The organism is Streptomyces gobitricini (assembly GCF_039532985.1).
Taxonomy (GTDB): domain Bacteria; phylum Actinomycetota; class Actinomycetes; order Streptomycetales; family Streptomycetaceae; genus Streptomyces; species Streptomyces gobitricini.
Genome location: NZ_BAAASR010000010.1, coordinates 57,672 through 98,173 on the forward strand (window position 1 = coordinate 57,672; position 40,502 = coordinate 98,173).

Annotated in this window: 26 protein-coding genes (1 of these 26 only partly in view); 20 read left to right on the forward strand and 6 right to left on the reverse strand. The window is 72.8% G+C overall.

All coding sequences use genetic code 11. The annotated features are described in order from the left end of the window. Positions 1-332 carry the start of a tryptophan halogenase family protein gene (locus ABD347_RS09115; RefSeq protein ID WP_344358775.1) on the reverse strand. It extends 1,219 nt beyond the left edge of the window, so the window shows 332 of its 1,551 coding nt (coding positions 1-332); it begins with the start codon at positions 330-332; the stop codon falls past the left edge of the window. Between the two features lie 313 nt (positions 333-645). Between ABD347_RS09115 and sbnB the strand changes: the two genes are divergently transcribed. The 14 genes from sbnB (at position 646) to ABD347_RS09185 (ending at position 26,567) form a co-directional block, all read left to right on the forward strand. Continuing rightward, a complete protein-coding gene (gene sbnB / locus ABD347_RS09120) occupies positions 646-1,707 on the forward strand; it encodes a 2,3-diaminopropionate biosynthesis protein SbnB (protein WP_344358778.1) in 1,062 nt (353 codons plus the stop codon). A 15-nt stretch (positions 1,708-1,722) separates the two neighbouring features. Continuing rightward, positions 1,723-2,700: a 2,3-diaminopropionate biosynthesis protein SbnA gene (sbnA, locus tag ABD347_RS09125; protein WP_344358780.1), complete on the forward strand. Its 978-nt coding sequence runs from the start codon at positions 1,723-1,725 to the stop codon at positions 2,698-2,700. A 189-nt stretch (positions 2,701-2,889) separates the two neighbouring features. After that, complete coding sequence (locus ABD347_RS09130; RefSeq protein WP_344358782.1) at positions 2,890-5,124, forward strand: MMPL family transporter; 2,235 nt, start codon at positions 2,890-2,892, stop codon at positions 5,122-5,124. Between the two features lie 171 nt (positions 5,125-5,295). After that, complete coding sequence (locus ABD347_RS09135) at positions 5,296-6,090, forward strand: AfsR/SARP family transcriptional regulator (protein ID WP_344358784.1); 795 nt, start codon at positions 5,296-5,298, stop codon at positions 6,088-6,090. Between the two features lie 191 nt (positions 6,091-6,281). After that, positions 6,282-7,247, forward strand: a complete 966-nt coding sequence (locus ABD347_RS09140) for a LysR family transcriptional regulator (RefSeq protein ID WP_344358787.1) — start codon at positions 6,282-6,284, stop codon at positions 7,245-7,247. Between the two features lie 87 nt (positions 7,248-7,334). After that, complete coding sequence (locus ABD347_RS09145) at positions 7,335-7,610, forward strand: acyl carrier protein (RefSeq protein ID WP_344358790.1); 276 nt, start codon at positions 7,335-7,337, stop codon at positions 7,608-7,610. A gap of 29 nt (positions 7,611-7,639) precedes the next feature. Next, entirely contained in the window at positions 7,640-8,875 is a 1,236-nt protein-coding gene (locus ABD347_RS09150) for a beta-ketoacyl-[acyl-carrier-protein] synthase family protein (protein ID WP_344358793.1), read from the forward strand. Continuing rightward, positions 8,875-9,960 carry a beta-ketoacyl synthase N-terminal-like domain-containing protein gene (locus ABD347_RS09155; RefSeq protein ID WP_344358795.1) on the forward strand — a complete coding sequence of 362 codons (1,086 nt, stop codon included), beginning with the start codon at positions 8,875-8,877 and terminating at the stop codon, positions 9,958-9,960. Before ABD347_RS09150 ends, ABD347_RS09155 begins: the two co-directional genes overlap by 1 nt. Before the next feature lie 252 nt (positions 9,961-10,212). Next, a complete protein-coding gene (fabG, locus tag ABD347_RS09160) occupies positions 10,213-10,959 on the forward strand; it encodes a 3-oxoacyl-ACP reductase FabG (protein ID WP_344358797.1) in 747 nt (248 codons plus the stop codon). A 37-nt stretch (positions 10,960-10,996) separates the two neighbouring features. After that, the gene (locus ABD347_RS09165; RefSeq protein WP_344358799.1) at positions 10,997-11,704 is read left to right on the forward strand and encodes a 2-hydroxychromene-2-carboxylate isomerase; all 708 of its coding nucleotides are present in this window, start codon (positions 10,997-10,999) and stop codon (positions 11,702-11,704) included. A 102-nt stretch (positions 11,705-11,806) separates the two neighbouring features. After that, a complete protein-coding gene (locus tag ABD347_RS09170; RefSeq protein WP_344358801.1) occupies positions 11,807-23,470 on the forward strand; it encodes an amino acid adenylation domain-containing protein in 11,664 nt (3,887 codons plus the stop codon). After that, positions 23,467-24,303, forward strand: coding sequence for an ABC transporter permease (locus ABD347_RS09175; protein WP_344358803.1), 837 nt, complete (start codon positions 23,467-23,469; stop codon positions 24,301-24,303). The genes ABD347_RS09170 and ABD347_RS09175 overlap by 4 nt, the downstream gene beginning before the upstream one ends. Before the next feature lie 25 nt (positions 24,304-24,328). After that, positions 24,329-25,615 carry a cytochrome P450 gene (locus ABD347_RS09180; RefSeq protein WP_344358806.1) on the forward strand — a complete coding sequence of 429 codons (1,287 nt, stop codon included), beginning with the start codon at positions 24,329-24,331 and terminating at the stop codon, positions 25,613-25,615. A gap of 1 nt (position 25,616) precedes the next feature. Further along, positions 25,617-26,567 carry a TauD/TfdA family dioxygenase gene (locus ABD347_RS09185; protein WP_344358809.1) on the forward strand — a complete coding sequence of 317 codons (951 nt, stop codon included), beginning with the start codon at positions 25,617-25,619 and terminating at the stop codon, positions 26,565-26,567. Between the two features lie 73 nt (positions 26,568-26,640). Here ABD347_RS09185 and ABD347_RS09190 read toward each other — a convergent pair whose 3' ends face one another. After that, on the reverse strand, positions 26,641-27,459 hold the full coding sequence (locus ABD347_RS09190) for an FkbM family methyltransferase (RefSeq protein WP_344358810.1): 819 nt from the start codon (positions 27,457-27,459) through the stop codon (positions 26,641-26,643). A 152-nt stretch (positions 27,460-27,611) separates the two neighbouring features. On the opposite strand from ABD347_RS09190, the gene trpC reads away from it, so the two are divergent. Then, entirely contained in the window at positions 27,612-28,415 is an 804-nt protein-coding gene (gene trpC / locus ABD347_RS09195; RefSeq protein ID WP_344358811.1) for an indole-3-glycerol phosphate synthase TrpC, read from the forward strand. A 525-nt stretch (positions 28,416-28,940) separates the two neighbouring features. Here the strand turns inward: trpC and trpD are convergent. Further along, positions 28,941-30,065, reverse strand: coding sequence for an anthranilate phosphoribosyltransferase (gene trpD / locus ABD347_RS09200; protein WP_344358935.1), 1,125 nt, complete (start codon positions 30,063-30,065; stop codon positions 28,941-28,943). 114 nt (positions 30,066-30,179) lie between these two features. Here trpD and pdxR point away from each other — a divergent pair, with 114 nt between their 5' ends. Further along, positions 30,180-31,574 carry a MocR-like pyridoxine biosynthesis transcription factor PdxR gene (pdxR, locus tag ABD347_RS09205; RefSeq protein WP_344358814.1) on the forward strand — a complete coding sequence of 465 codons (1,395 nt, stop codon included), beginning with the start codon at positions 30,180-30,182 and terminating at the stop codon, positions 31,572-31,574. Here the strand turns inward: pdxR and ABD347_RS09210 are convergent. After that, positions 31,549-32,160 (reverse strand): anthranilate synthase component II, encoded by a 612-nt coding sequence (locus ABD347_RS09210; RefSeq protein ID WP_344358938.1) that lies wholly within the window; start codon positions 32,158-32,160, stop codon positions 31,549-31,551. The two genes, pdxR and ABD347_RS09210, sit on opposite strands and share 26 nt — an antisense overlap. 14 nt (positions 32,161-32,174) lie before the next feature. Beyond that, entirely contained in the window at positions 32,175-33,710 is a 1,536-nt protein-coding gene (locus tag ABD347_RS09215) for an anthranilate synthase component I family protein (protein WP_344358817.1), read from the reverse strand. 183 nt (positions 33,711-33,893) lie between these two features. Here ABD347_RS09215 and ABD347_RS09220 point away from each other — a divergent pair, with 183 nt between their 5' ends. Further along, complete coding sequence (locus ABD347_RS09220) at positions 33,894-35,264, forward strand: class II 3-deoxy-7-phosphoheptulonate synthase (RefSeq protein WP_344358820.1); 1,371 nt, start codon at positions 33,894-33,896, stop codon at positions 35,262-35,264. Here the strand turns inward: ABD347_RS09220 and ABD347_RS09225 are convergent. After that, positions 35,236-36,000, reverse strand: a complete 765-nt coding sequence (locus tag ABD347_RS09225; RefSeq protein WP_344358821.1) for a thioesterase II family protein — start codon at positions 35,998-36,000, stop codon at positions 35,236-35,238. The genes ABD347_RS09220 and ABD347_RS09225 overlap by 29 nt on opposite strands. Before the next feature lie 123 nt (positions 36,001-36,123). Between ABD347_RS09225 and ABD347_RS09230 the strand changes: the two genes are divergently transcribed. From ABD347_RS09230 to ABD347_RS09240, 3 genes are all read left to right on the forward strand, one after another. Further along, positions 36,124-37,593, forward strand: coding sequence for a cytochrome P450 (locus ABD347_RS09230; RefSeq protein WP_344358824.1), 1,470 nt, complete (start codon positions 36,124-36,126; stop codon positions 37,591-37,593). Positions 37,594-37,749: 156 nt separating this feature from the next. Further along, positions 37,750-39,240, forward strand: a complete 1,491-nt coding sequence (miaB, locus tag ABD347_RS09235) for a tRNA (N6-isopentenyl adenosine(37)-C2)-methylthiotransferase MiaB (RefSeq protein ID WP_344358940.1) — start codon at positions 37,750-37,752, stop codon at positions 39,238-39,240. 506 nt (positions 39,241-39,746) lie between these two features. Next, complete coding sequence (locus ABD347_RS09240) at positions 39,747-40,454, forward strand: class III extradiol dioxygenase subunit B-like domain-containing protein (protein WP_344358826.1); 708 nt, start codon at positions 39,747-39,749, stop codon at positions 40,452-40,454. The last annotated feature ends 48 nt before the right edge of the window (positions 40,455-40,502 follow it).

Consider the following 40,502-nt stretch of genomic DNA (forward strand, 5'->3'; position numbering starts at 1 on the left):
TTGAGCCACCAGTCGGTGAGCGGGAAGCCGTTGACCGACCGCATCTGCTCGAAGGGGTGGTAGAAGTAGTGCCCCTTCTCGCGCCAGTTCTCGAAGCGGACGGCGAGCTTGTACGTGGCGTTGCAGGCCGGCATCCAGTCCTTCTCCTTGAGTCCCAGGAACTCGAAGAAGTGCCGGATGTCGCTGAAGGTGGCCTCGCCGACACCGACGGCGCCGATGTTCCCCGATTCCACGAGGGTGATGTTTATTCGGTCACCGAACGCGGCCTTGAGATAGGAGGCCGTCATCCAGCCCGCGGTTCCGCCGCCCACGATCACTACGTTGTTGAGCACTGCTTACTCCCGTCGGTAGCTCCACGACTTCCGGTTCCGGAAGGCCGGATTTCCGGTCGCCGATGGCACCGGCCCGACCGTGGATTCCTCGGGGTGGCGCCACCGATGAAGGACTCTAGGCAGAACAGGCGGGCCAGGGCAGATCATTAAGCGTTGGACGAATATCGCAGGCCTCCGGCCCGATTGACGTGATGTCAGCAGTGTGTCAGCGGGAAGCGGCAACATTGCCGCGCGAATGGTGGCGGGCGTCGGCCGAGTGGCGTTCCGCCCTGGGGTGGCAACGGGTCGCCCGCCTACTGCAACGGAGTTGTGCATGACACAGCAAGTCCATGTCCCGCCGTTCGCCGTGATCCCCGGCGCACAGGTGGACCGTGTGCTGTCCGGCAACGAGAAGGGCACCGTCGACCTGGTCGAAGCGGCCTACCGGGTGCACGGCGAGGGCGACACGGTCAACCCGCCCTCGTACTTCCTGCGCTTCCCCGACCGTCCCTCCGCACGCATCATCGCCCTGCCCGCGTCGATCGGCGGCGATACGCGGGTCGAAGGGCTGAAGTGGATATCCAGCTTCCCGCAGAACGTCGGCCGGGGCATCCCCCGCGCCTCCGCGGTCCTGGTGCTCAACGACTACGACACGGGCTACCCGTTCGCCTGCCTGGAGAGCTCCATCATCAGCGCGGCCCGCACCGCCGCCTCGGCGGCGCTGGCGGCCGACCGGCTCTCCCGCGACCGAGCCCGGCCGGCGCGGGTGGGCTTCATCGGGACCGGGCTCATCGCCCGGCACATCCACACCTATCTCACCCGGACCGGCTGGGAGTTCGACGACGTGGGCGTGCACGACCTGTCGGCCGAGCACGCCGCCGGCTTCCGCCGTTACGTGGAGGGCACCGGCACCGGTGGACGGATCACCGTGCACGAGAGCGCCGAGGACCTGGTGCGCTCCTCCGACCTGGTGGTGTTCGCGACCATCGCCGCGGCCCCGCACGTCACCGACCCGGGCTGGTTCACCCACAACCCGCTCGTCCTCAACGTCTCCCTGCGCGACCTCGCCCCGGAGGTGCTGCTCGCCTCGGCCAACGTGGTCGACGACATCGAGCACTGCCTGAAGGCCGACACCTCACCGCACCTGACCGAGAAGCTCACCGGCAACCGGGACTTCATCGACGGAACGCTCTACGACGTGATGACCGGACAGGTCCGGATGCCCGGGGACCGGCCCGTGGTCTTCTCCCCGTTCGGGCTCGGCGTCCTCGACCTCGCGGTCGGCAAGCACGTGTACGACATGGTGCGCGCCGGCGGTGACCTGCACGTCGTCGACGGCTTCTTCCATGAGACCGACCGCTACGGGCGCGCCGGCGCGGCCGGCGGCCGTACCTGAGACGGGGTGGTCGCAGTGCCCGTGATCTCCGCGCCGGAGGACTTCCATGTGGACGATCTCTACGTGGATCTCCGGCCCTCCCTCGACACGTCGCTCTACCTGAAGTGCGAGGGCTTCAACTTCGCCGGCTCGATCAAGCTCAAGGCGGCGGCATCGATGATCGCCGATGCCGAGAGCCGCGGGGTGCTCACCGGTGACTCGGTCATCGTGGAGTCCTCCTCGGGGAACCTCGGTGTCGCGCTGAGCATGATCGCGGCCGACAAGGGCTACCGCTTCCTGTGCGTGACCGACACCCGCTGCAACCTGGTCACCCGACGGCTGATGGAGGCGACTGGTGCCCAGGTGCACATCGTCACCGAGCCCCATCCGGAGACCGGGTTCCTGGGCGCCAGACTCGACCACGTACGCCAGCTCTGCGCGTCCGACGACCGTCACCTGTGGCTGAACCAGCACGCCAATCCGTACAACTGGCTGGCCCACTACCGGACGACGGCACCCTCCATCGCGACGCACTTCCCCGACCTCGACGTGCTGTTCGTCGGCGCCGGCACGACGGGCACCCTCATGGGCTGTGCGCGGTACTTCAAGGAGTCGGGCCGTCCGGTGACGGTGGTGGCCGTGGACTCGGTCGGTTCCGTCACCTTCGGCGGACCGCCGGGGCTGCGGATGATCCCGGGGCTCGGCGCGGGGGTACGGCCGCAGCTGCTCGACGAGTCGTTCGTGGACGACGTGGTGCACGTGCCGGAGGTGGAGGCGATCCGGGTCGCCCACCGGCTGGCGACGGCCGGGTTCCTCTTCGGCGGCTCCACCGGGACGGTGATAGCGGGGGCCTCGGGCTGGCTGGCCGAGCACCGGCCGGACGGGCGGGCCACCGCGGTGGCGATCTCGCCGGACCTGGGGGAGCGGTACCTGGACTCCGTGTACCAGACCAACTGGGTCAGCGACATCTACGGCGCCCACGCGCTGGACCGGGACCCTATCCGGTCCCGCTGATCCCCTCCGGCTGTCCGCTCGGTACGTGGCGCTTCGGGCGCCGACACGGCTCCCGTTCCTCGCCGGTGACGGGAGCCGTGCCGTTTTCGGCCACCATGCAGGCTTACGGTTGACGCCTTACGCCTTCACCTGTCATCTTCGACTTACACCCGTTGGGCGGCCGTGACGACCCTGAAGGAGCTGGGACGAGTGAAGAAGCAGCCGATCACCGTAAAGGTGGCCAGCTGGAGCGCCTTACACCCGGGGCGTGCGATCGCCACGTGGTTCGCGTTCGTGGCCTTGTGCCTCGCCGTGGGTATCGCGGTCGGCACCAACAGCGCGGTCGCCGAGGACTACCGAGTGGGCGAGTCCGGGCGGGCCGAGGCCATCGCGACCGAGGCGGGCCTGGAGCGCAGGCCGACCGAGCAGATCATGTTCAGCGCCAAGGCGGGCGAGCTCGACGAGGCGAAGGCCCGCGAAGCCGCGCAGGACCTCACCGGCCGCATGAAGGCGCTGCCCGAGGTCCTGGACGTCGAGGAGCCGGTCCTCTCGGACAACGGACGCATGCTCATGGTCGAAGTGACCATGAAGGGCGTCAAACGCGAGGCGATGGAACACGTCGAGCCGCTGCAGGAGCAGACGGCCGCCGTACAGAAGAGCAATCCGGACCTCGTCGTCGAGGAGACCGGCGACGCCTCGGTCAGCAAGGGCCTCAACAAGCAGCGCGGCGACGACCTCGCGAAGACCGAGATGATCACCTTCCCGGTCACCCTGGTCACCCTGCTGATCGTGTTCGGATCGCTGGTGATGGTCGGCGTCCCGCTGCTGCTGGCGCTCTCCTCGATCGCCGCCGCGGTCGGTCTGTCCATGGTGGTCTCCCACCTGATCCCCGACGCGGGCGTCGGCATGAACGTCATCCTGCTCATCGGCATGGCGGTCGGCGTCGACTACACGCTCTTCTACCTCAAGCGGGAACGCGAGGAACGGGAGAAGGCCGCCGGCAGCCTCAGCCCCGAGGCGCTGGTCGGCATCGCCGCGGCGACCGCCGGACGCGCGATCATCGTCTCCGGCCTCGCGGTGATCATCTCCAGTGCCACCCTGTTCCTGGCCACCGACATCATCTTCTCCTCGCTGGCCACCGCGACCATCCTCGTCGTCTTCGTCGCCATGGTCAGCTCGGTGACCGTCCTGCCCGGCCTGCTGGTCAAGATCGGCCGCCGCTCCGACCGTCGCGCCGCCCGCGCCGCGGCCCGCGGCAAGCAGCCGCGGCAGCGCCGTCCCGAGCGGACCGGCCGCCTGTTCACCGCGCTGCTGAACCCGGCACGCAAGCGCCCGGTGGCCACCCTGATCGTGTCCACGCTGGTCATGGTGGGACTCGCGCTCCCCGCGCTCGGCATGGAACTGCGCGTACTGAACAAGGACACGCACTCCCGCGCGATCCCCGAGATGCAGACCTACGACAAGCTCAACGAGGCGTTCCCGGACCGCCGTTCCGAGCACTGGGTCGTCGTACGCGCCGACACCGACCGGCGGGCCGAGGTACGCACGGCGCTGGACGCGCTGGCCCAGCGGGCCGTCGACGACCCGATGTTCTCGAAGAACCCGCCGGCCGTGAAGACGTCGGACGACGGGCGGACCAGTGTGATGACCCTCGCCGTGCCGCACCGCCTCAGCTCCCCCGAGGCGACCGGCTCACTGGAGCACCTGCGCGAGGACTACCTGCCGGAGACGCTCGGAAAGGTGCAGGGCGCCGAGTACGGTGTCGACGGGCCGGTCGCGGTCGACGTCGACTACCTCGCCCACCAGAACGACAAGCTCCCCATCGTCGTCGCCTTCCTGCTGCTGCTCACCTTCCTGATGACCGTGGTGGTCTTCGGCTCGGTGGTCATCGGCCTGGTGGGCGTCCTGCTCAACCTGCTGTCCGTCGGCGCGGCCTTCGGCCTGGTGGTCGTCTTCTTCCAGTGGGGCCTGGCCTCGACCATCTTCGGGTTCGACGAAAGCGCCACGAACGCCATCGGCTCCCGGGTGCCCCTGTTCCTCTTCGTGATCCTCTTCGGCCTGTCCATGGACTACCAGGTCTTCGTCGTCAGCCGCATCAAGGAGGCGGCGATGAGCGGGGTCCCCACCCGGCAGGCGGTCATCGACGGCATCGAGAAGTCGGCCAAGGTCGTGACCAGCGCGGCCATCGTCATGGTCACCGTCTTCGGCAGCTTCATGTTCCTGCACCTGGCGGAGATGAAGCAGATCGGTTTCAGCCTCGCGGTCGCCGTGCTGCTGGACGCCTTCATCATCCGGGTCATGATCCTTCCCTCGGCCCTGATGCTGCTGGGTGACGCCAGTTGGTGGCCCTCCAGGAAGATGCGGCGCGCGCGGACCGCGGCCGCGTCGGGAACCGGCGGTGGCCGCCCGGCCCCCGCCACCGCCCCGGCGGCTCGCCTCCGCTAGCCGCCGGCCCACAGACGGGCGCCGGACCGGATCCCCCGCCGGTTCGGCGCCTCTTCCCGTCCGGCCCATACCATTTCGATGCGCCAACGGCAGTCAGATGGTATTTCCTCCGGTCGAGTGATTCTGGGCAGAATTTCCAGCGGTTGCCGATAGCTATGGGGGTTCAAGGCTGTGGAGATCAACCTTCTGGGATCGCTTTACCTGGCGCAAGGGCGCGAGCAGTACACCATGGTGTCGAAGCGGGCGAGCGTCGTACTGACGATGCTGGCGCTTTCACCCGGGACGCCGGTCCTCTTCGACCAGATCGTGGACGAGTTGTGGGCGGACCGGTCGATGGCCAACGCGCGCAACGCGCTCCAGGCCAATGTCGGACGGCTTCGCAAGTTCCTGAAGGTGGTGACCGGCCGGGACGGCGACCTGCTCGTCCGGACCGCGGGCAGCGGTTACGTGCTAGACGTTTCGGCCAATGTTGTGGACGCCCACCGGTTCGTCGAGTTGGCCGATATGGGCGCGGCACGTGTTCAGCGGGACCCGGTCGAGGCGATCGCGGACCTCGAATCGGCGCTCGCCCTCTGGCGGGGCCCGGCGCTCCTCGACACCTGTGACGGCCTGCGCTGCCGGGTCCAGGCGGCGTATCTGGAGGAGCGCCGGATCACCGCGTACGAGGACCTGACGGCGGCCAGGCTGCGGGTCGACGCCGCACGCGTGCCCTTGGCCGAATTGCGACAGCTGGCCATCGAACACTCCGGGCGCGAACGGCTCAGTGAGCTGCTCATGCTCGCGCTCTACCGCGACGGCAGACAGGCGGAGGCCCTGGAGGTCTTCCATGGCGCGCGCCGGCGGCTGGCCGACGACCTCGGTCTGGAACCGGGGCGCGGGCTGCACCGTGCCTACCAGGCGATCCTGACCCAGGACGAGGTCCTCGGGGAGCCTCGCCAGGTTCTGCTCCACGCGGGCCGCGGATAAAGACAATCCTGCCCGGCGTTTTTTTTCGCCCGCTCCGTGTTCACGCCCCATTCATTCGGGGCGAACCTTGTGAAGGCCCCGTGGAGGCAAGTGTGGTGGACGCGGAGGGGGCGTCCTGTTAGCGTGTGGATTACCTCGGCATTTTTGTGCCGGGGTGCTGCGCGTTCAGCATTCGGTGCCACGGGGGTTCTATGAACATAGAGTTGAGGCATGCCCGAATAGTGACCGTCATAGACCGGGCCGGGAGTATATCCAAGGCAGCGGCAGAGTTAAGCGTTCCACAATCGAGCCTGACCGCCCAGTTACGAAGAATCGAGAACGCGGTGGGCGGGCGGCTTTTCGTCCGGTCCTCTTCCGGCGTCGTGCCCACCTCGCTGGGTGAACGGCTCGTCCCCATGCTCACCGAACTCGTCCAGCGCGCCGACCTGGTTGTCGTCGAGGCCGCGGCCCACGCCTCGAAAGTTTTCCGGTTCGGAAATTCGGAATGGACACCGCCGTCCCTGCACAGTGCCCTGCGGTCCTCGCTGCCCTCCACCGAGGTGCAGACCGAGACCCTCAGCCCCACGGCCGCCGTGGACGCGGTGCGCCGCGGCTGGCTCAGCGCGGCGCTGGTGCCGTGCATGTCGCTCGTCGAGCCGGACGACACGTCCGGACCGGCCCTCGACACCGCCGTCATCGTGCGCGAGCCGGTCTGGCTCGCGGTGCCCCGGGGCCATCCGCTGTCCGGCGAGCCGGCCGTGGAGACGCACCACCTCACCTCACTCAGCTGGGTCTGCTACGCCCGTGACCACTGGTTCCAGCCGATAGAGAAACAGCTCTTCACCAGGTTCCCGCGCGCCGATCCGGAGGTGCTGCACTACGTCGACGGTCATCACGAGGCGATGAGCTGGGTGCGGGACGCCCACGCGGCCGCCCTGACCACCCCCACCGGCGCCACCAGCGACGTCTCCCTGGTCCCGATCACCGGGACGGAGAGCACCGAGATGGTGATGGTCTGGCGCAGCGGCTCCGTCGCCCGCGGCACCCTGTCCAGACTCGTGGAGACGGTCCGCAGCTACTACTGCGCGTACGCCCGGACGATCCCCCGCTACTGGGCCTGGATGAGGGAACACCCCGCCGACTTCCCCGAGTTGCTCGGCCACCTGAGGGCGGCCTGAGGGCGGCCTGAGAGGGCAGAACCCGCAGGGCGGGTCCGTCAGCCTCGTATCAGTCCCCTGTCAGGGTCGTTCGCCAGCATCGTCCGTATGACGACAGCGAACCCGGTGGACGCCCAAGGGCGTGCCACGATCAAGGAAATCATCTGCGACATCCTCGAGATCGACGCGGACGAGATGACCGACACCAGCCGTTTCAAGGAGGACCACGAGGCGGACTCGATGGGCGCCATCGAGATCCTCTCCCAGCTCGAGCGCGCCTTCGGAATCGACATCGACCAGGCCGAACTGGCCCGGATGGTCAACCTCGAAGGCGTCGTCACCGTCGTCGACGAAGCCGTGGCGGCCAAGGCGGTCTCCCGCTAGGCATCGGCACCGGACGACGGGAGCGCAGGGTGTACGACAACGACCAGCGGCCACCGCGCCGAGTGGTGATCACCGGACTCGGCACGGTCAGCAGCATAGGGCTCGGCGTCGCGGCCTTCCTGGACGGACTGAGGTCCGGGCGCAGCGGGGTCAAGCCGATCACGGCCTTCGACACGACGGGGTTCGCGCACGCCAACGGGTGCGAGGTGGACGACTTCGACCCGGCCGAGTGGATCCGGCGGGTGGACCCCGACGAGCTGGGGCGGGCCACCCAGTTCTCGGTCGCCGCGGCCCACATGGCCGTCGCGGACGCGGGCCTGACCCCGGAAGAACTCACCGGACGCCGGGCGCTGGTCTCCGTCGGTACCACCGACGCGGAGTCCCGCGACCTCGACGCCCTGGTGGACGTCCAGCTCAGGGACGGCCCCGAGCACCTGCCGCCCGGCGTGGTGCGCCGGGCACAGGCGGGCCGGCTGTCCACCGGCATCGTGCGGGAACTGGGCCTCGTCGACGTCGAGGCCCTCACCATCCCCACCGCCTGCGCGGCCGGCAACTACGCCATCGGCAGCGGGTTCGACGCGATCCGCGGCGGGGAGGTGGAGGTCGCGCTGTGCGGCGGCGCGGACGCGGTGTGCCGCAAGACGTTCGCCGGGTTCTACCGGCTCGGCACCATCGCGCCGGAGGTGTGCCAGCCGTTCGACAAGGACCGCAAGGGCATCCTCACCGGCGAGGGCGCCGGGATCCTGCTGATGGAGAGCCTCGAATCGGCGCGGGCGCGCGGCGCCCGGATCTACGCCGAGGTGCTCGGGTACGGGCTGAACTGCGACGCCCACCACCCCGTCGCACCCGACCGGGCCAGCCTCGCCCGGTGCATGGAGGTCGCGCACCGCAACGCCGGGGTGAAGCCCGAGGACATCGACTTCATCTCCGCGCACGGCACCGGCACCCGCGCCAACGACGTGACCGAGGCCGGAGCCATCCGGCAGGTCTTCGCCACGCCCCCGCCGACGATCTCCATCAAGTCCATGATCGGCCACTCCATGGGCGCGGCCAGCGCCCTCGCCTCGGCCGCCTGCGCGCTCGCCATCACCGAGGGCTTCATCCCGCCCACGATCAACCACCAGGAGACCGACCCGGAGTGCGGCCTGGACTGCGTACCGAACGAGGCGCGGCCCGCCGAGCTGAACGTCGTCCAGAACAACGCGCTCGCGTTCGCGGGCAACAACGCCGTGCTGATCCTCGGCCGGTACCGGGAGGCGGAGTGATGTCCCCACTGGTCCTCTCCGCCTGGTCGGCGGTCTCCCCGTACGGGGTGGGCAGCGTGCCCTTCAGCGAAGGGATCAACGCCGGGCGCAGCGCCGTCGGGACGCTGGACCGCACCGCGTACCCCGGCCCCTTCGACCGGGGCGGTCTCGTCCCCGACTTCACCGCGGCGGAGTACGTCGGCAGGAAGGGCACCCGGACGATGGACCGGGTGACCGCGATCGCCGTCACCGCGGTCGGCCGGCTGCTGGCGTCCTGCGACGCCGGACCGGCCCTGCGGCCCGAGCAGACGGCCCTCGTGCTGGGCACCGGCTCCGGCAGCGTACAGAGCATCATGGACTTCACCCGGGACTCCCTCGCGGGTGAGCGGCCGTACCACGTGGACCCGGCCCGCTTCCCGAACACCGTGATGAACCGGGCCGCCGGGCAGAGCGCCATCTGGCACGGCATCAAAGGCCCCAACACCACCGTCGCCGGCGGCTGGCTCACCGGGCTGCTCGCCCTGAGCTACGCGGTGCGGCTTCACCGCGGCGGGCACTGTGCCCGGGTGCTGTGCGGCGCGGCCGAGGAGTACTCCACCCAGCGGGCCTGGCTCGAATGGCACGGCCGCACCGCCGAGGAGCGGTCCGCACCGCTCGGCGAGGGCAGCGCGGTGTTCCTGCTGGAGACGCCCGAGGACGCGCACGCCGCCGGCCGCGCGCCGCTGGCCAGGATACTGACGACCCGCTTCCGGGCGTACGGGGAGCAGGGCGAGGCCCGCGCGGCCCTGGCCGCCTGCGTACGGGACGCCCTGGGGACGACCGGCGTGGCCGCCGAGGACGTCCGCCTGGTCGCGCCGCTCGGCGCCGGCGGTGAACTGGCCGCCCTGGAGGAGGCCGGCGTCACCGACGCGCTCGGTGCGACGGCCCCCCGCTGGATCCGCTGCCGCCCCCTGCTCGGGGACACCTCCGCCGCCTCCACCAGCCTGCAACTGGCGGCCGTCCTCGCCGCCGCGGGCGAGTCCGGCCTCGCACCCGGTGAAGCGGCCCTGGTCACCGGCGTCGAACGCGACGGCACCGTCGGCTGCGCCCTCCTGTCCGGAGCCTGACCGGCGCCCTCCGGCCGGCCACCCGACCCGGCGCGAGCCGCCCCACCCCGGGGCGGCCCGGGGGCGTCACCCCGCGCCCCGGGCGCACGTCCCCCGCCGCCCGGGGCGCGGCGGGGCGACGCGGGCCGGCCGCGAGGCCCGGCGGACGGCACACCACCCGGCGCCGTGCCGGGGCACCGGCAGCGGTTCCCGCGGCACCGGGATCAGGCCGGGCCGGCGCCCGGCAGTCATCGCCAACGAGGAGACATCAGCATGTCCACAAACGACCGGCCCGTCGCACTGGTGACCGGGGGGTCCCGCGGTATCGGCCGTCACGTGGTCGCCCGGCTCGCCCGGGAGGGGTACGACGTGGCGTTCTGCTACCAGTCGAACAAGGAGGCCGCCGACGCCGTGGCCGAGGACGCCGTCGCGGCCGGGGCGCGGGTGCACACCGCGCAGATCGACGTGGCCGTGCACGACGCCGTGGGCGGCTTCGTACGCGACAGCGAGAAGGCGCTGGGCCCCCTGCGCACGGTCGTCTCCTGCGCAGGCATCGTCCGCGACAACCCGCTCGTGATGCTGTCCGAGGCCGACTGGGACGCGGTGCTGCGGGTCAACCTCGACGGCACGTACAACGTGTGCAAGGCCGCCGTCTTCGCCATGATGAAGCGTCGCACCGGCTCCGTGATCACCCTGTCCTCCGTCGCCGGGGTGTACGGCAACGCCACCCAGACGAACTACTCGGCGACCAAGGCCGGGATCATCGGCTTCACCAAGGCGCTGGCCAAGGAGTCCGGGCGCTACGGCATCCGCGCCAACGCCGTCGCCCCCGGCTTCATCGAGACCGACATGCTCTCCGGCCTCGACCGCGACCGCGTCACGAGGATGACCGAGCGCATCCCGCTCGGCCGGTTCGGCCGGCCCGAGGAGGTCGCCGACCTGGTCGCGTTCCTCGCCTCCGACCGCGCCTCCTACATCACCGGCCAGGTCCTCGGCGTCGACGGCGGTCTCGTCGTCTGAGCCACCGCCCCCACCCACCGACAAGCGGGACACCACCATGCCCAAGAACAAGACACCGCGGTTCTACTTCTCCCTCCGCAGCCCCTACTCCTGGCTTGCCCACCGGGAGCTGACGACCCGCCACCCCGAGCTGGTCGACCACCTCGTATGGACGCCGTTCTTCGAGCCGGACCCCGAGAGCGCCCGCCTCCTCACCGACCAGGGCGGCACCTTCCCGTACTCCGAGATGTCCCGGGAGAAGAACCGGTACGTCCTCCAGGACGTGGGCCGCCTCACCAAGGCCCGGGGCATCACCGTGACCTGGCCCGTCGACCGCCGGCCGGTGTGGGAGGTGCCCCACCTCGGCTACCTCGTCGCCGCCCGCGAGGGCCGCGGCCAGGACTACATCGCCGCGTGCTACCGGGCCCGCTTCGGAGAGGGCCGCGACATCTGCGACCGCTCCACCATCGCCGCCATCGGTGCCGGACTGGGCCTCGACCAGCGGCGGATCGCCGACGCGAGCGACGACCCCGACCTGCGCGCCGAGGGCGTCCGCGCGCTGCTCGACGTCTGCCACGACGGCGTCTTCGGGGTGCCGTTCTTCGTCCACGGCTTCACCCGCTTCTGGGGCCTCGACCGGTTCGACGCCTTCGTCGAGCACCTCCGCTCCAAGGCCCTGCCCGCCGCCTCCGTACCGGAGCCGCTCGCCGGCGCGGTGGGCCTCGGCCGGTCGGCCGACGACGGGCACGCGGGCGGCTGCGGCTGATACGCGCCGGGCCGGCCGGCGTCAGCTCACGGTCAGCCCTGTGTCAGCGCGCTCGTCGACGATCGACGGTGTGAACTCGATGACCTTCGCTAGGGGATTGGTATGACGACTCACGTCCACACGGCCGGCCTGCCGCTCACCGCCGGGCAGAAGGACATCTGGTTCGACGAGAAGCTCTCCGGCGGCGGCGCCACCTACAACACCGCTATCTACTGGGACATCCGCGGCCCCCTCGACGGGCGGCTCTTCCGCGCCGCGCTGGAGCGGCTCGTGGAGGAGTCCGAGTGTCTGCGCGCCCGCTTCACCGACGTGGACGGCGAACCCCGGCAGTTCGTCGAGCCGCTCGCCGCGGCCGACATCCCGCTCACCGTCACCGACGTCAGCGGCGCCGGCGACCCGGCCGCGGCGGCCCGCGAGGCGATCCGCGCCGATCTGCGCGTACCGCTCGCGCCGGCGGCCGACCCGTACGTGCCGCTGTTCCGGCTGAGCGTCTTCACCCTCGCCGAGGACCGCACCTTCTTCTGCCTCCTCAACCACCACCTCGTCTCCGACGGGTTCAGCTACGTCATCTACTGGCAGCGGCTGTCCGCCATCTACGAGGCGATGCTCGCCGGCACCTCCCTCGACGAGGGCCGCTTCCCGCCGCTGAGCACCCTGATCGAGGCGGAGGCGGCCTACGGCGACTCGCCGCGCGCCGAGCGCGACCGGGCCTACTGGGAGGAGCGGTTCGCCGACCGCCCCGAGCCCGTCAGCCTCGCCACCCGCGACGCCGAGCCCGCCCAGGCCTTCCGGCGCGAGGAGACCGTCCTGCCGGAGCGGACCGCCGACCGGCTGCGCACCGTCGCCTGGGACGCCCGGGTCACCTGGCAGACCGTCCTGGTCGCCGCCCTCGGCGCGTACACCCGGCGGATGGCCGGCACCGACGACGTCATCCTCTCCCTGCCCGTGACCGCCCGCGTCGGCGGCACGATGCAGGGGATACCCGGCATGGTCGTCAACTACGTGCCGTTGCGGCTGCCCGTGACGCCCGGCATGACACGCGACGACCTGCTCACCTCGACCTACCAGGCCTTCTCCCAGGCGCTCAGGCACCAGCGCCACCGGGTGAGCCGGATCCGCCGCGCGATGGGGCTGGCGAGCGACGACCGCAGGCCGTTCGGGCCGTTCATCAACATGATGCCGCAGATCGAGGACCTGGCCATCGGCCCCTGCGCCGCCACCCTGTACAGCCCCTCCACCGGCCTCGTCGACGACCTGGAGTTCACCGTCGCCGACAAGGGCGCGGACGGCATCGGCATCGACCTCAGCGGCAACGAGTCCCGGTACGGACAAGACGAGGTACGCGCCCACCTGAGCCGTTTCGTGGACTACCTCGACCGCTTCGTGACCATGGCCGCCGAGGCGCCGCTGGACGCCCTCGGCCTCCTCGCGCCCGGCGAGGCCGAACTGCTGGACGCCGCCCTGACCGGCCCCGTACGCGCCGAGCCCTACCGGGGTGTCGTCGAGCGCGTACGGGACCACGCCGCCGCCCTCCCGGACGCGCCGGCCGTCACCGACGACGGCGGCACCCTGACGTACGCCCAGCTCGCCGGCCGCGCCAGTGCCCTGTCCCGGCGTCTCACCGACGGCACCGGACCGGTGGCCCTGCTCACCGAACCGGGACGCGACTTCGTCACCGCCGAGCTCGGCGTCCTCGGCTCCGGCCGCGCCTTCCTGCCGCTCGACCCGCGCGCCCCGCTCGCCCGCCTCGGGGGCCTGCTCACCGACAGCGGGGCGACCTGCGTGCTGGCCGACGCCACGCACCACGCGCTCGCCCGGCAAGCGGCGGGCGGTCTGCCCGTCCTCCTCCTGGACGGAAGCCAGGACCCCGCCGACGACCTCGCCCCCGTGACGGGCGGGCCGCTGGACCTGGCGTACGTCATCTACACCTCCGGCTCCACGGGCAAGCCCAAGGGCGCCATGGTGCAGCGCGGCGGCATGATCAACCACCTGCTCGCCAAGGTCGAGGAACTGGGCCTGGACCACACCGACGCGCTCGTCCACAACGCGCCCGTCACCTTCGACGTCACCGTCTGGCAGACCCTGACGGCCCTGCTCGTCGGCGGCCGGGTCCGTGCCGTCTCCCGCGACGCCGCCGCCGACCCGGACGCCCTGTTCGGCGTCATCGCGGACGAGCGCCTCACCGTCCTCGAGGTCGTGCCGTCGCTGCTGCGCGCCACTCTCGACGCCTGGGACACCACCGGCAGCGCGCCCGGCCTGCCCGCCCTGCGCTGGATGATCTCCAACGGCGAGGCCCTCCCCGCCGACCTGTGCACCCGCTGGTTCGCCCGCCACCCGCACATCCCACTGGCCAACGTCTACGGCCCCACCGAGTGCTCCGACGACGTCACGCACGCCTACGCGCGCACCGCCGCGGACGTGCGGGCCGACGACGCCTCCATGCCCATCGGCAGGCCGCTGCGCAACACCCGGCTGTACGTCCTCGGCGACGACCTGCGGCCCGTCCCGCGGGGCGTCCTCGGCGAACTGTTCATCGCGGGCGCGGGCGTCGGCCGCGGCTACCTCGGCGACCCCGGCCGGACGGCCACCACCTTCGTACCCGACCCCTTCGCCGGCGACGGCACCCGCATGTACCGGACCGGTGACCAGGTGGTGCTGCTCGGCGACGGTCAGCTGCTGTTCACCGGCCGCCGCGACCACCAGGTCAAGATCCGGGGCCAGCGCATCGAGCTGGGCGAGGTCGAGTCCGCGCTGCGCGCGCTGCCGTCCGTCACCGACGCCGTGGCCGTCGCCGTCGCCGATCCGGCGGGGCACCAGCGGCTGGTCGGCTACCTCGTGACCGAAGGTGCCACGGACACCGCCGCCGTACGCGAGCGGCTCGCCGAGGTGCTGCCCGAACACATGGTGCCCTCGCTGCTCCTCGCCCTGCCCGAGCTGCCGCTGACCGCGCACGGCAAGGTCGACCGCAAGGCCCTGCCCGCCCCCGACTTCGCCACCACCCGCTCCGGAGGGGCGCCGCGCACCGCCGAGGAGCGGATCCTGTGCGAGGTGCTCGCCGAGGTCCTCGGGCTGGCCCGGATCGGTGTGGACGACAGTTTCTTCGCCCTGGGCGGTGACAGCATCAGCGCCATCCAGGTCGTCAGCCGCGCCCGCAAGGCCGGTCTGACGGTCACCTCCCGCGACGTCTTCCAGCACCGCACCCCGGCCGCCATCGCCGCCGTCGCCCGGCCGGCGGGACACCGGGCGGAGGCGGCCGTCGAGGACGGTGCCGGCGAGATCCCGCTCACGCCCGTCGTCGACCAGTTCCGCGAGGAGGTCTCCCACCTCCCCGCCGCCGTCCGCGAGTACGCCCAGTACGTGACCGTCTCGGTCCCCGACGGCCTCGACCCCGCCCGCCTGGAGGCCGTCATCGGCGCCCTCCTCGACCGGCACGACGCGCTGCGCCTGCGGCTGACCGCCCCCGCACCGGGCCTGTGGTCCATGGAGGCCCTCCCGCGGGGCACCGTGGCCGCGTCCGACGTGGTCAGCCGGGTGGAGGTACCGGCCGGCGCCGACCCGGACACGGTCCTCGCCGAACAGGTCGAGGCCGCCCGCGCCCGGTTGAACCCCGACAACGCCCTGCTGGTGCAGGCCGTGCTCCTCGACGCGGGCGCCGGGGCGCCGGGCCGGCTGCTCCTGGTCATCCACCACCTGGCCGTCGACGGGGTGTCCTGGCGCATCCTCCTCGGCGACCTGGAAACCGCCTGGCACGCCGTCACCACGGGGCGCGACATCCGTCTCGACCCGGTCCCCACCTCGTACCGGCGCTGGGCCCGCACCCTCTCCGACCACGCGCGCACCGCCACGCGCGTCGCCGAACTCCCCGTGTGGACCGCCCAGTACGAGGGCGACCCCGTCGAACTCGGCGACCGTCCCCTCGACCCGGCCCGCGACGTCCACGGCACCGCCGGCCGGGTGCGGGTCGAACTGCCCGCCGACCGCACGGCGGCCGTCCTCACCCGCGTACCCGCCGCCTTCCACGCCGAGGTCAACGAGGTCCTGCTCACCGCCCTCGCCCTCGCCCTCACCGACCACGACCGCCGCCGCACCGGCCGGTCCGCGACCCGCGCCCTGATCGAGCTGGAGGGCCACGGCCGCGAACACCTCGGTGACGACGCCGACCTGTCCCGTACCGTCGGCTGGTTCACCAGTGTCTTCCCCGTCGGCCTCGACGTCGGCGAACTCGACCGGGCGTCGGTGTGGGCCGGCGGCGAAGCCTGCGGCACCGCGCTCAAGCGGGTCAAGGAGGCCCTTCGCTCGCTGCCCGACCACGGCTTCGGCCACGGGCTGCTGCGCCACCTCAACCCGCAGACCGCCGCGGTCCTCGCCCGCTGCGCCACCCCGCGCGTCGGCTTCAACTACCTGGGCCGCTTCGGCACGGACGCGGGCGGCGACTGGTCCATGCAAGCCGGCGCCTCCGGCCTCACCACCGCGCCCGGCACCCCGCTGCGGCACGTCCTGGAAGTCGTCTCGATGACCGAGGACCGCCCCGACGGGCCGGTGCTGGTCGCCGAGTGGACCTGGGCGGACGGCGTCCTCGCCGAGGACGACGTCCGGCGCCTCGCCGACGACTGGTTCCGCGCCCTCGACGCTCTCGCCACGCACGCCGGCCGGCCCGGCGCGGGCGGCCGCACCCCCTCCGAGTTCCCGCTGGTGACCGTCTCCCAGGCGGAGATCGAGGCGTACGAGAACGAGACCGACGGGCTCCAGGACATCCTGCCGCTCTCCCCGCTCCAGCGCGGCCTGCTCTTCCAGGCCCAGTTCGACCGGCACGGCATGGACGCCTACACGCTCCAGGTCGTCATGGACGTCGACGGCCCGCTCGACCGGTCCGCGCTGCGCGCCGCCGTCGCCGCGCTCCTCGACCGCAACCCCGGCCTGCGGGCCGCGTTCCGCGAGCGGGACTCCGGTGAGCCGGTCCAGTTGATCCCGGCCGCCGTCGGACTGCCCTGGACCGAGGTCGACCTGACCGGCGTCGCGGCGGCGGACATCGACGCCGAGGTGAAGCGGCGCACCGACACCGAGTGGCTGCACCGCTTCGACGTCACCCGCGCCCCGCTGACCCGCTTCACGGTCTACCGGCTCGCCGACGACCGGCACCGCGTCGTGTGGACCGCGCACCACATCCTGGTCGACGGCTGGTCGCTCTCCGCCGTCCTGGCCGAGGAGCTGGTCACCCTGTGGTCCAACGGCGCCGACCCCTCCGCGCTGCCGGCCGTCGCCCCCGTACAGGCGTACCTGGAGTGGTCCGCCGCGCAGGACAAGGAGGCCGCGCGGGAGGCATGGCAGAAGGAACTGGCCGGCATCGACGAGCCGACCCGGCTCGGCCCCGCCGACCGCGACCGCGTCTCCGTACTGCCCCGGACCCTCTCCGTCGACCTGCCCGAGCGGCTCGCCGACGCCGTGACCGCGTGGGCGCACGCCCGCGGCCTGACGATGAACACCGTCGCGCAGGGCTGCTGGGCCGTCGCCCTCGGGCGGCTCACCGGCCGGCAGGACGTGACGTTCGGCGCGGTGGCCTCCGGGCGCCCCGAGGAACTCCCGGACGTCGAGCAGATGGTCGGCGCCTTCATGCACACCCTTCCCGTTCGGGTGAAGCTGGACCCGGCGCTGACGCTCGAAGCGATGCTGGCCGACCTCCAGGACCGCCAGCTCCGTCTGGAGCGGCACCAGCACCTCGGCCTCGCCGACGTTCAGCAGGGCGCCGGGATCGGCGAGCTGTTCGACACGGTCGTCAGCTTCCACAACTACCCCTCCGGCGTGCTCGACCGCATCGGCGAGCGCGTCCCCGGGCTCGCCATGCGTGCCTGGGAGGCACGGGTCATCGCCGAATACCCGCTCGCCCTCGGCGTGTTCCCGGGCACCCGGGCCGGCGAGCGGATGCGCCTGGAGGCCCAGTACCGGCCCGACATCTTCGGCGCCGACCAGGTCGACGCGATCCTCCGGCGGTTCACCCGCGTCCTCCAGGCCGTCGCCGACGCCCCCGGCACCACGCTCGGCACCCTCGACGCGCTCGGCGCCGACGAACGCCGCCTCCTGCTCGACGACTGGTCCGGCGCGGCCGCCACGGCGGCACCGGCCACCACGCGGGCGACCGACGTCTTCGAGGCCCGCGCCGCCGCCGCACCGCACAAGGAGGCGGTCGTCCTCGGCACCGACCAGGTCGGCTACGCGGAGCTGAACGCCCGCGCCAACCGCCTCGCGCGCCTCCTCGCCGGCCAGGGCGTGGGCCCCGAGCAGGTCGTCGCCGTGATGCTGCCGCGCACCCCCGAGATGGTCGTGGCCGCCCTCGCGGTCCTCAAGGCGGGTGCCGCGTACCTGCCCGTCGACTCCGCCTACCCCGTCGACCGCATCGCCTACATGCTCGACGACGCCCGCCCGGTCGCGCTGCTCACCGACACGGCGACCGCCGAGCGCACGTCAGGCCTCTCGGTCGCGGGCATCAGGACCGTGACCGTCGACGCGCCGGACACCGCCGGGACCCTCGCCGCGCTGCCCGGCACGGACCTCACCGACACCGACCGCGTCGGCCCGCTGCGGCCCGAGCACCCGGCGTACATCATCTACACCTCCGGCTCCACCGGCCGGCCCAAGGGTGTCGTCGTGGCCCACACCGGGCTGCTGGCCATGGTCGACAGCCTCGTCGAGCGTTTCGGCCTCGACACCGACACCCGTGTGCTCCAGTTCGCGTCCTTCAGCTTCGACGCCTCCGTCTGGGAGTTCATGCTGGCGCTGCTCACCGGCGGCACCCTGGTGATCGCCGACGAGGAGTGCCGCACCCCGGGCGCGCCGCTCGTCGACCTGATCAACCGGGCCCGGATCAACCTCGCCGGACTGCCGCCCGTCGTCGTCGGCGGACTGCCCGAGGGCAGCACCCTCCCCGCCGACCTGCGCCTGGCCGTGGCCGGCGAGGCCGTCCCCGCCGAGATCGTCGAACGCTGGTCCGCCCACGTCCGGCTCTACAACGGCTACGGCCCCACCGAGGCCGTCGTCAGCTCCACCGTCAGCGGTCCCCTCACCGGCACCGGACGCCCGCCCATCGGGCGGCCCACCACCGCCCATCGCGTCTACGTCCTGGACCGGCACCTGGCCCCCGCGCCCGTCGGTGTCGTCGGCGAGCTGTACGTCGGCGGCGGCCTCGCCCGCGGCTATCTCGCCCGCCCGGAGCTGACCGCGCAGCGGTTCGTGGCCGACCCGTTCGGGCCCGCCGGGGAGCGCCTGTACCGCACCGGCGACCTGGTGCGCTGGCTGCCGGACGGCGAACTGGACTACGTCGGCCGCGCCGACGACCAGGTCCAGCTCCGCGGCTTCCGCATCGAGCTCGGCGAGATCACCTCGGCGCTGCTGGCCCAGACCGGCATCGACCAGGCCACCGTGATCGTCCGCGAGGACGAGGCGGGCGACCGCCGCCTGGTGGCGTACGTCGTGGCCGCCGACCCCGCCGCGCTGTCCGACTCCTCACTCAGCGGCACCCTGCGCGAACGGCTCGCCCAGTCCCTGCCCGACTACATGGTGCCCTCGGCGATCGTCGCCCTGGAAGCCATGCCGCTCACCCCGCAGGGCAAGCTCGACCGCAAGGCGCTGCCCGCGCCCGACCTCGCCGGAGCGGCGCGCGGCCGGGGCCCGCGCACCCCCGTCGAGGAGATCCTCTGCGGCCTGTTCGCCGACATCCTCTCCGTACCCCATGTCTCCATCGACGACGACTTCTTCGAGATCGGCGGGCACTCGCTCCTCGCGACCCGGCTGATCAGCCGAGCCCGCACCGCCCTCGGAGTCGAGCTGCCCATCCGCGCCCTGTTCGAAGCGCGGACGGTGGGCGCGCTCGCCGCCGTCGTCGAGGCCGCCGCTAACGCCCGGCCACCGCTGCGGCCCGCGCCCAGGGACACCGAACGGCCGCTGTCCTTCACCCAGCGGCGGCAGTGGTTCCTCAACCGGCGCCAGGAGCGTGCCGACGGCACGTACAACACGCCGATGGCCTTCCGTCTGACGGGCCGGCTGGACGCCGCCGCCCTCCAGGCCGCCCTGACCGACGTGGCCGAACGGCACGAGGTGCTGCGGACGGTCCTGCCCGACACCGACGGTGTGCCGTCGCTCCGGGTGCTCGACGCGCACACCGGCGGACCGGTGCTCAAGGCCCGCACGGTCACCGAGGAGGAACTGGCCGAGGCGCTGGCCGCCGAAGCCGACCACGGCTTCGACCTGACCACCGAACCACCGCTGCGGGTAAGGCTGCTGTCCACCCGCCCCGACGAGTGCGTGCTGCTGCTGGTCTTCCACCACATCGCGTTCGACGGCTGGTCGATCGTGCCGCTGCTCACCGACGTGTCCACCGCCTACCGGGCCCGCTGCGCCGGGCGCGCCCCGCAGTGGGCGCCGCTGCCGGTGCAGTACGCCGACTTCGCGGTCTGGCAGCACGAGCTGCTCGGCTCCGAGGACGACCCGGACAGCGTCGTGTCGGGACAGCTCGCCTTCTGGCGGGACGCTCTCGCGGGCCTGCCGGAGGAGCTCGCCCTGCCCACGGACTTCCGGCGCCCCGAAGTGGCCGGCTCCTCCGGTGACGTGGTGATGTTTGACCTGGAGCCCGGACTGCACGGCGCCCTGGTGGAGATCGCCCGGCAGACCGGGACGACCGAGTTCATCGTCTTCCAGGCCGCCCTGTCGGCGCTGCTGACCCGGCTGGGCGCCGGCACCGACATCCCGCTGGGCGTCTCGGTCGCCGGACGCACCGACGAAGCGCTCAACGACCTCGTCGGCATGTTCATCAACTCCCTCGTCCTGCGCAGCGACACCAGCGGCGACCCCACCTTCCGCGAACTCCTCGACCGGCTCCGGGAGACGGACCTCGCGGCCTACTCCCACCAGGACGTGCCGTTCGACCAGGTCGTCGACGCGCTCAAGCCGGCCCGCTCGCTGTCGCGGCATCCGCTGTTCCAGGTGGTGCTGAGCGTGCAGAGCCACGGCGACCAGCCGCTGACCCTGCCCGGCCTCACGGTGAAGCCCGAGTACGTCGGCTCCGACCGGGCCAAGCTCGACCTGGTCGTGGAACTGCTGCCGTGGCCCGGCGAGGGCGGCATGCGCGGCCTGGTCAACTTCAGCACCGACCTGTTCACCCGGGCGACCGCCGAGCGCATGGTCGCGCAGTTCCAGCAGGTGCTGCGCACGGTGGCGGCCGACCCCGACGTCCGGCTCAGCGACCTCCAGCTGCTCACCGCCGAGGAGCGGGAGCGGGTGCTGCACACCTGGAACGACACCGCGCGGGACCTGCCGCCGATGACGCTGCCCGAGCTGTTCGCCGCGCAGGCCTCCCGTACGCCGGACGCGCCCGCCGTAGGGACCGGCGCCCACGCCCTGACGTACGCCGAACTCGACGCCCGCTCCCACCGGCTGGCCCGCCGGCTCATCGCGTCCGGCGCCGGACCGGAAGAGGTCGTCGCCCTCGCGGTGCCCCGCCCCGCCGACCGGGCGGTCGCCGTGCTGGCGGTGCTCAAGGCGGGAGCGGCGTATGTGCCGCTGGCGGCGGACGAGCCGGCCGGTCGGATCAAGGCCCTGTTCGCGGACGCCCGCCCGGTGTGCGTCCTGACCACGGCGGGCCTCGCCGGCAGGCTGCGCAGCACCGGCGTGGCCACCCTGGTCCTCGACGGGCCCGAGGTCCGGGCGGGCTCGGCCGAACCGGTGACCGACGCCGACCGGACGAGCCCGCTGCGGCCCGAGCACCCCGCCTACCTCATCCGCGCCCATGACGCGGCGGGCCGCCCGCGCGGCACCGTCGTGGAGCACCGGGCGGCCGCCGGCCACCTGGCCTGGGCGCTCGGGACCGGCGAGGCCGCGTCGATGCCCGGCCTGTTCGCCCCGCTGTTCGCGGGCACGGGCGTGCCGTCCGGTGGTCCGCTTCCGCTGGACTGGGCGACGCCGCGGACGTTCACACCGGGCAGGGCCGCCTGGAACACCCAGGTGTACGTCCTGGACGAGTGGCTCACCCCGGTACCACCGGGCGTGGTCGGCGAGCTGTACGTGGCCGGCTCCGGCCTGGCACGCGGCTACGCGGGGCGGCCGGGCGCCACGGCGGAGCGGTTCGTGGCCAACCCGTACGGCCCGGCGGGCTCCCGGCTCTACCGGACCGGCGAGCGCGCCAAGTGGGACACGGAGGGGAACCTCCTGACCCCCGGCGCGCCGGCCGCCCCCGCCCCCGCCGGTACCACGGCGGCCGCGTCGCGGGAACTCGCCCCGGCGGAGGCGGTGTTGTGCGGGATCGTGGCCGAGGTGCTGGGTGTGGAGGCGTTCGGTGTCGAGGAGAACTTCTTCGAGGCGCCCGGGGCGAGCATGGACAGCATGAAGTCGCTGCGGCTGGTGAGTCTGGCCCGTAAGGCGGGGCTGGAGGTGAGTATCGCGGACGTCTTCGTCCACCAGTCGGTACGCGCCCTGGCGGCCACGCTGGCGGCCGAGCGGCTGAGCCCGGCGGAGGCGGTGTTGTGCGGGATCGTGGCCGAGGTGCTGGGTGTGGAGGCGTTCGGTGTCGAGGAGAACTTCTTCGAGGCGCCCGGGGCGAGCATGGACAGCATGAAGTCGCTGCGGCTGGTGAGTCTGGCCCGTAAGGCGGGGCTGGAGGTGAGCATCGCGGACGTCTTCGTCCACCAGTCCGTACGCGCCCTGGCGGCCACCCTGACGCCGCGACCACCGGCAGCCCCGGCTCCGGCCACCGCTCCGGCTCCGGAACCCGCCCCGACGACCGCCCCGGACCCGACGACCCTCCCGGACCCGGAACCGGCCATGGCTCCGTCACCGGCCACCGCCCCGGCGGCCGGTGACGGACAGGCGTCGCCCGCACCCCGCCACAGCACACGGATCATGGCGGACGCCATCGACGAGACCGACCGTCTCGACCACGCCGACCCGTTCGCCACGATGCTGTGCATTAAGCCGACCGGCAGCCGCCCGCCCGTCTTCTGCCTGCACAGCGGTGTCGGATTCGCCCTGTCGTACCTGCCGCTCACCCGCCACCTCGGCGCGGAGTACCCGGTCTACGGCATCCAGGCGCCGTGCGTCGTCGCCGGCGCGCCGCTGCCGAGCAGCATCGAGGAGGTCGCCGCCGACTACATCGGCATGATCAAGCAGGTGCGGCCGGAAGGCCCGTACCACCTGTTCGGCTGGTCGCTCGGCGGTCTGCTCGCCTACGAGATCGCCGTCCAGCTGCGGCTGGCCGGGGACGAGGTCGGCCTCGTCGCCAACCTGGACTCCTACCCGCGCACCGGCGTCACCGACGAGCGCGACGAACAGAGCCTGCTCGGCTGGCTGCTGGAGGGCATCGGGCACCACCGCTCCGAGTTCGGCGACCGCGACCTCGTCGCCGGGGACATCCTCGACGCGCTGCGGCACGACAACAGCCCGATGGCACGCATGGGGGAGCAGCGGATGACCCGCATGGTGGACCTGATGATCCATCACCAGTCGCTCAACACCCGCTACCGGCCGCGCGACCTCGACGGGACGATGCAGCTCTTCCTCGCCGAGCAGTCGGCGTGGGGCGAGGCAGGCACCGGCCAGGTGGACGACGGACCCGGCAAGGACCAGCTGTGGAAGCCGTACTTCAGCGGTGAACTCCGCGTCCACCGGCTCGCCTGCACCCACGACGACATCCTCAACCCGGGCCCGCTCGCCGAGCTCGGTCCGATCGTCGCCGCCGAACTCGACCGGTTCCATCAGGAGCGGGACGGACGTGACGGGTCATGACGACAGCGACGTACACCGAAGCCGGCCGCGGCCGCCGCGGCGGAGCGCCGGGTGCCCTGCTGACCGAGGTCCTCGCCGTCACCGGCCGCCGGTTGCACCACCTCGGCAGGGCGCCGGGGCGCGTGGTCGGCGTGGCGCTCAGCCCGCTCGTCTCGATGGTGATGCTCGGCTACCTCTTCCGGGACGCCATCAGGCTGCCGGCGGGCGGGGAGTACGGCGAGTACGTCTTCGCGGGCGGCGCCGTGCAGGTCGCCCTGGCCTGCGTCGGACCGACCGCCATCTCCGTCGCCATGGACTTCAAGGGCGGACTGGTCGACCGGTTCCGGTCCCTGCCCATCAGCCGGTCCGCGGTGCTCTTCGGGCACACCCTCGCGGATCTGCTGGTGGGGCTCCTCGGACTGGCCGTCGTCACCGGCGCCGGGCTGCTGCTCGGCTGGCGGACCCGGACCGGGATCCTGCCGACGCTCGCCGGCTTCGGGCTCATCGCGCTCTTCGTGTACGTGATGCTGTGGCTCGGGGTCCTGCTGGCGATGACCCTGCGCAACGTGGAGACGATCAGCGTCGTCACCCCGTTCATCGTCGTCGTCCTGCCCTTCCTGTCCAACGCCTTCCTCGCCCCGCAGTCCATGCCCGCGCCGGTCCGCCCCATCGCGGAGTGGAACCCGGTCAGCGCCGTCGTCGCGGCCTGCCGCGACCTGTGGGGCAACCCGGCGACGTCCGGGGGCAGCCTCCCCGCCGAGCACCCGGTGGCCGCGGCCGCCGTGACGCTGGGCACGCTGTTCGCCGTCTGCTGCGCCGTGAGCCTTCGCCGCTACCGCACCGCGGGCTCCTGAGCCCGCCGCCTGGAGGAAACCAGCCATGACCACGCAGCAGCCCGCGCCCCAAGGGCCGGCCGGCACGACCGCACCGCCCCCGCTCGGCACGTACGACCTCACCGATCCCCGGACGTTCCTCGACGTGGACCCGCACGCCCTGTGGCGCCGGTTCCGGGCCGAGAGCCCGGTCCACTGGCACGCGACCGACACCCCGGTGCCCGGTTTCTGGGTGATCTCCACCTACGCCGACGTCGTCACCATCTACCGGGACAACAAGCGGTTCACCTCCGAGCAGGGCAACGTCCTGGCGACCCTGCTCCAGGGCGGCGACTCCGCCTCGCGCAAGATGCTCGCCGTCACCGACGGGCCGCGCCACCGCGAGATCCGGAACCTGATGCTCAAGTCCTTCTCGCCCCGCGTCCTCGAACCCGTCGTCGCCGGCGTCCACCGCCGCACCCGCGAACTCGTCGCCCAGGCCCTGGACCGTGGCGAGCTGGACTTCGTCACCGACGTCGCCGACCACATCCCGATCAACACGATCGGCGACCTGATGGACGTACCGGCCGCCGACCGGGAACGACTCGTCGAGTGGAACACCCAGACCCTGTCCCGGCACAGCTCCGAGGACAGCATGCTCGACGAGGTCATGGCCAGGAACGAGATCCTGCTCTACTTCTCCGAGCTGGCCGCCGAACGCCGCCGCAACCCCGGCGACGACGTCATCAGCGCCCTCGCCACCGCCACCGTCGACGGCGAACCGCTGTCGGAGGAAGAGATCGTCTTCAACTGCTACAGCCTCATCCTCGGCGGTGACGAGTCCAGCCGCATGTCGTCCATCGGCGGCCTCATCGCGTTCGCCGAGAACCCCGGGGAGTGGCGCAAGCTGAAGGACGGCGAGGCCGGTGTGGGCAGCGCCACCGAGGAGGTGCTGCGCTGGACCACCCCCGCCATGCACTTCGGGCGCCGCGCCCTCGTCGACGTACCCGTGCGCGACCAGGTGATCCGGGCCGGGGAGGTGGTCACCCTGTGGAACAGCTCGGCCAACTTCGACGAGGACGTCTTCCCCGACCCGTACCGCTTCGATATCGGCCGCACGCCCAACAAGCACGTGGCCTTCGGGCACGGCCCACACTTCTGCCTGGGGGCCTTCCTCGGCCGGGTCCATGTGAACGCCATGGTCGACGCGCTGCGCACCATGGTCTCCGGCATCCGGCTCCAGGGACCGCCGCAGCGCCTCTACTCCAACTTCGTCCACGGTTACAGCGGTCTGCCCGTCGGGCTCACCGCCGAACCGGCGGCGGAGGCGGCGGCGGGGAAGGTGACGGGCTGAGATGCGGGACGAGAGACGAACGGCGGGCGGCACCACCATGGGTATCCTGCACATCGAGGGGCGCGCCGGGTCGTGGGACGCCGACCGGCTGGGCGAGGTGCGCCAACGGGTGGAGGAACTGCTGGCCGAGTGCGGCGCGGTGATGCTGCGCGGATCCGGGGTGGCGGACGCCGACGAGTTCCAGCGCGCCGTCACCGCCTTCGGCGACCCGCTGATCGACAGCTACCGAGGCGGCAACACCCCGCGCATGACGGTCTCCGACGGCGTGTTCACGTCCACCGAGTACCCGGCGCGCTTCGACATCTCCCTCCACAACGAGCTGTCCTACGCCCACCGCTGGCCCAGCCGGCTGTTCTTCTGCTGCCTCGTGGCGCCGGAGACGGGCGGGGCCACCCCCGTCTGCGACGGGCACGCCCTGCTGGAGGACCTGCACCCGAGGGTGCGGGAACGCTTCGAGTCGGGCGTCGTCTACCGGCAGCACCTGCACGGCGGCCTCGGGCTCGGCAAGTCCTGGCAGGACACCTTCGAGACCGGCGACCGCAGGGTGGTCGAGGAGTTCCTGGAGGCGTCGGAGGCGGAGTACCGGTGGACCGCCGAGGGCGGCCTGCGCGTGAGCCAGCACCGTCCGGGCGTCCGCGCCAACCCGCTCACCGGCCGGGACGTCTGGTTCAACCAGGCCGACCAGTGGCACCCGTCGAACCTGCCGGGCGACGAGGGCGAGACGCTGCGGTCGCTGATCGGCAGCGTCGACGACCTGCCGCACTGGGTGACGTACGGCGACGGCACACCCATCCCGGAGGAGGACCTCGCCGAGGTGCGGGCGGCCGCGAGGCGCAACCGGCTCGTCGAGCCGTGGCGGAGCGGAGACATCATGATCGTCGCCAATATGTCGGTGCTGCACGGCCGGGAGGCGTACACCGGACCGCGCAAGGTCGTCGTCTCGATGACGTGACGTGACGTGACGTGACGTGACGTGCCCGGAAGTCCCGCGGAGGCCCGGCCACCGCGGCCGGGCCTCCGCGGGGTCAGGGGAGGCGCGAGGCGAAGACCGAGTAGCGGCCCGACTCCACCAGGCCGTCGTCGCCCAGCGGGGCGACCGTGAACCCCCGGCCGCGGAGCTCGGCGCACAGCGACTCCAGCCGGCCCTCCGTGGCCGTGCCCGGCTCGTCGTGCACCTCCAGGGCGATGCGCCGGACCAGCGGCCAGTGCCGCTCCTCCACCCCGCGCAGGACGTCGGCCTCGGCCCGCTGGACGTCCACCTTCAGCATGTCGACGCGCTCCACGCCCTGTTCGGCGATCACGTCCGACAGCCGTCGCGTCCGGCACACGTAGGGCACCTCGCGGAACTGGTACTCCAGCATCTCGTCCAGCAGGTCCGCGTCCTCGCCCAGTTCCGCCACGGTCGGCTTGTCGAGCACCTGCCGTTTGATGAACTCCCGGTCCGCCTCGGTCGCGGCGTGCGTCGAGCGGGCCGACATCGTCGTGTAGCCGGGATAGAAGGTGAAGTCCACCTCGCCGTCGCCGTCGGACAGCGCGCACGGGAAGAGCTTCGCCGGTACGCCGTACGCGGCCATGTTCCGCTCCAGCTTCTCGAAGACCGGAGGCAGCGGCTCGAAGGCGTGGATCGTGGCGTCCGGGCACACCGTGCGCACGAAGAGCGAGTAGAGCCCGATGTTCGCCCCCACGTCGAAGACCACGGCGTCCGGCGGCAGCCTCACCCCGTCGGGCAGGTAGGCGCGCCGGACGAAGATCTCCTCGTAGAGGAACGCGGTCTCGTGTGCGTTGACGCCTGCGATCCGGCGGGGATCGATCTCCATGGCGCACTCCTGACTGGTCGCGGACATACGGGGAACGCCAGGCTGCCGAACCGTGCTGACGGCGGGCTGACGGCCCGTCGCCACCGCCACCAGGGACTTTCGCCGGTTGCTTAAGGAGGTGGTTGCCCGCGCCCGGCCTCCCTAGGGTCGATCCTCAACCAACCTGTCGGAGAGACACGATGAGCGTTCTCGACGAGATCGTCGAAGGGGTGCGTGCCGATCTGGCGGTACGCCGGAAGAGGGTGCCCGTGGCGGCGTTGCGCGAACGGGCGGCCGCCGCCGGGCCCCCGGTGGACTGCGCCGCCCTGCTGCGCACGGGAGAAGGGCCCTCGGTCATCGCCGAGGTGAAGCGGGCCAGCCCCTCCAGGGGCGCGCTGGCCGAGATCGGCGACCCGGCGGCCCTCGCCGCCGAGTACGCCGCCGGAGGCGCCGCCGCGATCAGCGTCCTGACGGAACGGCGCCGTTTCGGCGGCTCGCTGGACGACCTGGACGCGGTACGCGCGCGGGTGTCCGTCCCGGTGCTGCGCAAGGACTTCATCGTCGGCGCGTACCAGCTGTGGGAGGCCCGGGCGCACGGCGCCGACCTGGCGCTGCTGATCGCCGCGGCACTGGACCAGCCGCTGCTGTCCGACCTGGTGGCCCTGGCCACGGAGATCGGCCTGACGCCGCTGGTGGAGGTGCACGACGAGGCGGAGGCGGAACGGGCGGTGGCCGCCGGCGCCCGGGTGGTCGGCGTCAACGCGCGTGACCTGCGGACGCTGGACGTGCACCGGGGGACGTTCGCCCGAGTGGCGCCGCACCTCCCGGACGGCGTCGTCAAGGTCGCCGAGTCGGGGGTACGCGGCCCGGTGGACGTCGCCGGGTACGCGGCCTCCGGCGCCGACGCGGTCCTGGTCGGCGAAGCCCTCGTCACGGGCCCCGATCCACGGGCCGGGGTCGCCTCCCTCCTGTCGGCCACGCGCCGAGTCGCACACCCCGCCTGACGGGCGGCCGCCCACCGCGCCCGCGGCCGGACCGGCAGGCCACCGGGCGGCCCTCCCGGCGAACCCCTGCCACCGGCCGGGGGCCCACCGGCCGCCCGGCCCGACGGCCGCCGACGGGACGACGCCCGGGTACGGGCGAGATCACGGCCCCCCAGCCGTCGGACCGCCCGACAGGGACGGGCGTGCGGGGGCCGGGCCCACGGGACGGGGCGTCCGCCCTGCTCCAGCGAGGCCGAGAGCCCGCCGGAGGCTCGGGCAGGCCCCCGGACCCGACCCGACCCGGGCCCGACCCGGGCACGAGGGCCCCGGACCCGGCCTCGGGCCCAGGGCCGCCGGCCCGGGGAGCCGAGCCCGCCAGGGGCAACACCACCCCACCCACTACCCCGCGACCCACTACCTCGCGACCCACTACCTCGCGACCCACTACCTCGCGACCCACCGCCCCGCGACCCACTACCCCGCGACCCTCACCCCGCGACCCTCACCCCGCGACCCACTACCCCGCGACCCACCGCCCCGCGACCCTCACCTTCCGACCCCCGCCCCCACCTCCACCAGCGCCTCCGACCGTTTCGTCGTGACAGCGGCCCATCGCTCCAGGACCGCCGCCGCCGCGCCCGAGTCGATGGATGCGGCGGCCCGTTCGACGCCGACGGCCAACCGCTCCGTGACGGAGGCGGAGGCGGAGAGGGAGCCGGCGCCCGAACCGGCCGCGACCGGGTCCAGCGCCGCCAAGCCCGCCGCCGCCGAGAGCAGCACCGCGTCCCGCACCGGACCGCGCGCACCGGCCAGCACCTCCCGGGCCACCCGGGCGTTGTGGGCGCGGTCACCGCCGCGCAGAGCGTCCGGGCGGGCGAACGCCATGCCGAGGTCGCGGGGGTCGAACACCTCCGTACGCACCGCAGAACCGTTGACCGACCAGACCGTGGAGGTCGTGGTGACCGTCAGCTCGTCCATGCCGTCGTCGCCCCGGAACACCAGCGCCGACACCCCGCGCCGCGCCAGCACCCCCGCCAGCAGGGGTGCCAGCCGCGCGTCCGCCACGCCCAGCGCGAGCCCCGCCGGGGAAGCCGGGTTGACCAGCGGGCCCAGGGCGTTGAAGACCGTGCGCACGCCGAGCTCCCGGCGCGGCCCGGCCGCGTGCCGCATGGCGGGGTGGAACTCCGGCGCGAAGCAGAAGGTGATGCCCGTCTCCTCCGCCACCTCCGCGACGTCGGCCGGCGGCAGACTCAGCGCCACCCCCAGCTCCTCCAGCACATCGGCCGATCCGCACGCCGACGACGCCGAGCGGTTCCCGTGCTTCACCACCCGCGCCCCGGCACCTGCCGCCACGACGGCCGACATCGTGGAGATGTTGACGCTGTTCGAACCGTCGCCGCCGGTCCCGACGATGTCCACCGCCGGTCCGGGCACCACGAGCGGCACGGCATGCCGGCGCATCGCCCGTACCAGGCCCTCGATCTCCTCGACGGTCTCGCCCTTGGCGCGCAGCGCCACCAGCAGCCCGGCCAGCCGCACCGGCCCGGCGGCGCCCGACATCACCTCGTCCATCGCCCAGTCGGTGTCCTCGGCGGACAGACTTCTGCGGTCCAGCAGCGCGTTCAGCAATTCCGGCCAACTGGGGCCCTGCGGTTCGGCGGTCACGGGAATTCTCCTTGGACGGCACCTGAGGAAATTTCTCCGTCCAGTCTCCGAATGACCACCAGCACTTACCAGACCACTGCCCGTTCAGATGGGCGGTCCAATTCGAAGGGGGAAGGGCCCATGGCCCTGCACATGGCGGTCGAGGTCGTCAGGGATTCCGAAACGTCCCTGACCACCCAGATCCAGAGCTTCATCAAAAGAGAGATCTCCGAGGGAATTCTCCACCCCGGCACCCGCCTGCCGTCCAGCCGCAGACTCGCCCACGACCTGGACGTCTCCCGCAGTGTCGTGGTCGAGGCGTACGGCCAGCTCGTCGCCGAGGGGTACCTGGAGGCCACCCAGGGCGCCGGAACCCGGGTCGTCGCCCATCTGAACGCCGCGCCGCCCGTGGTACCGACCCTGCTGGACGAGGGCCATGTGCCCGCCGCCCGCTGGGACCTGCGCACCGGCGGCCGCAACCTGCCCGCCTTCCCGCGCCGGGAGTGGCTCGGCTGCTACCAGCGCGTCCTCCAGTCCGCGACGCCCGCCGACCGCGACTACCCGCCGCTGGCCGGCGAACCGGGCCTGCGCGTCGAACTCGCCCACTACCTCGGCCGGGCACGTGGCGTACGCGCGGCCGCCGACCAGGTCATGGTCGTCGCGGGGTTCGCGCAGGCGCTCGGCCTGCTGTGCACCGTGCTGCGCCAGGACGGCGTCGACGCCATCGGCATCGAGGACCCCGGCCACCCCGGGCAGCGGCAGTTCGTCCAGGAGACCGGACTGCGCCCCGTGCCCGTCCCGGTCGACGGGGAGGGCATCGACGTCGACGCGCTCGCCGCCTCGGGGGTGCGCGCGGTCCTGGTCACCCCGGCGCACCAGTTCCCCACCGGCGCCGCCCTCTCGGCGCGCCGCCGGGAGGCACTGGTCCGCTGGGCACGCGACGTCGACGGCCGGGTGATCGAGGACGACTACGACGGCGGCCTGTGGTACGAGCGCGGCCCCCGCCCCCTCGCCCTCCAGCGCCTGGCCCCCGACCACGTCGTCTACGCGGGCACGGCCAGCAAGTCCCTCGCCCCCGGCCTCCGCCTGGGCTGGCTGGCCGCGCCCGCCGGCCTGCTCGCCCGGCTGTTGCGCGCCCGCGCCCGCCACGACCTGGGCACCGAAAGCCTCACCCAGCTGGCCTTCGCCGAACTCCTGCGCACCGGACTCTTCGACCGCCATCTGCGCCGCCTCAACGCCCACTGCCGCGACCGCCGCGACACCCTCGAACAGGCGGTACGCCGGTACCTGCCGGGCGCCTCCGTCGTCGGCCGAGCGGCGGGCCTGCACGCCTACGTCACGCTGCCCCGCCACACCGACGAGGCGGCGCTCGTGGCCGGGGCGCTGCGCCGCTCGGTCGTGGTGCGCGGCGGCGCCGCCTTCCACGTCCGCCCGCGGTGGGACGCGCCCGCCCTGGTGGTGGGCTACGCGCACCTGCCGCGCTCCGGCGTGGTGGAGGCGGTCCGCGCCATCAGCGAGGCGACACGGCCCCGTTGAGGGCGTCCGCCCCCGTACCCCGGGCCATCGCCAGGAAGTTCTCCATCATCGTCAGCCCACCGGTCGTCATGATGCTCTCGGGGTGGAACTGCACGCCCTCGAGCGGCAGCGTGCGGTGCCGCAGGCCCATCACATAGCCGTGGTCGACGGCGACGGCCGTGGTCACCAGCTCGTCGGGCAGCGGCTCGGCGACCACCAGGGAGTGGTACCGGGTGGCCTCCAGGGTGTGGCCCAGGCCCTCGAACACCCCCGCCCCGTCGTGCCGCACCGTGCTGGTCCGCCCGTGCATCACCTGGTCGGCCACCTCGACCCGCCCGCCGTGGGCCAGCGCGATCGCCTGGTGGCCCAGGCAGACCCCGAGCAGCGGCACCCGCCCGGCGAACCGGTGGACCAGCTCCACATGGCCCGACTCGGCGGGGTGACCGGGACCGGGCCCGAGGATCACCGCGTCGGGCCGGGACGCGGCCAGCGCGTCGGGGGAGCGGGTCAGCGACCGCACCACCTCGGTCCGCGCGCCCAGCGTGCGCACGTACTGGTCGATGATGTGGACGAAGCTGTCGTACGCGTCGATCAGCAGAACCCTCATCGTTTCCGTGCCGTTCACGGCAGCAGCTCCTCACCGGTCAGCGCCCAGTGGGCGGCCCCCATCTTCGCCAGCGTCTCCCGCCACTCCGCCTCGGGCTCCGACTGGGCCACCATGCCCGCCGAGCTCTGCGTGGAGTACGTCGTCCCGTCGTACACGACCGTGCGGATGCACAGCGCGAACTCGCTCCACCCACGGACGTCGGCCAGCCCGACCGCCCCCGCGTAGCTGCCGCGCCGTTCGCGCTCCAGACCGTCGATGATCTCCATGGCGCGCACCTTCGGCGCGCCCGTCATCGTCCCCGCCGGGAAGGTCGCGCGCACCGCCTGCCAGGTGTCGACGCCCTCCTCCAGCCGGCCGGAGACCGTCGAGACCAGGTGGAAGACATGGGAGTAGGTCTCCACCGCCATCAGCCGGTCCACCGGCTGGGTGCTGGGCCGGCTCACCCGGCCGATGTCGTTGCGGCACAGGTCGACGAGCATGATGTGCTCCGCCTGTTCCTTGGTGCTCTCGCGCATCTCCTTCACACGCCGCTGGTTCTCCTCCTCGTCCGGCCCGCGCCGCGCGGTCCCCGCGATCGGGCGCATCACGATCTCGTCGCCCTCGATCCGGAAGAACAGCTCGGGACTGGCACCGATCAGCGTGCTGCCCGCCCGTGGCATCAGGTACATGTACGGGGAGGGATTGCGGTCGCGCAGCCGCCGGTAGACCTCGACGGGCGTCAGCGTCGTCCGCACGTCGATGCGGTGGCCGATCTGGATCTGGTAGATGTCACCCACCCTGATGTGCTCCAGGCAGGTGTCCGCCCACGTCAGGAACGTCTCGCGGCTGACGCTGTCGCTCACCGACAGCGGCACGGGCGCCTCGGGCACGGCGGCCGGGCCCCTCCCGACCCGCTGCCGCGCCGCCTCCCGGGCCATCGCCACGACGCCGCCCACGGTGTCCCCGGTGTCCAGGGCCGCCGTCCGTTCGGGGAACACCGCGCTCTCGGCACACAGCAGACGTACCTCGCCCGTCGTCAGGTCGTACCAGACGGTGTCCCGGAACAGCGTGAGCGCGATGTCGGGACCGTCCGGAGCCTTGGTGCGGGCGGGCAGGGTCTCCATGTGCCAGACGGACTCGTACGCGAACGACGTCAGGAACCCGAAGGCGTACGACGTGACCGGGACGTCCGTGTCGACGTCGAACAGCCCCTGCGCCCGCGCCAGCAGGTCCCACACCCGGCCGTCACCGGCCAGGCGCAACCGGTGCGCCGCCCCGCCCGACGGCAGTCCGGCCTCCAGGCCCGCCTCCTCGGCGGCCCGTACGAGCGCCTCCGCCACGCCGGGGGCGCCGTCGATCTCGACGTACCCGTCGAACACCCGGATCTCCGCCAGGCGTCCGAATCCGACGACGGCCCACCGGCGGTCGGTGCCGGCGCCGTCGACGCTCTCGAAGAGGAAGACGTCCTCCTCCGCGTGAACGGCGCGCAGACGCTCGTACACGTCAAGGGAATCGTGGTGGGGCAAGCCGGTCGAGGTGACCCGCACCGCGATCCGTTCCGCTTTTCGCATGGTGAACTCCCGTCGACATCCCAATTGCCGGCATCAGCAAAACAGCGGGCGCGACGGCCGTGCCAGACCAATCAATTGCCGTTCATGCGGACCACTTGGCCCATCCCTTGACCCCGTGTGCCCGGTGGACTGAGCTGAAGCGTGTTTCCACTCGGCTACAGGTAAGTGTGAAGGGAACCGAGGATGACGAATTCACCCACCGAATCCTGGCGTGCGTTGCCTGCGGCCCAGCAGCCGCCCTGGCACGACGAGGGAGAACTGCGCGCCGTGACCCGGTGGCTGACCGCCGCGCCACCGCTGGTCTTCGCCGCCGAGTGCGACCTGCTCCGCCGCCGCATGGCCGCGGTCGCCCGCGGGGAGGCGGTCCTCCTCCAGGGCGGCGACTGCGCCGAGACCTTCGACCGGGTCACCGCGGACGCGATACGCGGCAAGCTCCAGACCCTGCTCCAGATGGCCGTCGTGCTCACCCACGCCACCGCTCTGCCCGTCGTCAAGGTCGGCCGGATGGCCGGCCAGTACGCCAAACCGCGCTCATCACCGGTCGAGAGACGGGGCGGGACCGACCTGCCCTCCTACCGGGGCGACGCCGTCAACGGCCTGGAGTTCACGGCCGAGGCCCGGCGCCCCGACCCGTGGCGCATGCGGCGGATGTACGAGAGCTCCGCCATGACCCTCAACCTCGTACGCGCCCTCACCACCGGCGGGTTCGCCGACCTGCGGCAGGTGCACGCCTGGAACCAGGGCTTCGTCGCCGACTCCCGGGCCGGTGAGCGCTACGAGCAGCTCGCGGACGAGATCGACCGCAGCCTCGCCTTCATGCAGGCGTGCGGCGTCGACACCGGCGAACTGGGCACGGCCGAGTTCTTCGTCGGCCACGAGGGCCTGCTCCTCGACTACGAATCGCCCCTGACCCGCGCCGAACCGGGCACCGACCGGTCCTACGCCACCAGCGGCCATCTGCTGTGGATCGGCGAGCGGACCCGCGACCTCGACGGCGCCCACGTCGAGTACTTCTCCCGCGTGCACAACCCCATCGCCGTCAAGCTGGGGCCGTCCACCACCCCGGACACCGTCCTCGGCCTCGTCGACCGGCTCGACCCCCGCCGCGAACCCGGCCGGCTGACCTTCGTGGTCCGCGCCGGCGCCGACCGCGTCCGCGACGTACTGCCCCTCCTGGTCGAGAAGGTCACCGCGGAGGGCGCCCTGGTCTGCTGGGTCAGCGACCCGATGCACGGCAACACCATCACGGCGCCCAGCGGCCACAAGACCCGCAGCTTCGACACGATCCTCGACGAGGTGCGCGGCTTCGTGGAGGTCCACAGGGAGCTGGGCACCCATCCGGGCGGCGTGCACGTCGAGCTCACCGGTGACGACGTCACCGAATGCGTCGGAGGCGGCAACGCCGTGCTGTCCGAGAACCTGCACCACCGCTACGAGACGGCCTGCGACCCGCGCCTGAACCGCACCCAGTCGCTGGACCTGGCCTTCCTGCTCGCCGAGATGTACCGGGAGGGTTCCGGCGCCGTCAGGTCCCGGCCGGCGCCGCTTCGATGACGGCGAAGGGCGGCTCCCCGGCCAGGTAGAAGTGGTCGCCGGGGAGCGTCCGGAACCGGAACGGCCCCCGGGTCTCCTCGCGCCACGCGGCGACGTCCTCGGCACCCACACGAGGATCGCGGTCCCCGACGAGCGCGGTCACGGGGCACCGCAGCGGCGTGCTCCTGCCCGGCCCGTACGAGGCGAGCATGCGGAAGTCGGCACCGATGTACGGCATGACCAGCTCGACGAAGGCCGGGTTGCGCAGCAGTTCGGCATCGGTGCCGCCCAGTTCGACGAGCGTCCTGGCGATCGACTCGTCGTCCCAGGTGGTGGCCACGTCGGGATCCGGCCGCAACAGATGCGGCGCGCGGGCGCCCGAGGCGACGAAGTGCGCCACCGGGACCCCCTCGTCCTCCAGGGCTCCCACCACCTCGTACGCGACGATCGCCCCCATGCTGTGCCCGAAGAACACGGTGGGCCGACCGTCCGTCCACGGGACCAGCGCCGCCGCTATGTCACCGGCCATCGCGGCCAGTCGCGTGGCGGGCGGTTCGGCGATGCGCTCCGCACGGCCCGGGTAGCAGACCGCGTGGACCTCGAACCCCGTGAGCGCCTTGGCCCAGCTCCGGAAGAAGTAGGGGGAGCCACCGGCATGGGGGAAGCAGACCAGCCGCCGTTCCGCGAACGGCCGTGGCTCGACGCACTGTGTCCACATCTTCCTGCCCCCAAGGCACCACGTCGGCTGTGTCGTCACCTCCACGATCCTGACCGGGACTGACACGCCACTGACGCCGCCACCTTCCCATGGCCGGCGCGTTAGGGGTGTCGGGTACCGCCCACCGCCGGAAGAAGCCCGACCCCGACCGCTGGAGCCCATGTGACCACGCGCAGCGTTCCCCTGACCCCCGTACCCGGGCCGCGCGGCCTGCCCGTGCTGGGCAACCTCCCCGAGTTCGGCAGGGATCCGCTGGCGTTCCTGACCCGGTTGCGCGACGAGTTCGGGGACGCCGTGCGCTGGTCGCTGGGGCCCCGGCAGAGCCTGTTCCTGTCCCGCCCCGAGCACATCGCGGAGCTGCTGGCCGCCCGGGAGCACACGTACGACATCCTGGAGATCGGCTGGGCGTTCAGGCGGGTCGTCGGCCGGAGCGTGATCATGAGCAAGGGTGACGACTGGCGCCGCAAGCGCTCGCTGGTCCAGCCGACCGTCCGGCCGCGCCAGGTCAAGGCGTACGCCGCCACCATGGTCGACTGCGCCCGGTCCGCCGCCGGCCGGTGGCAGGACGGCGACCGGATCGACGTGCGCCGCGAAATGGCGCTCATCACCCAGCGGGTCGTGCTGCGGTGCCTGTTCGGCAACGACCTCGGCGACGGGACGGGCGCGCTGGCCGAGGCGATGAACGTGGCCGAGCGCGAGATCGGCGCGGAGCTGCGGGGCGTGAGCCTGTTCCTGCCCGGCTGGCTCACCACCCCGGCGCGGCGGCGGCTGCTGGCGGCCGTGGCCACCATCGACGCCGAGGTGCACCGGCTCATCCGCGCCCGGCTGCGGGGCGAGCCCCGGGGCGGCGACGGCGGCGAGGGCCGGGGCGGCGACGGCGGCGAGGGCCGGGGCGGCGAGGGAGGCGGCGGCGCCGACGGGGACGGGGGCGCCGACGGGGACGGGGACGGGGGCGCCGAGAACCGGGACGACCTGCTGAGCCGGCTCCTCGCGGCCCGCGACGAGGACGGCCGGCCGCTGTCGCCCCAGGAGGTGCGCGACGAGGCGGTCACCCTGTGGGCGGCCGGCCACGAGACCACGTCGACGGCCCTGACCTGGACGTGGTACCTGCTGTCGGCGTCCCCGTCCGTCCGGGACCGTCTCGAAGCCGAACTCGACCGCGTACTGGCCGGTCGCCCGCCCACCATCGACGACTACGACCGCCTGACCTGGACCCAGCAGATCGTCAAGGAGGCCCTGCGGCTCTATCCGCCCGCCTGGCTCGTCGCGGGCGTCGCCCGTGAGGGCGCCACCCTCGGCGGTACGCGCATCCCGGCCCGGACCATCGTCTGGTGCAGCCAGTGGACCACCCACCGCGACCCGCGCTGGTTCCCGCGGCCCGAGGCGTTCCGCCCCGAACGCTGGGGCGACGACAGCCCCGACGCCGTACCCGATCACGCCTGGTACCCCTTCGGCGGTGGCCAGCGCACCTGCCTCGGTGCCCGTTTCGCCCAGGTGGAAGCCGTCCTGGTCCTCGCCACCCTCGCGCAGCGCTTCCGTCTCGACCTCCCGGCCACAGAGGTGTCGCCCAGGCCCGGCCTGCTGATTCAGCCGTCGGCCCCCCTGCTCGCCACCCTCCGCGCCGTGCCATGACCCACCGGGCCCCCGGGACGTGCCGGCCGACGCGGGCAGCCTCCTCGACGGCCCGGCCACCGCCGTCGCCCCCGGTCGGTGACGCGGGCAGCCGTACGGCCCGGCGGGACCCCTTACCCTGGTCGGGTGAGCGGTAACGACGTGGCTGGCGGAGTAGTGGACGGTTTGAAGACGTACGAGGTACGCACCTACGGGTGCCAGATGAACGTTCACGACTCCGAGCGCCTCTCCGGCCTGCTGGAGGACGCCGGTTACGTACGCGCTCCCGAGGGCTCCGACGGTGACGCCGACGTCGTGGTCTTCAACACCTGCGCGGTCCGCGAGAACGCCGACAACAAGCTGTACGGCAACCTCGGCCGGCTCGCCCCGATGAAGACCAAGCGGCCCGGCATGCAGATCGCCGTCGGCGGCTGCCTCGCCCAGAAGGACCGCGACACCATCGTCAGCAAGGCGCCGTGGGTCGACGTCGTCTTCGGTACGCACAACATCGGCAAGCTGCCGGTGCTCCTGGAGCGCGCCCGCGTCCAGGAGGAGGCGCAGGTCGAGATCGCCGAGTCCCTGGAGGCGTTCCCCTCCACGCTGCCGACCCGGCGCGAGTCCGCGTACGCCGCGTGGGTCTCCATCTCCGTCGGCTGCAACAACACCTGCACCTTCTGCATCGTTCCGGCGCTGCGCGGCAAGGAGAAGGACCGCCGTCCCGGCGACATCCTCGCCGAGATCGAGGCGCTGGTCTCCGAGGGCGTCTCCGAGATCACCCTGCTCGGCCAGAACGTCAACGCGTACGGCTCCGACATCGGTGACCGCGAGGCCTTCAGCAAGCTGCTGCGCGCCTGCGGGAAGATCGAGGGCCTGGAGCGCGTCCGCTTCACCTCCCCGCACCCGCGCGACTTCACCGACGACGTGATCGCCGCGATGGCCGAGACGCCCAACGTGATGCCGCAGCTCCACATGCCGCTGCAGTCCGGCTCGGACACCGTCCTGAAGGCGATGCGCCGCTCGTACCGCCAGGACCGCTTCCTCGGCATCATCGACAAGGTGCGTGCCGCCATCCCGCACGCCGCCATCTCCACCGACATCATCGTGGGCTTCCCCGGTGAGACGGAGGAGGACTTCGAGCAGACCATGCACGTGGTGCGCGAGGCGCGCTTCGCGCAGGCCTTCACCTTCCAGTACTCCAAGCGCCCCGGCACCCCGGCGGCGACCATGGAGGGGCAGATCCCGAAGGAGGTCGTGCAGGACCGCTACATGCGCCTGGTCGCCCTCCAGGAGGAGATCTCCTGGGAGGAGAACAAGAAGCAGGTCGGCCGCACCCTGGAGGTCATGGTCGCCGAGGGCGAGGGCCGCAAGGACGGCGCCACCCACCGCCTCTCCGGCCGCGCCCCCGACAACCGCCTGGTCCACTTCACCAGGCCGGAGCAGGACGTGCGCCCGGGTGACGTGGTGACCGTCGAGATCACGTACGCGGCCCCCCACCACCTCCTCGCCGAGGGCCCGACCACCGGTGTCCGCCGCACCCGCGCGGGCGACGCCTGGGAGAAGCGCAACGCCGCCGAGGCCGCCAAGCCCGCGGGCGTCATGCTGGGCCTGCCGCAGATCGGCGCGCCGGCACCGCTCCCGCCGGTCACGGGCGGCTGCACGGTCGGCTGACGCCGGAAGACGCCCGGTAGGTCCGGGGCCGGGCGGCGAGTCAAGGGGCCGGTCGGGTCCGGGGCTGACGCCCGGAAGGGGCCCGGCGGGTCAAGGGGCCTGGCGGCGAGTCAAGGGGACGGCCGGCGGGTCTGGAGCCGGCCGGCGGGTCTGGAGCCGGTCGTCTGACGCACGGGGCGGGGCGGCGGGCCTCGGGGTGCCGTCGCGTGGCCGGCCGACGTCCGTGCCGGGTTCGCCGCCACGCCACACGGGAGGCGTGCGATGCCCCTGCGGGTCCGTGACATGTCGGTGCCCCGGTCACCGCGCCCGCGGGTCCTCCGCCAGCAGGCCGGGGTACGGGCTGTCTGTCGCCCCGGGTCGGGCCGCTCCCGGGTGTGCTCGTGGCGCACGGGACGGTGTCCGTGACGTGCCTGGTGCGGCGACGCGCGGGCGGGCCCTGACCGGGCGGTGCGGCCTGCCGGACCACGCGGCCCGTCGGCGTGGCGCCACCGGCTACGCTGCGGATCATGCTTGCCGCCGCCGCCGTCTGCCCCTGCCCTCCGCTCCTCGTCCCCGACGTCGCCGCCGGTGCCGCGCCCGAGCTCGACGGTGCGCGTACGGCGTGCTCCGACGCGCTCGCGGTCCTCGCCGCCTCGCGGCCGGACCTGCTGGTCGTGGTGGGCCCCGGAGCGCGGCGGGAACCGGAGCGGTACCCGGCGGGGGCGGTGGGGGACTTCCGGGGCTTCGGCGTCGAGGTGGACGTACGGCTCGGAGCGGGGCCGGGCGGTGACCGGCCGCTGCCCGCCCCCCTCGCCGTGGGAGCCTGGCTGCTGGAGCGCGCCGGCTGGGCCGACGCCCCGGTCGAGGGCCTCGCCGTGGGCGAGCGGCTCGCGCCCGCGAGGTGCGCCGGGACCGGCCGCGAGCTCGCCGCTCGAGCAGGGCGCGTCGCCCTGCTGGTGCTGGGGGACGGCAGCGCGTGCCGCGACGTCAAGGCGCCGGGGTACCTCGACGAGCGCGCCGCCGCCTTCGACGAGCGGGCCGCCCGTGCGCTGGGCTCGGCGGACGCGGGCGCCCTCGCGGCGCTGGACGAGCACCTGGCGTACGAGCTCAAGGCGGCCGGGCGGGCGCCCTGGCAGGTTCTGGCCGGCGCCGCCGAGGGCGCGGGGCTGGAGGGCGGCCTGTTGTACGAGGACGCCCCGTACGGGGTCGGTTACTTCGTCGCGGCCTGGTCGTAGCCGCCGGACGGCGAACGGCGGACGACGAACGGCGGACGGCCGCGGAGC

What these genes read in the sequence shown, in the direction of transcription:
- sbnB (WP_344358778.1), top strand. Translation starts at nt 646, where the DNA reads ATGACACAGCAAGTCCATGTCCCGCCGTTCGCCGTGATCCCCGGCGCA.
- ABD347_RS09140 (WP_344358787.1), top strand. Translation starts at nt 6,282, where the DNA reads ATGAACATAGAGTTGAGGCATGCCCGAATAGTGACCGTCATAGACCGG.
- ABD347_RS09145 (WP_344358790.1), top strand. Translation starts at nt 7,335, where the DNA reads ATGACGACAGCGAACCCGGTGGACGCCCAAGGGCGTGCCACGATCAAG.
- ABD347_RS09155 (WP_344358795.1), top strand. Translation starts at nt 8,875, where the DNA reads ATGTCCCCACTGGTCCTCTCCGCCTGGTCGGCGGTCTCCCCGTACGGG.
- fabG (WP_344358797.1), top strand. Translation starts at nt 10,213, where the DNA reads ATGTCCACAAACGACCGGCCCGTCGCACTGGTGACCGGGGGGTCCCGC.
- ABD347_RS09165 (WP_344358799.1), top strand. Translation starts at nt 10,997, where the DNA reads ATGCCCAAGAACAAGACACCGCGGTTCTACTTCTCCCTCCGCAGCCCC.
- ABD347_RS09170 (WP_344358801.1), top strand. Translation starts at nt 11,807, where the DNA reads ATGACGACTCACGTCCACACGGCCGGCCTGCCGCTCACCGCCGGGCAG.
- ABD347_RS09175 (WP_344358803.1), top strand. Translation starts at nt 23,467, where the DNA reads ATGACGACAGCGACGTACACCGAAGCCGGCCGCGGCCGCCGCGGCGGA.
- ABD347_RS09180 (WP_344358806.1), top strand. Translation starts at nt 24,329, where the DNA reads ATGACCACGCAGCAGCCCGCGCCCCAAGGGCCGGCCGGCACGACCGCA.
- ABD347_RS09185 (WP_344358809.1), top strand. Translation starts at nt 25,617, where the DNA reads ATGCGGGACGAGAGACGAACGGCGGGCGGCACCACCATGGGTATCCTG.
- ABD347_RS09190 (WP_344358810.1), bottom strand. Translation starts at nt 27,459, where the DNA reads ATGTCCGCGACCAGTCAGGAGTGCGCCATGGAGATCGATCCCCGCCGG.
- trpC (WP_344358811.1), top strand. Translation starts at nt 27,612, where the DNA reads ATGAGCGTTCTCGACGAGATCGTCGAAGGGGTGCGTGCCGATCTGGCG.
- pdxR (WP_344358814.1), top strand. Translation starts at nt 30,180, where the DNA reads ATGGCCCTGCACATGGCGGTCGAGGTCGTCAGGGATTCCGAAACGTCC.
- ABD347_RS09210 (WP_344358938.1), bottom strand. Translation starts at nt 32,160, where the DNA reads ATGAGGGTTCTGCTGATCGACGCGTACGACAGCTTCGTCCACATCATC.
- ABD347_RS09215 (WP_344358817.1), bottom strand. Translation starts at nt 33,710, where the DNA reads ATGCGAAAAGCGGAACGGATCGCGGTGCGGGTCACCTCGACCGGCTTG.
- ABD347_RS09220 (WP_344358820.1), top strand. Translation starts at nt 33,894, where the DNA reads ATGACGAATTCACCCACCGAATCCTGGCGTGCGTTGCCTGCGGCCCAG.
- ABD347_RS09240 (WP_344358826.1), top strand. Translation starts at nt 39,747, where the DNA reads ATGCTTGCCGCCGCCGCCGTCTGCCCCTGCCCTCCGCTCCTCGTCCCC.